Source organism: Agrobacterium sp. 22-214-1 (assembly GCF_053522465.1).
The window spans coordinates 57,524-114,421 of record NZ_JBNWCK010000005.1 but is presented as its reverse complement, the minus strand read 5'-3'; the positions used below and the strand labels follow the sequence as shown (position 1 = coordinate 114,421).

Below are 56,898 nucleotides of genomic sequence, written 5' to 3'. Positions count from 1 at the left end.
CTCGTGATCGTTGACGCCGCCGATATCGATGCCGCGAAGGCTCTCGCCGATGCCGATCCCTACGCCAAGGCCGGCCTGTTCGAAAGCGTTGACGTGAAGCCCTATAATTGGGTCTTCAACAATCCGGGAGCATGACCGGATATGGCGAATTACTGGCTTTACAAGTCCGAGCCGTTCAAATGGTCCTGGGAAATGCAGAAGGCCAAGGGCGAGGCGGGCGAAGAATGGACCGGCGTGCGCAACTATCAGGCGCGCAACAACATGCGGGCCATGAAGATCGGCGACAAGGGTTTCTTTTACCACTCCAATGAGGGGCTGGATGTCGTCGGCATCGTCGAAGTCTGCGCATTGTCGCATCCGGACTCGACCGCCGAAGGCGATCTGAAATGGGATTGCGTGGATATCCGCGCCGTGTGCGACATGCCGCAGCCCGTTTCGCTGAAGGATGTGAAAGCCAATCCGAAGCTGGCGAAGATGTCGCTTGTCACTTCCATGCGGCTTTCCGTGCAGCCGGTGACGGAAGAGGAATATCTCGAGGTCTGCCGCATGGGCGGTCTCGCCAATCCACCGAAGTCACCGGATTGATGCCTCGGTGAGGACCGATCCCGAACGCTTCATTCTCGACAATACCGCCATCATGCATCCGCCGCATGTGCCGGAGTTGCGTCTTCATCTCGCCACCGAAGCCCATGAGCTGTGGTTGAAGACGGAAGAGGAGCTGGAAGCGATCGGCCTGCCGCCGCCCTTCTGGGCCTTCGCCTGGGCCGGTGGGCAGGGGCTTGCCCGCTACGTTCTTGATCATCCCGACAGCGTTTCCGGCATGCGCGTGCTGGATTTCGCCAGCGGCTCCGGTCTGGTCGCCATCGCTGCGGCAAAGGCGGGCGCGGGCGCTGTTCTGGCGGCCGATATCGATCCGTGGACAGAGACGGCCATTCGGCTGAATGCGGCTCTCAATGGCGTGGACATTGCTTTCACCGGGCTTGATCTGGTTGGGAAAGCGGTCGAAGCGGATGTTCTGCTGGCCGGCGACGTGTTTTACGACCGCGCCTTTGCTGAACTTCTCGTACCGTGGTTTCTGGAACTGACGGAAAAAGGCGTGACCATCCTCGTCGGCGATCCCGGACGCGCTTATTTGCCCAAAGAGCGGCTCCGCGCGGAGGCGACCTATCAGGTGCCGGTGACGCGGGCGCTGGAAGACAGCGAAGTGAAGAAAACCACGGTGTGGCGTTTCATCTGATCAGCGCATCACGCATTTGCAGTAAAACGCTTCATGCTTTTACCGGAAATACTCTATGGCCGGATAATGCAGACACCATGCTCGTAGGCGCAGGCGTCGCCAGCGGTTTCAGCACGGACATCGATGATTTTCGCCTTTGGCGCAAGTTGCGCGCCCGTCGCAACCGCTGCGCCTTTCCGTGAAAGCCCGCCGCCAATTGCGAAATAATTGCCGTTGCCGCGATCGCGTAGCGCCGATATCGCACCGACGTAAGTGCCGCCGGAGAGGGTGGATGGCAGCCCGTCCGTGGAGAAGCTTACCTGCGATTGACGATGTTGATAGTTGTGCTGATAATCACGGCGGCCATAAGAATTCTCTGCCGCCGCTGAAGGCACCACAGTGAAAATGACGCCTGCGACCATCATGGTCAAAGCGGCGATTCGGCGCTGTAACATGAGCCTCATTCTCCGGATTTTCTTGGTTAACCAAAGGTAAATTACACGATTCATGAATTACGTAAAGGTAAATATTTTAGGGGCGTAAATCTTGGAAACGCTCGATTTTTTATTTTGACGCAAAAAAATTCCAAAAAAAATTCGTGAACCAATCGATTAAATTGGAATCGGCCATGAAATGTGCTTGTCGTGATGCTCCCATGTGATTAAACGTCGCGGTTGGTGCAATGCACATTCTTTCGTCATGTGCTGTTGCTTGGGGGCGTCCTGTCTGATGGGCGCACGGGAAAACGCCGCGAGGTTCTGATGGCGAATGCGACTAATAACCGGCCTCTGTCGCCGCATCTTCAAGTTTACAAGCTGATTCCGACGATGGTTGCATCCATCGTGCACCGCATCACGGGCGGCGCGCTTTATTTCGGAACGCTTCTGGTTGCCTGGTGGCTGATCGCTATCGCCTCGGGTCCTGCCTATTACGACTGGGTCAACTGGGCGATGGGTACGATCATCGGCAGGCTCATCCTGATCGGATACACCTGGGCTCTGGTTCATCACATGCTTGGCGGCCTTCGCCATTTCATGTGGGATTTGGGCTACGGCTTCGAAAAGCACTTTACCACCAAGCTGGCAAAGGCCTCGTGGGTGGTGTCGATCTGTCTGACCGCGCTGATCTGGGTCATTGCCCTGATCGTGCGCTGAGGAGATTTTTCATGGATATGCGTACACCTCTCGGAAAGGTTCGCGGCCTCGGCTCCGCCAAGGAAGGCACCGACCATTTCTGGCGTCAGCGCGTGACTGCGGTCGCCAACGTTCCGTTGCTCATCTTCTTTGTCGTCTTCCTCATCAGATATGCCGGCGCGCCCTATCCTGAGGTCGTTGCGGCGCTGTCGAACCCGCTCGTTGCGGTCATCATGGCTCTGGTTTTGGTTTCCGGCCTCATCCACATGAAGCTCGGCATGCAGGTCATCATCGAAGACTACATTCACGCCGAGGTTTCGAAGCTCGTTCTTCTGATGCTCAATATGTTTTTCGCGGTTCTCATTGGCGGCCTTTCGATCTTCGCCATTCTGAAAATCGCATTCGCAGGATAATCCCGCCATGGCATCGATCAGTTCACCTTCCCAGAATGGCAAGGCTTACACCTATGTCGATCACTCCTATGATGTGATCGTGGTGGGCGCCGGCGGCGCGGGTCTGCGCGCAACGCTCGGCATGGCGGAACAGGGTTTCCGCACGGCCTGCATCACCAAGGTTTTCCCGACGCGCTCCCACACGGTTGCGGCGCAGGGCGGCATCGCCGCATCGCTCACCAACATGACGCCCGACTGTTGGCAGTGGCATCTTTACGACACCGTAAAGGGCTCCGACTGGTTGGGCGATGTTGACGCCATGCAATATCTCGCCATGGAAGCGCCGAAGGCGGTCTACGAGCTGGAACATTACGGCGTGCCTTTCTCGCGCAACGAAGAAGGCAAGATCTATCAGCGCCCGTTTGGCGGTCACATGCAGAATTACGGCGAAGGCCCGCCTGTGCAGCGTACTTGCGCCGCCGCCGACCGTACCGGCCACGCCATTCTGCACACGCTTTATGGCCAGTCGCTGCGCAACAATGCGGAATTCTTCATCGAATATTTCGCGCTGGATCTCATCATGTCTCCGGACGGCCGCTGCACCGGCGTCGTCGCCTGGAACCTCGATGACGGCACGATCCATCGCTTTGCCGCCAAGATGGTGGTTCTGGCGACCGGCGGTTACGGCCGCGCCTATTTCTCGGCGACCTCGGCCCATACCTGCACCGGCGACGGCGGCGGCATGATTGCCCGCGCCGGCCTGCCGCTCCAGGACATGGAATTCGTGCAGTTCCACCCGACCGGCATTTATGGCGCAGGCTGCCTGATCACCGAAGGCGCGCGCGGCGAAGGCGGTTATCTCGTCAACTCCGAAGGCGAGCGCTTCATGGAGCGTTATGCGCCTTCGGCAAAAGACCTTGCGTCGCGTGACGTTGTCTCGCGCTGCATGACGATGGAAATCCGTGAAGGCCGCGGCGTCGGCAAGAACAAGGACCACATCTTCCTGCATCTCGATCACCTCGATCCGGCAATCCTGCATGAGCGCCTTCCCGGCATTTCCGAAAGCGCGAAGATTTTTGCCGGTGTCGACGTGACTCGCGAGCCGATCCCGGTCCTGCCGACGGTTCACTACAATATGGGCGGCATTCCGACCAATTATTGGGGTGAAGTGCTGAATGCCGATGCCAACAACCCGGAACGTATCGCGCCCGGCCTGATGGCTGTCGGCGAAGCCGGTTGCGCCTCGGTTCACGGTGCGAACCGCCTTGGTTCCAACTCGCTGATCGACCTTGTGGTCTTCGGCCGTGCCGCCGCCATTCGCGCTGCCCAGGTCATCAACCGTGACGAGGCAGTTCCCGCACTCGACATTGCGGCCTGCGACAAGATCATGGAACGCTTCGACAGCCTGCGTTACGCCAATGGCTCGACGCCGACGGCGGTGCTGCGCGACAAGATGCAGCGCGCCATGCAGGACGATGCGGCCGTGTTCCGCACGCAGGAATCGCTGGAGAGCGGTTGCCAGCGTCTTTCCGCCATCTGGAAGGAACTGCCCGACGTCAAGGTGACCGACCGCTCGATGGTCTGGAACTCCGATCTGGTCGAGACGCTCGAGCTGCACAACCTCATGGCCAATGCGATCACCACGGTCTATGGCGCGGAAGCGCGCAAGGAAAGCCGCGGTTCGCACGCCCGCGAGGATTTCGTCGACGGTCCGTTCGCCGGTCGCGACGACGTGAACTGGCGCAAGCACACGCTTGCCTGGGTCAGCCCGGAAGGCGACGTCAAGCTCGACTACCGCCCGGTTCACACCGACCTCATCGCTGACGGGATCGATCCGAAAAAGATCGAACCGAAGGCGCGCGTCTACTGATTTGAGGAACTGGATATGGTTGAACTCGCTCTCCCCAAGAATTCCCAGATCAGCGAAGGCAAGGTCTGGCCGAAGCCGGACGGCGCCAAGAATGTGCGCGAATACCGCATCTATCGCTGGAACCCGGATGACGGTCAGAACCCGCGCATCGACACCTATTATATCGATGTCGACGATTGCGGGCCGATGGTTCTCGATGCGCTTCTCTACATCAAGAACAATATCGACCCGACGCTGACGCTGCGCCGCTCCTGCCGCGAAGGCATCTGCGGCTCCTGCGCCATGAACATCGACGGCACCAATACGCTTGCCTGCACCAAGGGCATGGAAGAGATCAACGGCACGGTGAAGGTTTATCCGCTGCCGCACATGCCTGTCGTGAAGGACCTCGTTCCCGATCTGTCGAACTTCTACGCCCAGCATCGCTCCATCGAGCCCTGGCTGAAGACGGTTTCGCCGACGCCCGCCAAGGAGTGGAAGCAGAGCCATGAGGACCGCCTGAAGCTGGACGGTCTTTATGAGTGCATTCTCTGCGCCTGCTGCTCCACTTCCTGTCCCAGCTACTGGTGGAATGGCGACCGTTATCTCGGTCCGGCCGTTCTGCTGCAGGCCTATCGCTGGCTGATCGACAGCCGCGATGAGGCAACCGGCGAGCGTCTCGACAATCTCGAGGACCCGTTCCGCCTTTACCGCTGCCATACCATCATGAACTGCGCGCAGGCTTGCCCGAAGGGTCTGAACCCGGCCAAGGCGATCGCGGAAATCAAGAAGATGATGGTCGAGCGTCGCGTTTAAAGGCGATTCGCTGACGACAGAAAATCTAGCGGGCCGCGGTCTCGACCGTGGCCCTTTTTACAACCCGGCGTGGGAAAATTCGATAAAAATCGACCGAAATGGTAATTATCCCGGCCATCGCTTGCGCAAGATAAGGCTTTGGTAATAATTCAGCCTTCTTGTTTGATCATGATCTTTCCGGAAGCGAGAGAATCGGGAGCTTGATATGCAATTCAGATATGTGGTGACGGGCCTTGCGGTTGTGATGACTCTCGCCGGTTGCCAACGTACCTCCTACGATTACAACAACAATGCCAGCAACAATCCCGGTTATACGCCGCCTTTGCAGGCGCAGCCGGTGCCCTCCGTCCAGTCCGGCGCCCTGCCGCCGCCCGGTGGCGCCACGGGCGGCCAGTTCCCGTCGGCACCTGCCTCGGCCGCCCCTGGCGGAACCAATGTCGCTTCTGCCGCTCCGCCGGCAGCCGCACTTGACGTCACCAAGGAATCCATGGTCGGCAACTGGCGCGTTTCCAATGGCGGCGCCAATTGCGACATGTTCCTGACGCTCACCAACCTCGGCAGCGGCTCGCGTGGCGGCACGCGCGGTTGCGCGGGCGAGCTGACGGCGATGGGGTCCTGGGAAGTGTCGGGCAAGATGGTTCTCTTCAAGAATCGTTCGGGTGACACGATCGGCCGCGTCTACAAGAGCGCCGATGCGCGCTTTGATGGCACCACCAATAGCGGCCAGCCGCTCAGCCTCAGCCGATGAGTCTTTCCGGTGCAGCCGGAACGCTCTTTTCGCTCTAAGCCTGTTCATTCGTCGCGGGTGCCTTCGTGCGCCCGCGTCCGAGGCGTTTATCCATGAAGCCCTTGCCCGATTACAATCATAGTGTCGTTGAACAGCTCAACGCATTGACGGCAGCTGGCACCTTGCAGGCCGATGCCGCCCAGCTTGGCGTGGCGGCGCATCTGGACCGTATCCTTGCCGATCTGAAGGCGCGCAAGCCCGCCAAGAAGAAGAGCGCGCTCGGCTGGATGTTTGCGCGCAAGTCCGGGCCTGCCGCCTTCGTCAAGGGGCTGTATGTCTATGGCAGCGTCGGCCGCGGCAAGACGATGCTGATGGACATGTTCTATGAGATGGCGCCCGTTTCCTCCAAACGGCGCTGCCATTTTCATGAATTCATGGCGGATGTGCACAATCGCGTGCATGCGCATCGGCAGAAGCTGAAGAATGGCGAAACCAAACAGGCCGATCCCATTCCGCCTGTCGCGGCCCAGCTTCTGGCGGAAGCGGAGCTCCTTTGCTTCGATGAGTTCACCGTCACGGATATTGCCGATGCGATGATCCTTGCGCGGCTGTTCAGCGAGCTGTTCGCCAATGGCTGCACATTGGTGACGACATCCAATGTCGTCCCCGACAATCTCTACAAGGACGGGCTCAATCGCGGCCTGTTCCTGCCTTTCGTCGATCTCTTGAAAAAGCATGTGGAGGTGGTGACGCTGGACAGCCCCACCGATTACCGGATGGAGAAGCTGGAAAGCCTGCCCGTCTATGTCACGCCGCTCGACGGTTCGGCGGATCAGGCGATGGACATGGCCTGGCGGCACATGATTGCCGGTCACCTCGTTGCGCCGACCGAGATACCGATGAAGGGCCGTTCCATTCTGGTGCCCCGCGCCAGCGGCCGGGTCGCCCGTTTTTCCTTTTCCGATCTTTGCGAAAAGCCGCTTGGGGCTTCCGACTTCCTTGCCATCGCCAATCGTTTCGACACGGTCTTCATCGACCATATCCCGTTCTTGAACGCGGACAAGCGCAACGAGACCAAGCGTTTCATCATCCTCATCGATGCGCTTTACGACCACAGCGTCCGGCTTTTTGCCTCCGCTGCCGCCATGCCGGAAGACCTGCTCGGCAAGCGCAAGGGGACCGAAGGTTTCGAGTTCGATCGCACCGCCTCGCGCCTGTTTGAAATGCGCAGCGCGGATTATCTGGCGCTGCACCACGAAAAACGCCAGAAAGTTTGACACTTTCGTGACGTATTTTCTTACGTTTACGTAAGAAAATAATGATCTAAACGATTGAAAATATTCACCAGAAAAGAATCTGTTGCCAATTTTAGCCAATGGGGCTAATCGGAGTGCGACAATTTGGCTGCCGGTTTGGCGCGGTGAAATTGAATTGAAGCTCAAGAGGAAGCATTCGATGGCTCGCAAAAAAATTGCACTTATTGGTTCTGGCATGATCGGCGGCACGCTGGCGCATCTCGCCAGCCTGAAGGAACTGGGCGATATCGTCCTCTTCGATATTGCCGACGGCATCCCGCAGGGCAAGGGTCTGGATATTGCCCAGTCCGGCCCGGTTGAAGGCTTCAATGCAAAGCTCACCGGCGCTTCCGATTACGCCGCCATCGAAGGTGCTGACGTCTGCATCGTCACCGCTGGCGTTGCCCGCAAGCCGGGCATGAGCCGCGACGATCTTCTCGGCATCAACCTCAAGGTCATGGAGCAGGTCGGCGCCGGCATCAAGAAATATGCCCCGAACGCTTTCGTCATCTGCATCACCAACCCGCTCGACGCCATGGTCTGGGCGCTGCAGAAGTTCTCCGGCCTGCCGAAGAACAAGGTCGTCGGCATGGCCGGCGTTCTCGACAGCGCCCGTTTCCGTCTGTTCCTCGCCGAAGAATTCAACGTTTCGGTTGAAGACGTCACCGCCTTCGTTCTCGGCGGCCACGGCGACACCATGGTGCCGCTCGCACGCTACTCCACGGTTGCCGGCGTTCCGCTGACCGATCTCGTCAAGATGGGCTGGCTGACCGCCGAGCGCCTTGAGCAGATCATCCAGCGCACCCGTGACGGCGGCGCGGAAATCGTCGGCCTGCTGAAGACCGGTTCGGCCTATTACGCGCCGGCCGCTTCGGCAATCGAAATGGCTGAATCCTACCTCAAGGACAAGAAGCGCGTTCTGCCCGCCGCTGCCCACCTCTCGGGCCAGTATGGCGTTGACGACATGTATGTCGGCGTGCCGACCATCATCGGTGCCGGCGGTATCGAGCGCATCATTGAGATCGAACTCAACAAGGAAGAAGAAGCCGCCTTCCAGAAATCCGTCGGTGCCGTCGCTGGTCTTTGCGAAGCCTGCGTCAACATCGCTCCGTCGCTGAAGTAATAGCCTAGCGGCTCCAAACAGGGATTATTCCATGAATATTCACGAATATCAGGCCAAGGCTCTTCTGAAGGGCTACGGCGCGCCGGTTGCTGAAGGCGTCGCCATTCTCAAGGTCGAAGAAGCCGAAGCTGCCGCCAAGCAGCTTCCCGGCCCGCTCTACGTCGTCAAGAGCCAGATCCACGCTGGCGGCCGCGGCAAGGGCAAGTTCAAGGAACTCGGCCCGGACGCCAAGGGCGGCGTTCGTCTGGCGAAGTCCATCGACGAAGTCGTTTCCCACGCCAAGGACATGCTCGGCAACACGCTGGTAACGGCGCAGACCGGTGAAGCCGGCAAGCAGGTCAACCGTCTCTACATCGAAGACGGTGCCGACATTGCCCGCGAACTCTACTGCTCGCTGCTGGTTGACCGTTCCGTCGGCCAGGTTGCTTTCGTGGTTTCCACGGAAGGCGGCATGGACATCGAAGCTGTCGCCCACGACACGCCCGAGAAGATCCACACCATCGCCATCAACCCGGAAAAGGGTGTAAGCGACGCCGACGTTGCTGCGATCTCCAAGGCTCTCGCGCTTGACGGCGTTGCAGCCGAAGACGCCAAGGCGCTCTTCCCGATCCTCTACAAGGCCTTCAACGAGAAGGACATGGCTCTCCTCGAGATCAACCCGCTGATCGTCATGGAAAATGGCCATCTGCGCGTTCTCGACGCCAAGATGTCCTTCGACGGCAATGCGCTGTTCCGCCATGACGACGTCAAGGCGCTGCGCGACGAGACCGAAGAAGACGCCAAGGAAATCGAAGCCTCCAAGTGGGACCTCGCTTACGTCGCACTCGACGGCAACATCGGTTGCATGGTCAACGGCGCTGGCCTTGCCATGGCGACCATGGACATCATCAAGCTTTACGGCAAAGAGCCGGCTAACTTCTGCGACGTCGGCGGCGGCGCCGGCAAGGAGAAGGTTGCGGCAGCTTTCAAGATCATCACTGCCGACCCGAAGGTCGAGGGTATCCTCGTCAACATCTTCGGCGGCATCATGAAGTGCGACGTTATCGCCGAGGGCGTCATCGCCGCGGTGAAGGAAGTCGGTTTGCAGGTTCCGCTCGTCGTTCGCCTCGAAGGCACCAACGTCGAACTTGGCAAGAAGCTTCTCAACGAATCTGGCCTTGCGATTACGGCTGCTGACGATCTGGACGACGCAGCCAAGAAGATCGTCGCGGCGATCAACGGCTAATTGAGGGACCGGAAATAATGTCTATTCTTGTTAATAAAGACACGAAGATCCTCGTTCAGGGTCTGACCGGCAAGACCGGCACCTTCCACACCGAACAGGCGCTTGCCTATTACGGCACGCAGATGGTTGGCGGTATTCACCCGAAGAAGGGCGGCGAAACCTGGACCGGTTCCAAGGGTGAAAGCCTGCCGATCTTCGCAACGGTTGCCGAAGCCAAGGAAAAGACCGGTGCAGACGCATCCGTGATCTACGTTCCGCCGGCAGGTGCAGCAGATGCCATCATCGAAGCCATCGATGCGGAAATTCCGTTCATCACCTGCATCACCGAAGGTATCCCGGTCATGGACATGGTTCGCGTCAAGGCTCGCCTCGACCGCTCCAAGTCGCGCCTGCTCGGCCCGAACTGCCCGGGTATCCTCACGCCGGAAGAATGCAAGATCGGCATCATGCCGGGCTCCATCTTCCGCAAGGGTTCCGTCGGTATCGTTTCGCGTTCGGGTACGCTCACCTATGAGGCCGTGTTCCAGACCTCCAATGAAGGCCTCGGCCAGACCACTGCTGTCGGTATCGGCGGCGACCCGGTCAAGGGCACCGAGTTCATCGACGTCCTGGAAATGTTCCTCGCTGACGACGCCACGCAGTCGATCATCATGATCGGCGAAATCGGCGGATCGGCTGAAGAAGATGCGGCACAGTTCCTGATCGACGAAGCCAAGAAGGGCCGCAAGAAGCCGATGGCCGGCTTCATCGCGGGCCGTACGGCTCCGAAGGGCCGCACCATGGGCCACGCCGGCGCTGTCGTTTCCGGCGGCAAGGGTGACGCAGAGTCCAAGATTGCGGCAATGGAAGCAGCCGGTATCAAGGTATCGCCCTCTCCGGCGCGCCTCGGCAAGACGCTGGTTGAAGTCCTCAAGGGCTGAGACCACATGACATCGGTAACGGGCGGCGCGGCTTCAATGCCACGCTGCCCGATGCCGCAAGGAACGACAGACAGAACGGCATACCGCCCCGGCGGCAGACAGCAATAATCAAAGCGGCAGGCCGGCGAACGGCCCTAACGGCATCGAGGAGGCGGACGGATAAGTCCGCAAGAACACAATGGCAAGGCAAGAAGCGAACGAGCAGTTTCAGATCACGTCGTTTCTGGACGGCGCGAATGCAGCCTATATCGAGCAGCTCTATGCCCGGTACGAAGAGGACCCCTCTTCCGTGTCGCCGGAGTGGCAGAGCTTCTTCAAGGCGTTGTCCGATAATCCGGAAGACGTGAAGAAGGCGGCCAAGGGCGCCTCCTGGAAGCGCGCCAACTGGCCGATCCCGGCGAATGGCGAACTGGTATCCGCACTCGACGGCAACTGGGCCACGGTCGAAAAGGCCATCGAGAAGAAGGTTCAGGCGAAAGCTGAGGCTAAGAGCGCCGACACCGGCAAGCCGGTCAGCCAGGCGGAAGTTCTGCAGGCGACCCGTGACAGCGTTCGCGCCATCATGATGATCCGCGCCTACCGCATGCGCGGCCACCTGCATGCCAAGCTCGATCCGCTCGGCATCGCGGTCGCGGTTGAGGATTACAACGAGCTGTCGCCGAAGTCCTACGGCTTCGAGGAAAGCGACTACGACCGCAAGATTTTCATCGATAACGTGCTCGGCCTCGAATATGCGACCGTGCGCGAGATGATCGATATTCTGGAGCGCACCTACTGCTCCACCATCGGCGTCGAATTCATGCACATGTCAAGCCCGGAAGAAAAAGGCTGGATTCAGGAGCGCATCGAAGGTCCGGACAAGGGCGTTGCCTTCACGGCTGAAGGCAAGAAGGCCATTCTGTCCAAGCTGGTCGAGGCCGAAGGCTACGAGCAGTTCCTCGACGTGCGTTTCAAGGGCACCAAGCGTTTCGGCCTCGATGGCGGTGAATCGCTGATCCCGGCGCTGGAGCAGATCATCAAGCGCGGCGGCCAGGAAGGTCTGGAAGAAGTCGTGCTCGGCATGGCTCACCGCGGCCGCCTGAACGTTCTGACGAACGTTATGGGCAAGCCGCATCGCGCCGTGTTCCACGAGTTCAAGGGCGGTTCGTTCAAGCCTGACGATGTCGAGGGTTCGGGCGACGTGAAATACCACCTCGGTGCCTCCTCCGACCGCGAATTCGACGGCAACAAGGTTCACCTGTCGCTGACGGCCAACCCGTCGCACCTGGAAATCGTCAACCCCGTCGTCATGGGCAAGGCCCGCGCCAAGCAGGACCAGCTGGCCAAGCAGTGGGACGGCGACATCATTCCGCTGTCGGAACGCGCCAAGGTGCTGCCGCTGCTTCTGCACGGCGATGCCGCTTTTGCCGGTCAGGGCGTGGTTGCGGAAATTCTCGGCCTTTCCGGTCTGCGCGGTCACCGCGTTGCCGGCACCATGCACTTCATCATCAACAACCAGATCGGCTTTACGACGAACCCGGCCTTCTCGCGTTCGTCGCCCTATCCGTCCGACGTTGCCAAGATGATCGAAGCGCCGATCTTCCACGTCAACGGCGACGATCCGGAAGCGGTTACCTATGCGGCCAAGGTTGCGACCGAATACCGTATGAAGTTCCACAAGCCTGTCGTCATCGACATGTTCTGCTACCGCCGCTTCGGCCATAACGAAGGCGATGAGCCGGCGTTCACGCAGCCGAAGATGTACAAGGTTATCCGTGGCCACAAGACAGTTGCGCGCATCTATGCCGACCGCCTGATCGCGGAAGGCCTGATGAACGAAGGCGAATTCGAGAAGATGAAGGCCGATTGGCGCGCTCATCTCGAGCAGGAATTCGAAGCAGGCCAGTCCTACAAACCAAACAAGGCCGACTGGCTGGACGGTCAGTGGTCGGGTCTGCGCGCTGCCGACAATGCCGATGAGCAGCGTCGCGGCAAGACCGGCGTACCGATGAAGCAGCTGAAGGAAATCGGCAAGAAGCTGTCGACCATTCCGGAAGGCTTCAGCGCCCACCGCACGATCCAGCGCTTCATGGAAAACCGCTCGCAGATGGTCGAGACGGGCGAAGGCATCGACTGGGCAATGGCGGAAGCGCTTGCGTTCGGTTCGCTCGTTGCCGACGGCCACAAGATTCGTCTTTCCGGTCAGGATTGCGAACGCGGCACCTTCTCGCAGCGTCACTCGGTCCTCTACGATCAGGAGACCGAAGAGCGTTATATTCCGCTCGCCAACCTTTCGCCGACGCAGGCCCGCTACGAAGTCATCAACTCGATGCTTTCGGAAGAAGCCGTTCTCGGTTTCGAATACGGTTACTCGCTGGCCCGTCCGAATGCGCTGACCCTTTGGGAAGCCCAGTTCGGCGACTTCGCCAACGGCGCGCAGGTGGTGTTCGACCAGTTCATCTCTTCGGGTGAACGCAAGTGGCTGCGCATGTCCGGTCTCGTCTGCCTTCTGCCGCATGGTTACGAAGGTCAGGGCCCGGAACACTCGTCCGCCCGTCTGGAGCGCTGGCTGCAGATGTGCGCCGAAGACAACATGCAGGTTGCCAACTGCACGACGCCGGCCAACTACTTCCACATCCTGCGCCGCCAGGTGAAGCGCGACTTCCGCAAGCCGCTGATCCTGATGACGCCGAAGTCGCTGCTGCGTCACAAGCGCGCCACCTCTTCGCTGGCCGAGCTTGCAGGCGAGTCCTCCTTCCATCGTCTCCTGTGGGACGATGCGGAGGTCATCAAGGACGGTCCGATCAAGCTGCAGAAGGATTCGAAGATCCGTCGCGTCGTCATGTGCACGGGCAAGGTCTATTACGATCTGCTCGAGGAACGCGAAAAGCGCGGTATCGACGATATCTACCTGCTGCGTATCGAACAGCTTTACCCGTTCCCGGCCAAGGCGCTCATCAACGAGCTGTCGCGCTTCCGCAATGCGGAAATGGTCTGGTGCCAGGAAGAGCCGAAGAACATGGGTGCGTGGTCGTTCATCGATCCTTACCTGGAATGGGTTCTGGCGCATATCGACGCCAAGTACCAGAAGGTCCGTTACACGGGCCGTCCGGCTGCCGCCTCTCCGGCGACCGGCCTGATGTCCAAGCACCTGGCGCAGCTTGCTGCGTTCCTGGAAGACGCGCTGGGAGAGTGAGAACTCTCCCGCATCGCCCCGCAAAAAAGACACCTGAATAACGGAACTAGATCATGGCCACTGAAATCCGCGTACCAACCCTCGGCGAATCCGTCAGCGAAGCGACCGTCGGCACCTGGTTCAAGAAGGTCGGCGACACCGTCAAGGCCGACGAACCGCTCGTTGAACTGGAAACCGACAAGGTTACCGTCGAAGTCCCGGCGCCTGCGTCCGGCGTTCTCACCGAAATCGTTGCGCAGAACGGCGAAACCGTCGGTCTCGACGCGCTTCTCGGCCAGATCGCCGAAGGTGCTGCCGGTGCAGCGACCTCTGCACCGGCTGCCGAACCGGCAAAGCCTGCTGCTGCCGCAGCCGCGGCTCCGGCTCCCGCTGCTTCTGCCGCCAGCGCCATGCCGCCGGCACCTGCTGCTGGCAAGCTGCTTGCTGAAAACAACCTGTCTGCCGATCAGGTCGATGGTTCGGGCAAGCGTGGTCAGGTGCTGAAGGGCGATGTGCTCGCTGCTGTCGCCAAGGGCGTTTCGGCACCCGCCGCTGCTCCGGCTCCGGTTGCTGCTGCTCCCCGTCCTGTTTCCGCCGAGCAGGATCAGGTTCGCGAAGAGCGCGTGAAGATGACCCGCCTGCGCCAGACGATCGCCCGTCGCCTGAAGGACGCGCAGAACACCGCCGCCATGCTGACCACCTATAACGAGGTGGACATGAGCGCCGTCATGGACCTGCGTAACCGCTACAAGGACGTGTTCGAGAAGAAGCATGGCGTCAAGCTCGGCTTCATGGGCTTCTTCACCAAGGCCGTGACTCACGCGCTGAAGGAACTGCCCGCCGTCAACGCTGAAATCGACGGCACGGACATCATCTACAAGAACTATTGTCACGTCGGCATGGCTGTCGGCACCGACAAGGGTCTTGTCGTTCCGGTCATCCGCGATGCCGACCAGCTCTCCATCGCCGGCGTCGAAAAGGAACTCGGTCGCCTCGCCAAGGCGGCGCGTGACGGTTCGCTCGGCATGGCCGACATGCAGGGTGGCACCTTCACCATCACCAATGGCGGTGTCTACGGTTCGCTGATGTCCTCGCCGATCCTCAATGCGCCGCAGTCGGGCATTCTCGGCATGCACAAGATCCAGGAGCGTCCGGTCGCCATCGGCGGTCAGGTCGTCATCCGTCCGATGATGTATCTTGCGCTCTCCTACGATCACCGTATCGTTGACGGCAAGGAAGCCGTGACCTTCCTCGTCCGCGTCAAGGAAAGCCTGGAAGATCCGGAACGTCTGGTTCTCGATCTCTAAGACTGAAACAGGGGAGAAGAGGGATGGAAAACCTGGCCGGCGGGAATGGACCTTTCGTGTTCCTGCTGGCGCTCAGCGTCATTCTTCTTCTCCTGCATATCTGCCTTCAGGCCATGTCCGCGACGCGGGAACTCGGCCTTGCCTGGAATGCGGGCGCACGCGATACGCGGCAGGACCTCAAAGGGGTGTTTGCTGGACGTGCGCAGCGCGCCTCGGATAATTTTCGCGAGACCTATCCGGCTTTCGTCGGTCTCACTCTCGCTCTTGCGATCGCCGGTGACGCTTCCGGCTGGGGGCTGACGGGCGGCTGGATATGGACCATGGCGCGCATCGTCTACATCCCGCTTTATCTGGCAGGCGTCCCCTATGTACGGTCGATCGCCTGGGTCGTGTCCCTTGGCGGTCTGGTCCTCATGCTTGTCGCGCTGATCTGAGGTCGAGCCTATGCATCAATATCTCATCGAACTTGCATCCCTGATGGCGATCTTCTCCTTTGCGATCGTCTCGCCCGGCGCCGATCTCGCGATGGTCATGCGCCAGGCCATGGTGCACGGTCGCAAACAGGCCATCATCACCAGCTTCGGGGTGGGGACGTCTTTGATGTTCCACGTCACCTATACGATCCTCGGACTTGGCCTCATCATCTCCCAGTCGATCTATCTCTTCAACATCGTCAAATGGCTGGGCGTCGCCTATCTGATCTATATCGGCATCAAGGCGCTGCGCGCCGGCAAGACCGAATTGCCCGCCGCTGAAGGTGAAGGCGTTCAGGCGAAAAGCAGCCAGACTGCGCTTAAGGCTTTCACGCTCGGTTTTGCCGCCAATGCACTCAACCCCAAGCCGGTGTTTTTCTTCCTGTCGATCTTTTCGACGGTGGTTCACGCTCACACGCCGGTCGCCATCAAGTTCGGATACGGTCTCGTCATGGCGAGCTGCCTTATCCTGTGGTTCGTCGGTGTCAGCCTGTTCATGACGACGCCGCGCATGCGCGCTGCATTTCAGCGCGCCAGCCAATGGATCGACCGCACCAGCGGTGTGGTCTTCATCGCTCTCGGTATAAAACTCGCAACGGAAAAAGCGGCCTGAGTTTCAGGTCAAACGCAAGCAGGGCAATGATCCGGCATCTTGCCCGACATCAATCAGGAAAACGAACATGGCATATGATGTAGTTGTAATCGGCACGGGCCCCGGCGGTTATGTTTGCGCGGTCAAGGCGGCACAGCTCGGCCTGAAGGTCGCTGTCATCGAAAAGCGCGCGACCTATGGCGGCACCTGCCTCAATGTCGGCTGCATCCCCTCCAAGGCGCTGCTGCACGCGTCCGAAACCTTTGCCCATGTCGCCCATGGCGTCGATACGCTCGGTATCGAAGTTGCCGCTCCGAAGCTGAACCTTGAAAAGATGATGGGCCACAAGGACGGCGTGGTGAAGGCCAATGTCGACGGCGTGTCCTTCCTGTTCAAGAAGAACAAGATCGATGCCTTCCAGGGCACCGGCAAGGTGGTTTCCGCCGGCAAGGTTTCCGTCACCAACGACAAGGGTGAGAGCCAAGAAATCGAGACGAAGAACATCGTCATCGCCACGGGTTCGGATGTTGCCGGCATTCCCGGCGTTCAGGTCGATATCGATGAAAGCGTCATCGTGTCCTCCACGGGCGCGATCGCTCTTTCCAAGGTTCCGGAAAAGCTCATCGTTGTCGGCGGCGGCGTCATCGGTCTCGAGCTCGGTTCGGTCTGGTCGCGTCTCGGCGCGAAGGTTACTGTCGTTGAATATCTCGACAATATTCTCGGCGGCATGGATGGCGAAGTTTCCAAGCAGGCCCAGCGTCTGCTCGCCAAGCAGGGTCTCGATTTCAAGCTCGGCGCCAAGGTGACGGCTGTTGAAAAGACCGCTGCCGGTGCAAAGGTGGTGTTCGAGCCGGTCAAGGGCGGCGCTGCCGAAACGCTGGAAGCGAATGTCGTGCTGATATCCACCGGCCGCAAGCCCTACACCGAAGGTCTCGGCCTTGCGGAAGCCGGCGTTGTGCTGGACAGCCGCGGCCGCGTTGAAATCGACGGTCACTACAAGACCAATGTCGACGGCATCTATGCGATCGGCGACGTGGTGAAGGGCCCGATGCTGGCGCACAAGGCGGAAGACGAGGGCGTTGCTCTCGCGGAAATCCTCGCCGGCCAGCGCGGCCATGTGAATTACGACGTCATTCCGGCCGTGGTCTATACGCAGCCGGAAATCGCGTCCGTCGGCAAGACCGAGGAAGAACTGAAGGCCGCTGGCATCGCCTACAAGGTCGGCAAGTTCCCCTTCACCGCCAATGGCCGTGCCCGCGCCATGCAGGTGACGGATGGTTTCGTGAAGATCCTTGCCGACAAGGAAACCGACCGGGTTCTCGGCGGCCACATCGTCGGCTTCGGCGCTGGCGAAATGATCCACGAAATCACCGTGCTGATGGAATTCGGCGGTTCTTCGGAAGATCTGGGCCGCACCTGCCATGCGCACCCGACCATGTCGGAAGCCGTGAAGGAAGCGGCGCTGGCGACCTTCTTCAAGCCGATCCACATGTGATCGGTGTTGGAGCCCTCTGCTCCAACATTAAATTTCAGTCATCTGCCAAACCCCGGCTTGCCATGTAGGCCGGGGTTTTCCATACTCGCGCCACAGCCTGTCTAACCTTTTGATAAAAGGCAATAAAATGGCGTTTCCAAATCAAGTTTCCTTCACCGTTCCGCAGCGCATCATTCATTGGGCGATGGCGCTTCTGATCTTCTTCAACCTGTTGTTTCCCGATGGGATGGAACATGCCTATCGGCTGATGCGGCGGGGCGAAACGCTGACGCCGGAACAGGTATCTTCGGCCAATATTCACGCCTATGTCGGCTTCACCGTTCTGTTGCTTGCAGTGCTGCGCCTCTGTCTACGCTTCTTCCAGGGCGTGCCGCCGCATCCCGCCGAAGAACCGAGGCTGTTTCAGATCGCGGCGAAGGTGGCGCATTTTACCTTTTATGCCCTGTTCCTCGTCCTGCCCCTGTCCGGTATTGCCGCTTATTACTTCGGCGCTCAGCCGGCCGGGCAGCTGCATTCCGGACCCTTCAAGGCGCTGATGTGGGTGTTGATCGCCGGTCACGTCGTCGCCGTTCTGGTTCACCAGTTCTACTGGCGCACCAATGTCCTGAAGCGCATGACGCACGGCTAAGCGGCGGTTTGTCGCGTTTCCGGCTCCCTGGAAAAAGAGGAATATGACCCTTGCCGCATCGTGCGGCCGGGGTTCGGGAATGCAGGATTTCGAAGACATATTGCCGGGCGCAGACTGGCGGGATCGCTATCAGGGAGAGATGGTGACGCCGGAGCCGTCCTCACTCGATGTGAGCAGGCTCCTTCTCGATCATCCTCCGGCGTGGATCCGCAGCCTTATGGCGCTTCGAAACCGCGTGGTGGCGCTTTTCGGTTTAAGAACGGTCGAAATGGTGGCTGGGACGTCGGCGGGTGGTTTTCCCGTCCTGTCCTCCACGCCACAGCGGACTGTGCTGGGCTTTGACGACCGCCATCTCGATTTCCGGATCGTCGTCGATCTCGAAGAGAAGGAAAACCGCCAGCTGGTGAGTGTCACCACCATCGTCAGGCGCAAGAACCTGTTTGGGCGGCTCTATCTTCTTGTCGTCGGACCGTTTCACCGCCGCATCGTGCCGGCGACGATGCGGCCGTTCTGCGCCAATGTCCGGCCCGTCAGCATCGGGAGTGAGCGGGTCAATCGACCCGCGTGAGGGTGAAGCCTTCCGCGCGCAGCAATTCGACAAGGCCTTCCTCGCCCGGCAAATGCAGTGCGCCCACGGCCATGAAAACATTGCCCCTGGCAAGCTCGGGGGCCGCCCGTTCCGCCATGACATGGTTCCGGTCGGTGATGATGCGCTGTTCGAAGGCGGCGTAGCCCTGTTCGCTTTCTGCCGCTGCCTTCTTGGGGTCCAGGCTTTTCAGCATGGGCATGGTCATGCCGATATCGCCGGCGACGTAAAGATCGGTCATGGTTGTCATGATGTCATCCATGCGGTCTCCCAGTTCGAGCGTTTCGATCAGCGCCTGAAGATGAAATTCCATCGGCAGCTCGGACATGGCCGTCAGCTGCTCCACCATGGTTTCCAGCCCGACAAGGTGTTTTCCGTCCGCGATGGCATCTTCGGCCAACTTCTTGTCGAGAAAGGAGAGGCCGGTGGCCTTGCGGGCGAATTCACAGGCGGGAAGGGCGACGAAGCTCGAAAGCATCCATGGCTTCATGCGCGATACGGCGTTCAGCGGAATGCCGCGCTCCTTGAGGCCCTTTTCCAGACGCGCGACATTTTCCGGCGACAGGATATCGGTGATCGATTTGCCGTCCAGAAACATGGTGAGTTCGGGCTTGCTCAGCAGCGAGGCCGCGACCTTCTTGTCATCGGCGATTTCGTCCGATTCCACGATCACCGTCGCGGCTTTTTCGAAGGCGGGGCTGGCGGCGGCAGGCATTTCCAGAACACGCGGATCGGTGACATGCATGGTGCCGAGAAGATAGGACGTGGGCGTTCCCGCCTTTTCGATGCGCCAGAAATTGCCCTTGCCGTTGGGGATCGCGGCCGCTTCCTGTTCGATCTTTGCGAAAGCTTGCGGATCGGTCTTGCGCATCTCCACGAGAATGTCGCTGCCCGTGCAGGTAATCTTCTGCTCTGCGGCCCCCGCTTCACTGAGTGACAGCAAGGTCATGAGCAGGATGGCAACGGCAGTGACATGCAGGGCCGCCAGCAGCCAGAGCAGGGCGTCGCCGGTCTTGCCCATCAGGGTGGCGGTGAGATTTTGTGGTTTTATCAGGCTGTGCATCGGTCCAATCCGGTTCTGGTTCGCTTATAGAACGGCGATTTGGACGTCTGGTTAATGTTTATGGTTAACCATCTCCTACTTCATGCGCGCGGGTGGGCATTATCGTAGATTTCCAGCAGTCGCGCTGTATCGACGCCGGTATAGACCTGCGTGGTGGAGAGGCTCGCATGGCCGAGCAGTTCCTGAATGGTGCGCAGATCCCCACCGCCGGCCAGAAGATGGGTGGCGAAGGAATGGCGCAACGCATGCGGGGTGGCGTTTTCCGGCAGGCCGAAAGCGCCCCGCAGCTTCTGCATTTCGCGCTGGATGATGGCGGGCTGCAGCTTGCCGCCGCGTGCGCCGAGGAACATGGGCTCATCCGCCGACAGGCTATAGGGGCAGAGCTTCTTGTAGGCGTCGACCGCTTCCGTCACCACCGCCAGCAGGGGCACGATCCGCGTCTTGTTGCCCTTGCCGGTGATGCGCAGGCTCCGGGCACCGGGTGGGAAATTAGCTGGCGTGAGACCCAGCGCCTCGGAAATGCGCAGGCCACAGCCATAAAGCAGTGAGAGGACCGCGGCATTGCGGGCGGCAATCCATGGTTCTTCGTTCAACTGAGCCTCGGCCGTGGTGATCTTTAGCGCCTGACGGTCGGTCAGCGGCTTCGGCAGGGATTTTGGTTGTTTTGGCGCGCGCATGGCAGTCGCGCCTGCGGCGTTGACGAGGCCCTTTTTCTGCAGGTGGTGCAGCAGGGAGCGCAGACCCGCCAGATGCCGCCCAAGCGACCGCGCGCCAGCACCTTCCTTGCGTCGGTTGGCCAGAAAGGCGCGGAGATCGACAGGGCGCAGATCGGCTATATCGCTTATAGCCGCGGGCTTGCCGATGTAACTAGTGAGGAAAATCAGGAACTGGCGGGTGTCGCGCTCATAGGCCTCGACCGTATTGTCGGAAAGACGACGTTCGCCGGCAAGGGCGGCAAGCCAGGACTGGCGCTCGTTCAGGAGTTCGGGTTCGGCAAATGTCAGGATTTCGGTCACGCGGCGCTCCATTCCATGCCTTGAAACTATGCGCTTATGGTCAGCATTTGGTTAAGAGGTGGACTTTGCAAGGCGCGCCCACTACATCCGGGCGGTTTCCTTTTTCCTGTCTCCGGGGCATGGTCGCCACATCATGGCAAAAGATTCGTCCGATCTGTTTGGGGCTCTGTTCGACCCGCCGTCGCCCACGCGCACGGTGCCCGTTCTCGTGCCCATGCCGGCGCCCGGGCCTTATAGTTATGCCGTGCCTGAGGATATGGTGGTCGAAACGGGTTCTGTCGTGCAGGTGCCGCTTGGTCCCCGACAGGTCTTCGGCGTGGTGTGGGACGATGCCGGAGAGAAGGGCGTCGACCCGAAGAAGCTGCGACCCATCACCAAAAGTTTCGAGTGCCCGCCGCTGAAGGCGGAGATGCGCCGCTTCGTGGACTGGGTTGCCGCCTACACGCTTTCTCCGCCCGGCCTCGTCGCACGCATGGCCCTGCGCGCCCCCGCCGCTTTCGATCCCGAACCGATGATCGAGGGGCTGAGGTTGACCGAAGGCAGGCCGGAACGCCTCACCCCCGCCCGCGAGCGGGTGATGGAACTGGCGGCCGAAGGGCATGGCTGGACGAAGAGCGGGCTTGCCCATGCCGCCGGCGTTTCGACCAGCGTTATCGATGGTCTGGTGAAGCAGGGCGTGTTCGAGACGGTTTTCCTGCCGGCGCCGCCTGTCGTCGCCGAGCCCGACCCTGATTATGTCGAGCCGCGGCTGGAAGGTCCCCAGAAACAGGCCGCTTCGGAGATACTTGAAGATGTACGCAAGGGTGGTTTTCACGTCTCGCTGATCGATGGCGTAACCGGCTCCGGCAAGACCGAGGTTTATTTCGAGGCGGTGGCCGAGACGCTGAGGCAAGGCAAGCAGGTCCTCATCCTGCTGCCCGAAATCGCTCTGACGGCGGCGTTTCTTGAGCGCTTTCAGGATCGTTTTGGTGCGAAACCGGCGGAGTGGCATTCGGACCTGTCTCCGCGCATGCGCGAAAAGGTCTGGCGGCAGGCCGTCACTGGTGAAGTTAAGGTGGTCGCCGGCGCGCGCTCGGCGCTTTTCCTGCCGTTCGACAATCTCGGCCTCATCATCGTCGATGAAGAGCACGACCCAGCCTACAAGCAGGAAGACCGCGTCTTTTACAATGCCCGCGACATGGCTGTCGTGAGGGCGCGGATCGCCGAATTCCCGGTCGTGCTGGTCTCGGCCACGCCTTCGGTGGAAAGCCAGGTCAACGGTAGTTCCGGGCGTTACAACACCATTCATCTGCACACGCGCTTTGGCGATGCGGCAATGCCGGACCTGCATCTTGTCGACATGCGCCGCCACCCGCCTGAAAGGGGAGGGTTTCTCTCCCCCGTCCTGCTGCGTGGCATCGGCAAGACGATTGAAAAGGGGGAGCAGGCGCTGCTCTTCCTCAATCGGCGCGGTTATGCGCCGCTGACGCTCTGCCGGGTCTGCGGCCACCGTTTCCAGTGCCCGCAATGTTCCAGCTGGCTGGTGGAGCATCGTTTCCGCAATCAATTGCAATGCCACCAGTGCGGCCACAACGAGCCTACGCCCGACCATTGCCCGGAATGCGGCACCTTCGATCATCTCGTGGCCTGCGGGCCGGGCGTGGAGCGCATTGCCGAGGAGGTGGAAAAACATTTCCCAGAGGCCCGTACTATCGTGCTCTCCTCCGATCTCATGGGCGTCAAGCGGCTGCGGCTGGAGCTGGAGGCGATCGTCAAGGGCGAGGCGGATATCGTCATCGGCACGCAGCTTGTCGCCAAGGGGCATAACTTCCCGCTGATGACGCTCGTCGGCATCGTTGATGCCGATCTCGGCCTTGCCAATGGCGATCCGCGCGCTGCGGAGCGAACCTTCCAGCTTCTCTCACAGGTGACCGGCCGTGCCGGACGTACGGGGTTGAAGAGCCATGGCCTGCTGCAGACCTACCAGCCGCAGCATCCCGTCATGCAGGCGATCGTCTCCGGTGATGCCTCGGCCTTTTATGAAAGGGAGATCGTCGAGCGGGAAAAGGCCGTTCTGCCGCCCTTCGGCCGTCTCGCCTCGATCATCGTCTCCGCAGATACGCGCGGGGAAGCGGAAACTCATGCGCGTGGATTGCGGGCGGCGGCGCCGCAGGTAACGGGCATCATGTTGCTCGGCCCGGCGGAGGCACCGCTGGCACTCATCCGTGGCCGTCACCGTTTCCGGTTGCTGGTGCACGGGCGGCGCAATTCCGACATGCAGTCTTTTCTTCGCACGCTTCTGGCCAATGGCCCGAAGGAGCGCGGCAGCGTGCATGTGCAGCTTGACATCGATCCGCAAAGTTTCCTTTGAACTTTGCCAGAGAGGGCGTTTTCCCGCTGTCGTGACCGTGTCATAACGCGAGCGAACAACACAATGATTTGGGGAACGAGATGGAGTTTTATTTTCCGGCCGAATTCGGCGAACAACTGGCCTTCGGCGCGGCGGTGGTATCGGCCATCATCGGCCTGTTTTTCATGTTTGCCCCAGGTTTGACGCTTCGTGCTTTCGGTCTGCAGCCGGCCGGCGAGCGCAGGGACGGTTATGCGCTGGTGCGCTCGTCGCTTGCGGGGTTCTATCTCGGTCTCGGTGCTGCCGCCCTGCTTCTCGCGCAGCCCATGGTCTATCTCGCCTTTGGTGCGGCATTCGGCCTCAGCGTGTTCGGCGGCATTCTCTCCATACTGTCAGATGGTGGCGCAACCATGCGGAATTTCTTACTTCTGGTTGTGCACTTTCTGCTGTCCGCACTCGCGTTGAGCTACGTCTTCGGACTGGTCTGAAGCGGGGTTTTTGGCTTTTGTGCCGCAGATGCGCCGCATCCTGAGCGAAATCGGAAAATTTAAACGCATTCCCCCTTGCCCAAACGGCGCTTTCCGCTATTACGCGTGTTGCGAGTCCCGGCGTCCTATGCTAGACGGACCGCGAAATTGGGAAAAGGCAGGGGGAATTCCGGTCTTTTTCGGGGAAATTGAAACGATTTCAAGAATTTGATGCGGTGGAGCCCCATCGCTGAGGGTCTTGGACGATTAGCAGGGAAAAAGTGCCCGTGGCAGACACCTCCCAGGGAACATCCGGTGTAGCGGAAAGGTATGCGTCGTCGCTTTTCGAGCTTGCTTTGGAAGCGGGTACGGTCGAAGCGGTTCAGTCCGAACTGGACAAGTTTGGCGCACTTCTCGACGAAAGCGACGATTTGAAGCGTCTGGTTGCGAGCCCGGTGTTTTCCGCCGAGGATCAGTTCAAGGCAATCACCGCGATCTGCGAAAAGGCCGGTATCTCCGGTCTCGCTCTGAATTTCCTCAAGGTTGTTGCGAATAACCGCCGTCTCTTTGCCGTTCCCGGCATGATCCGCGCCTACCGCACCATCGCTGCCGCCCAGCGCGGCGAAATCACCGCCGAGGTTACCTCGGCACATGCGCTCGACGAGGCGCAGGAAACTGAACTGAAAGCGGCGCTGAAGAGCGTTACCGGCAAGGATGTGACGATTTCCGTTACCGTCGACCCGTCGATCCTCGGCGGCCTGATCGTCAAGGTCGGCTCTCGCCAGATCGATACGTCTCTTCGCACCAAACTTTCCACCCTTAAGCTTGCACTGAAAGAGGTTGGCTGATGGATATCCGCGCCGCGGAAATTTCCGCAATTCTGAAAGATCAAATCAAAAATTTCGGCAACGAGGCGGAAGTCTCGGAAGTCGGTCAGGTGCTTTCCGTCGGTGACGGTATCGCCCGCGTTTATGGCCTCGACAATGTTCAGGCCGGCGAAATGGTCGAGTTTCCCGGCGGCATCCGCGGCATGGCGCTCAACCTCGAAGCCGACAACGTCGGTGTGGTTATCTTCGGTTCGGACCGTGACATCAAGGAAGGCGACACCGTAAAGCGGACTGGCGCTATCGTTGACGTTCCCGTTGGTCCGGAACTGCTCGGCCGCGTCGTTGACGCGCTCGGCAACCCGATCGACGGCAAGGGCCCGATCAATGCCGCCAAGCGTTCGCGCGTTGACGTCAAGGCTCCCGGCATCATTCCGCGCAAGTCGGTTCATGAGCCGATGTCGACCGGCCTCAAGGCTATCGATGCTCTCATCCCGGTTGGCCGCGGCCAGCGCGAGCTTGTCATCGGCGACCGCCAGACCGGCAAGACCGCCATCATTCTCGACACGATCCTGAACCAGAAGGCCATTCACGACAATGGCCCTGACGGCGACAAGCTTTATTGCGTCTACGTCGCTATCGGTCAGAAGCGTTCGACCGTTGCCCAGTTCGTCAAGGTTCTGGAAGAGCGTGGCGCGCTGCACTACTCGATCATCGTTGCCGCAACGGCTTCCGATCCGGCTCCGATGCAGTACCTTGCTCCGTTTGCCGGTTGCGCCATGGGCGAATACTTCCGTGATAACGGCAAGCACGCTCTCATCGGTTACGACGACCTTTCCAAGCAGGCCGTTGCCTATCGTCAGATGTCGCTTCTGCTGCGTCGTCCTCCGGGCCGCGAAGCTTATCCGGGCGACGTTTTCTACCTTCACTCCCGTCTTCTCGAGCGCGCTGCAAAGCTCTCCGACGAAATGGGCGCTGGCTCGCTGACGGCTCTGCCGGTCATCGAAACCCAGGGTAACGACGTTTCGGCCTTCATTCCGACCAACGTGATCTCGATCACCGACGGCCAGATCTTCCTTGAAACCGACCTGTTCTATCAGGGCATCCGTCCGGCTGTTAACGTCGGTCTGTCGGTTTCGCGCGTTGGCTCTGCCGCTCAGATCAAGGCGATGAAACAGGTTGCCGGTTCGATCAAGGGTGAACTCGCCCAGTATCGTGAAATGGCCGCCTTCGCCCAGTTCGGTTCGGACCTTGACGCCTCCACGCAGCGCCTGCTTAACCGCGGTGCCCGCCTGACCGAGCTTCTGAAGCAGCCGCAGTTCTCTCCGCTCAAGACGGAAGAGCAGGTTGCGGTGATCTTCGCTGGTGTCAACGGCTACCTCGACAAGATCCCGGTCGCGCAGGTCGGCAAGTTCGAGCAGGGTTTCCTCTCCTACCTCCGCTCGGAAGGTAAGGCGATCCTCGACACCATCCGCACGGAAAAGGCTATCAGCGACGACACCAAGGGCAAGCTCAAGGGCGCTCTTGATACCTTCGCCAAGTCTTTCTCTTAAATCAGGGCTCTTTTACTCGGACGGATAACGGATGCCTTCACTAAAGGATCTGAAAAACCGCATTGCCTCCGTGAAGGCGACGCAGAAGATTACCAAGGCGATGAAAATGGTCGCCGCGGCGAAGCTTCGGCGCGCCCAGGAAGCTGCGGAGGCCGCCCGGCCTTATTCTCAGCGCATGAGCGCCGTTCTTGCCAACATCGCCACGGCGGTCGAGGCGGACGTTGCTCCGGCGCTGATGACCGGCACCGGCAAGGACGACGTGCATCTGCTCGTCGTCTGCACGGCTGAACGTGGTCTTTGCGGTGGTTTCAACTCGCAAATCGCCCGCTTTGCCCGCGATCACGCTCGCAAGCTGATTTCGGAAGGCAAGACGGTCAAGATCATCACGGTCGGCAAGAAGGGTTACGACAGCCTTCGCCGCGAATTTGCAGCCAACATCATCGAGCGCGTCGAACTGCGCGAAGTGAAGAAGGTCGGTTTTGAAAATGCCGACCAGATCGCCAAGAAGGTGATCTCGCTCTTCAACGCGGGTGAGTTCGATGTCTGCACGCTGATCTATTCGGAATTCAAGTCCGTCATCAGCCAGATCCCGACCGGCCTGCAGCTTATTCCCGCCGCAACGCCTGTTGTGGAAGAGGATGCCGCGACGCAGAGCGCCGTCTACGAATATGAGCCGGATGCGGCTTCTATTCTGGAAGACCTTATTCCGCGCAACATTTCGGTTCAGGTTTTCCGGGCTCTGCTCGAAAACGTTGCCGGTGAAATGGGCGCCAAGATGAGCGCGATGGACAATGCAACGCGCAATGCCGGTGAGATGATCAACAAGCTGACGCTTTCCTACAACCGTCAGCGTCAGGCTCAGATCACCAAGGAACTCATTGAAATCATTTCGGGCGCGGAAGCGCTCTGAGGTAAGGAAAGAGGGTAAGGATAATGGCTAAGGCAGCTACCCCCAAGAAAACCGCAGCGGTGAACGGCGCGGGCAAGGTTACCCAGGTTATCGGCGCTGTTGTCGACGTGGCGTTCGAAGGCGAACTGCCTCCGATCCTGAACGCGCTCGAAACCGAGAACAATGGCAACCGCCTCGTTCTGGAAGTCGCGCAGCATCTCGGCGAAAACGTCGTTCGCACGATCGCCATGGACTCGACCGAAGGTCTGGTTCGCGGTCAGGGCGTCGTCAACACGGGTGCGCCGATCGAAGTTCCGGTCGGTCCCGAAACGCTCGGCCGCATCATGAACGTTATCGGCGAGCCGGTTGACGAAGCCGGTCCGATCACCACGGCCAAGAAGCGCGCCATCCACCAGGACGCGCCGTCTTACGTCGAGCAGTCGACGGAAGCACAGATTCTCGTCACCGGCATCAAGGTCGTCGACCTTCTGGCTCCTTACGCCAAGGGCGGCAAGATCGGCCTGTTCGGCGGCGCCGGCGTTGGCAAGACCGTTCTTATCATGGAACTCATCAACAACGTCGCCAAGGCGCACGGCGGTTACTCGGTATTCGCCGGTGTTGGTGAGCGTACCCGTGAAGGTAACGACCTCTATCACGAAATGATCGAGTCGAACGTCAACAAGCTCGGCGGTGGCGAAGGCTCCAAGGCAGCACTCGTTTACGGCCAGATGAACGAACCGCCGGGCGCCCGCGCCCGCGTCGCCCTGACCGGTCTGACGATCGCTGAAAACTTCCGTGACGAAGGCCAGGACGTTCTGTTCTTCGTGGACAACATCTTCCGCTTCACGCAGGCTGGTTCGGAAGTGTCGGCTCTGCTCGGCCGTATTCCTTCGGCCGTGGGCTACCAGCCGACGCTCGCAACCGACATGGGCCAGATGCAGGAACGCATCACCACCACGACGAAGGGTTCGATCACCTCGGTTCAGGCCATTTACGTTCCCGCCGACGACTTGACCGACCCGGCACCTGCCACCTCGTTCGCCCACCTTGACGCAACGACGGTTCTGTCGCGTTCGATCGCTGAAAAGGGTATCTACCCGGCTGTTGACCCGCTCGACTCCACCTCGCGTATGCTTGACCCGATGATCGTCGGCGAAGAGCACTATGAAGTGGCTCGTAAGGTTCAGTCGACCCTGCAGCGCTACAAGGCTCTCCAGGACATCATCGCCATCCTCGGCATGGACGAACTGTCGGAAGAAGACAAGCTGACGGTTGCCCGCGCCCGCAAGATCGAGCGTTTCCTGTCGCAGCCGTTCTTCGTTGCTGAAGTCTTCACCGGTTCGCCGGGCAAGCTCGTCGCTCTCGAAGACACGATCAAGGGCTTCAAGGGCCTGGTCAACGGCGAGTATGACAACCTGCCGGAAGCTGCTTTCTACATGGTCGGTTCGATGGAAGAAGCCATCGAAAAGGCAAAGAAGCTGGCTGCCGAGGCTGCCTGATCATGAATTGGCGGGCGCGTGGCTCTAGCCGCGCGCCCTGCCGACAATGGTGGCGAACTGGAACGGGTTTCGCCTGCGTTGTAAAAGACAAGTCCGTGACGCCCGCGTAATTGAAAAGAAGTGAATAGCCATGGCTGACAGTTTCAAATTCGATCTCGTTTCCCCGGAGCGTCTGCTCGTTTCCGAGACGGTTACGGAAGTCGTCATCCCGGCTACGCTGGGTGAGATGACCGTTCTGGCCAATCATGCGCCGACGATGACCACGATCAAGCCGGGTCTGGTAACGGTGAAGTTCGCTTCCGGCGAGACGCATAAATATGTCGTCTTCGGTGGTTTTGCCGATATTCTGCCGACCGGCTGCACGCTTCTGGCCGAATCCGCTGTTTCGGCCGATGACATGTCTCCCGACACGCTGCAGAAGCGTATCGATGCGGCCAAGGCCGAAATCGAAGAGGGCAATCATCATCACGAACATCTGACCAAGCTTGAAAAGCACCTTTACGAACTGACGAACCTGCATGAGGTTCTCGTCGCTGCTTGAAAGCACCGGGCGGGTTCGAAAGAATGACTGCCCACAAAAAACCTAAAGCAGAAAGCGGCCGTTTCGGTCGCTTTTTTGTTTTGGGCTGTTGCCTCCCCATATCAGGCGAAGCATGGCTGCTTTCGCACAGAAGCCCGTCACTTGGCCCGGTCTGAGCTTCCGAACGGCGTTGGCGGGATGGCATCAGTGATGCACGTGCGGAAAATGGGTAAGGCAGGGAGCGCCTTCAACGGGTACACCGGGAAACCAATTACGATTTTCAGGGCTTTCGGTTAGATGTGATAACCGGGAAGAAATGCTGCTTTGAGATCGTGAGACGAAGCAGATTTTCGTCATGGAGGAGTGATCGGGTGTCGGCAAAGGCAAGTTACAGAAGGGTCGCAAGAACCGCTTTGCGCGAAGGGGTCATAGTGGAGGGCGAGAGGGCGGTGCCGGAGGAGGTGCCGGTTGCCTTTTCCTATGGCGGCAGCACCCATGCCGTGATGATGGCCAGCCCCGCCGACCTTGTCGATTTCGCGGTCGGTTTCAGTCTTACGGAAGGCATCATATCCACAAGGGCGGAAATCCGTTCCATCGAGGTGATCGAGGCCGGGCAGGGCTTCGATGTTCAGGTGGATTTGCAGGATGCCAATGCGGATGCGCTGAGGGCAAGACGGCGGCATATGGCAGGCCCCGTCGGCTGCGGTCTTTGTGGCATTGAATCCATAGAACAGGCGGTCCGCGTGGTACCGGAGTTGAGCGGCGTGGACGTCTCCGTTGATGGTGATGACATCGTTGCTGCGGTGAAAGCGCTGAACGGGGCGCAAAGCCTCAACCGCGAAACGAGGGCAGTGCACGGCGCGGGTTTTTACAATCCTCAAGGAGGGCTGCTTGCCGCCCGAGAAGACGTCGGCCGCCATAATGCGCTCGACAAGCTTGCAGGTGCGGTTATCAACGCGAACCTGTCTCCCGATGCGGGCATTGTGGTGGTCACGAGCCGCCTGTCGGTGGAAATGGTCCAGAAGACGGCCATCCTCGGCAGCCCCATTCTGGCAGCGATCTCCGCGCCCACCGCGCTTGCCATTGAAACGGCTGAGAGCTCGGGTATCACGCTTGTGGCGCTGGTGCGGGGTGAGGATTTTGAAATCTTCACCCGGGCGGATCGTATCATCCTATAACGCTGAGGCCGCCGTTTCCCGGCGGCCTTCCGGCTTCTGAACGGGCCTAGAATTCCGCCCATTCCGCCGCTGCGTTTCCGTGAGGCCTTGGCGCGGCGGCATATCGAGGCTGCGGCGCGGGAAGTCTGGTGACGACGGCAGGCTTTTTGTCCGCCGGGCGGGTGGGTGATGCTGATGCTTCGTGTGATATTCTGAACTGCCGCAGCAACTCGTGCAGATTTTCCGCCTCGGTGGCGAGGCCGTGGCTGGCGGCAGTGGTTTCCTCCACCATGGCGGCGTTTTTCTGGGTGGCCTGATCCATGACGTTGACGGCCTGATTGATTTCGCTGAGACCATTCGCCTGTTCGCGCGAGGCTTCGACGATCGCCGAGACATTGGTGTCGATCTCGCTCATCTGCGACTGGATATCGCGGAGCGCGCCGCCGGTTCTGCCCACCAGATCCACACCGTTGGCGACCTGCTCGCGGGAGGTGTTGATGAGGGATTTGATTTCCTTGGCCGCAACGGCGGACCGTTGTGCGAGTTCGCGGACCTCCTGCGCCACGACGGCGAAACCCTTGCCCGCTTCACCGGCTCGGGCGGCTTCGACACCCGCATTCAGGGCCAGAAGATTGGTCTGGAAGGCGATGTCGTCAATGACGCCGATGATATTGGTGATTTCACCCGAGGAACGCGAAATCGCATCCATGGCGGAAATTGCCTGCTGGACGATATCGCCGGAATGTTCGGCATGTTCTCTCGTCCGCAACACCAGCTTTCCGGCCTCGCCGGCGCGCTGGCTGGCATCGGTAACGGTGGTGGTGATTTCCTCCAGCGCGGCTGCGGTCTCTTCCAGCGAGGCGGCCTGCTGCTCGGTGCGCTGCGAAAGCTGATCGGCGGCGATGCGGATTTCACCGGAGCCTGAGGCGATTGTCGAGGCATTGTGGGCGATGGTCTGCATGGTGGCCTGCAGCTTGGCGACGACTTCGTTGAAGTCCGCGCGCAGCTTTTCCATGCTGGGCACGAAGCTGTTGTCGAGGCGCTGCACAAGATCACCTTCGGCCAGCGCCCGCAGGGCATCGGCAAGCACACTGATGGCGCTCATGCGCGGCGTGACATCCGTGGCGAATTTCACCACTTTGACCACCTTGCCCGCCTCGTCCAGCACCGGATTATAGGCGGCCTGGATCCATATTTCCTTGCCGTTCTTTCCGTATCGGACAAATTCATCCGAGATGAATTCCCCTGCCGCCAGTCGCGGCCAGAAATTGCCATAGGCGGGCGAGGCGGCATAGGCCGGGTCGCAGAACATGCGGTGATGCCTGCCCTCGATTTCCTTGAGGTCGTAATTCACCGTGGCGCAGAAATTCGGGTTGGCGGTAATGATGGTGCCGTCCGGGAAAAATTCGATTGTGGCCTGCGAACGGGAGAGCGCCTCCAGCTTGCCCGCATCGTCCACGGCCCTGATTTTCTTGGCAGTGATGTCGGTGGCGATCTTCACGACCTTATAGGGTTTGCCGGAACGGAAGACCGGGTTGTAAGAGGCCTCGATCCAGATAACCGAGCCATCCTTGCGGATACGGCGATATTCCCTGGCCTGGAACTCGCCACGGGCGAGAGACTCCCAGAATTCCTGATAGGCCCGCGACCCGGCAAGCTCGCTGCCGCAGAAGATGCGATGGTGCTTGCCGACGATCTCGGTGAGATCATAACCCAGCGTCGTGCAGAAATTTTTATTCGCGGTGAGGATATTACCCTTGAGATCGAATTCTATGATCGCCTGCGATCTCGATATCGCATCGAGCATATTTCTGTTATCTGCGCTTTTCCCTAACCCCAGCATTATACGTCCCCCAAAAACGGCCCACGGCGCGGCGAGCCGCACAGGATATGCGGTCCACGTCGTATCATGTTGAACAACGAACAGGTTTGCCGCCGAAGGCAGCAATGCAGGCACTTCCGTCTCTCCGCCTCGGTCAGGTATCGGGCCAGCGTGATATTCGTGCCGGCGCGATACTGTTCCGCGGCTTTTAATATTAGATATCCATAATATTAAAATGTTCTTATTTAATAAGACGAGGTAAAGAGGAAAAACAAAACCGCCGGGCGAGTGCTCCGGCGGTCTGGATCGATCGATAGTCTTCGTGTGGCGTGGCCTGACAAAAAGGCCCGATTAGGCCGCGAGATCTTCCGCTTCTGTTCCCTTGAACATTTTCGCAAGGTTCAGGAAGCAGATCATTCCGTGTTCGTTAGCGATAATGCCTTCCGAATAGGACTTGTCGAAGGAGGCCGAGATTTCCGGAACAGGCTGAACCTGGTTTGCCGGGATCGTCAGAATGTCGGAAACGCGGTCGACGAGCATGCCGATGACCATGTTGTGCACTTCCGCAACCACGATGGCGCTTCTCTCATTGGCGACGGTGCTCTTCATGCCGAGCTTGTGAGCCAGATCGATGATCGGAATGACGGAGCCGCGCAGGTTCATGACGCCGATGACGTCTTTCGGCGCGTGGGGAATGGGCGTCGAAGGCGCCCAGCCGCGAATTTCGCGGATGGTCGTCGTCTTCACGCAGAACTCCTGATCATGCAGGCGGAACGCGATGATTTCGAGCGTCTCACCGCCAAAATTGGTAGAGTTAATCATTGCCATCAGAATTCTTCCCAATGCTCGCTGTGGAGGCCGGCGCAAGTGCACCGACACTTGCATATGCGGATTTGGCGTTCTGCCTGGTGCCTGAACAGCCGGAAACAATATTTCCGTCTTCAATGGATGATTTGTATCATCAGATGGTTTCGCAAACCTAAATGCGAAGCGGCGCTTGAGTGTTTTCGCTTTCCTTCGAAACGCGAAAATACTCTTTTTGATTTTACGCATTGTCCGGACGTAAAAACCGCCACGCACTTTTACTGGAAATGCTAATATTCCTTCTCGTAAAATATGCCGGCTGCGCCTTCACCATCGCCACCCGCTTCCCCGCGTAGCTTCACACCCCGTCCGACGTCGAGGTTGATGATGGCTTTTGCGCCGGATTCGCCGCTTTGCTGCAGCTCGAGATAGGTTCTTTCGTTCAGATATTTACCGGCGGAAACGCGGGCCTGCCCTTCGGAATCGGTCGAAATATCGAGATCGTCGACGCCGAGATTGCTTCTGAGCTTGTCGAACAGCGAGGTGGAACGCCCACCGGCCAACTGGGCGGCGGCATCGGCCAGCCTTGCGATTTGCAGAGCCGAGAGTTTCGACATGGACTGGCCGAAGATCAGCTGCGCCATAACTTCATCCTGCGGCAGGGCGGGCGCCGAGGAGAAAGCAAAGGTCGGATCGTTGGCGTTGCCGGAAACGGCCACGGTGATGGTCGTCGAACCGACCGTCGAGTCGGCCTTCATATCGAGGACCGGAACGAGGCCGCCGCCGAAACTGATATTGCCGGTGGTGAAATCGAGGCGGCGAGTGAGGATTTCGAGCCGGCCACGGCGCATTTCGAAGCCGCCGGAAATGACGGGAACGGCTGCCGTGCCACGGATCGTCAGACTGCCCGTGAGTTCCGCATCGATGCCGCGCCCGCGCACGAAGATGCCGCTCGGTGCGTTCACCTGCAGATCGAGATTGATGGTGGACGAACTGCCGCTTCCGCCCTGATCAGCCCCGAGCGCCTTGGCCTGCGCGCGCACCTTCGGCGGGGCGTTCTTGTGCTTGACATCGATCTCCGTCAGCGAGGCCGGAAGCTTTTCAGGAATGGTGATGGCGCTTCTGTCCAGCATCAGGTTGCCGCCCAGCACGGGGGAATTCAGTAGCGGGCCTTTCAGCGTCAGCGTGCCGCTTACCACCGTCGTCACCAGCGTGCCGTCATTATAACCGGCGCGATTGAGCGTGATCGATATATCGGCGGGAAAACCCGAACCACCGGATATTCCGACGCTGCCGGTTCCCGAGATCGTTCCGCCGCCCGCCAGCTTGCCCGTCAGTCGCGAAATGACGGCACGGTCGCGGTCGAAGGTGATGGTGGCGCCCAGATCGTTGATGGTCAGGTTCCGGCGCACATCGGTCAGGCGCGTACCATCGGTGGTGATGCTGCCGGTCACGACAGGCGCGGAAGCGCTGCCGGAAATCTTCACATCGATGGCGGCGGTGCCGTCCACATCGAGGCCCTGCGCCGCGGTTTGCGCCGCGATGGCGGAGAAGGGCAGCCTGCCGGAAAACGCCATGGAAAGCGGACGATTGCCGGCGATGCCGAGCGAGCCGCCGCCGGAAAGCGACATGCCGCCCTGTCCGGATACATTGGTGTCGATCTGCAAGGTGCCGCCGGCAAAGCGGCCGTTCGCCTTGATGCCGAGCGCGGCGAGGCCTGCTGCACGTGTCTGCGCGACCTCGGCATTGGTCCAGTTCAGATTGTAGTCGACCGCGGGGTTCGATGCCGCACCCTTGGCGCTCACCGTGCCGGAGATGCTGCCTGCCGCATCCAGTCCGGCGGCGAAGGCATTTGCGAGACTGGCGGGCAGCGAACGGATATCGGCATTGATGTCGAGCGTCGACCCGGCGCTGCCGTTGACCTCAACGCGTCCTTCACCCGTGATGATGGTCAGATCGGAGATGCGGGCCGTGCCGTTCTGGATGGCGATGGTGCTCGGTTTTTCAAGCCGTACTGCAATGCCCTTGGGCGCGGCGGAAAAGGCGTCAATCCGCACCGCCATCGGCGATCCGCCGGTCTCAGCGCTACCCTTTACCACCAGCGGCGCGTTGTCGTAACGGCCGTTGACGTCGAACTGTGTCGTCGTGCCGGAATGGCCGATGGTGGCATTCAGGCCCGATATCGCGGCGGCGCCGGCATTGACGCTATCGGCGCTGACCTTGCCATTGATGGCGAGAGCCTGAAGATCATCGATGGAAATATCGGCGGCGAGTTTGGAGATCGTTGTCGTGCCCTGGCGGATGCTGCCGCCATTGGCCTTGATCGTCGCGGCAATCCGGCCATTGGCGTTGCTCAGGGCGATATCGCCGGCAATATCGCCATCCGCCTGCTGCGCGGCGAGGGCCGCGAGCAGGGCAAGGTCGGGGAAATTGAAGGAGAGATTGCCCGATGGCAGGAATTGCTGCGAGAATTGCAGCTGCCCGTTCAGGATATTCCGGCCTACGGCCACATGCAGCTCGGGGATGGCCGTGCCGTTTTCGGTCTGCACCACATCGGCATTGGCGTCGATCTTCTGTCGGTCGATACTGCCGCTGGCGGTGAGCTTTGCCTGAGGCGCGGCGGGATCGGCCTTGCCCGTTGCATTGACCTTCAGCGATTCGAGTGTTCGCCCGGCAAGGATTGCGCTTTCGGAACTCAGAGTGACGTTGAAATCCGGTGCTGCTAGCGCGCCGCTGGCCTCGATTGCAAAATCGGCGACGCCCTTCGCCTGTGGCGTCAGTTTTTCAAGAGCGGGAAATTTACCCGTCAGGCTGGCGCTCAATGCATCGTTTTCGAGGCCGACATTGCCGGTTGCTTCGATGGTTCCCGACTTGACGACGAGGTTTTCAAGGCTGGTGCGTCCGCCAATGGTCACGTCGATATCGCCCTGGAGGGCGATGGTGGTGTCGAATTTTTCCGCAAGGGCGGGTGGAAGGGTGGCAGGCAGCGCGAAGAGCTGCACGCTGGAGGTCAGGCGATTGCCGGCAAGATCGAAACTGCCGTTCAACGTCCCACCGACACTGGCGCTTTCCAGCGTCGCGCCGTCGAAACCGATGGCGGAAGAGGTGAGGCTGAGCGGCGTCTTAATGGTGAGAGGCGCCCGCACCAGCCGGTCGATATCGGGACTGACGAAGGAGGATTGCGACACGGACAGCACTGTCGCGATCGTGCCGCTGCGATTGGCGATGTTGAGATCGGCGCTCTCGGCCGTTAGCTTGACGTCATCGAGCCTGCCTTGCGGCAGGGAAAGGCTGCGCAACGATACCGTCGTGTTGAGATGCGCGGCGTCTGCACCGCCCTTGAGGGAAAGATCGAGGCCATTGAGGAGGGCCTGAACCTCGCCATTCTCCAGCGGCCAGCGAAAATCCACGGGGCCGGCGGTGCCAATGAGATTGGCTGCGAGATCGTTCTGACCGTTCGGATCGACCGTGCCTGACGCCGTCAACAGCAGGGTGCCGGTCTCCAGCGTGCTGCTGCCGATTTCGATGCGGCCCTGCGGCGAAAGGGTTGCATTTGCGTCAAGCTTTGTCTCGCCAGCAAAAAGCTGGCGGAAAGCGGGGGGCAAAAGCAGGTCCGGCTGGCCGCCGCCTGCAATTTCGATACGGCGGGTGCCATCATCTGCAAGAAGGTGGCGGCCGGTGACGTTGACGACAGGGTTGCCGGCGACATTGCCGCGCAGGGTGCCCGTCCAGTTGGAAAGCGGGCCTTCGCCGTTGAGGTCTATCGCCACCGCAGGTGTTCCCGGAAGCGAAAGCAGCGTGGCAAGAAGACCGCCCTCAGGCTCCTTCATCTCCGCTTTCAGCTTCAGGACATTCTCATTCGGAAGGAAGGCGATGTCGGCATTAACCTCCGCATCCGGCGCATTGAGCCGATGGGCGGTGAGCGATAGCCGCATATCGTCCTGGGCAGCCGTCAGGTTGCCTTCCGCGTTCAGATCGAAGGGACGGCCGAGAAGCGATTGGCCAAGGCTGATATCGGGAAAGCTGAACTTGTCGACGGCGATTTCGATCGGCAGCGAGGAATTGCCGGAGCTCTTGGTCGATGTCTGCTCCGGGGCAAGCGGTTTGCGCTCGACATCGATCGATCCGGCCGAGACCCGGTCGGCATGGAAGGAGCCGGTAAGCAGCGAGAGCGGCGACCAGTCGACGGCGATCTGGTTCACGCGGGCATAGGGTCCCTGCCGGTCTGAAAGCGTGACATTGTCGAGCCGCAGGCGGCCGGTCAAAAGGCCGCTTGGGGGAGAAATCTCGATTACCTGATCGGGCGTGGAAACGAGCGATGAAATCTGCTTTGCGGCAATTCTTGCGCCCATCGGGGTAAAACCGACGAACAGAACCGCAAGCAACACCAGCACCACGCCGCACAAAGCAGCGTAGCCCAGCCATTTCAGCAATCGAATCAACGTTTTCATAAAGGGTAATCTACACTCTGTTGCAAGGGTGTTCGACTGCGGCGTTTAAAAAGACTGACCGATGCCAGCATAAATGCCGAAACTGTTGCCGCCATCGTATTTGTCGAGCGGCATGGCGACATCGAGACGCAGAGGCCCGAAGGGCGTCGCGTAACGCAGGCCGATACCGGCGCCAGCCCGGATATCGGAAAAATCGGGTGTCACGTCATCCGAAACCACACCCGCATCGATGAAGGGGACGATGCCGATCGTATCGGTGACCTTGATGCGGGCCTCAACGGAGCCGACGACATAGGAGCGGCCGCCCGTCGCGTCGCCGGCGGCATTATAGGGCGATATTTCCTGGTAGCTGTAGCCGCGTACCGATCCGCCGCCGCCGGCATAAAAGCGTCTGGTGGTTGGTATGTCCTGCAGATCGCTGCCGCCGACCAGCACGCCGCCGGAAAGCTTTCCGGCCATGATCAGCCGGTCCTCGGCGCCAAGTCCCTTGTAGCCCGAAATGGAGCCTTCGAAAGACGAAAAGAAGGTGCCGTTCAGTGCTTCATAGCTTGGTTTTGCGGCCACAGAGGCGCGAAAGCCTTCGGTCGGGTTCAGCTTGTCGTCGCGTGTATCACGAACGAATTCCAGCGGAATGGAGGTGGTAAGATATTCGTTCTTGCCGAATGCGTCTTCCGTATCGGCCCATTGCACCTCGAGGCCGGCTGCGGCTGTATCGGTATCGTTCAGCTCGTAGGCGAAACCGGCCGTGCCAGTCACGGTCTTGGCGTCGTATGTATCGGGGTGTTCGGTCTTGGCAATCAGGCTGGTCTTGAAGGTGGTGCGCGGATTGAACATGCCGGGCTTGGTGAAAGTGATGCCCGCCGAATAATCCATGCCTTCGACGCTCGATGCTTCGGCGATGCGCGAAACCGAACCTTCGATACGCAGCGATTCGGCCTGTCCGAACAGGTTCCGGTGGCCCCAATAACCCTGGAGGCCGATACCTTCGGTGGTGGAATATTGCGCACCGACGCCGAAATAGCGGTGCTTGCCTTCCGAAACCTCGATGGTAAGCGGAATGGTGCCGTCGCGCGCCAGCGTTCCCGCTTCCTTGATGGTCAGGCTGGAAAAGACGCCGAGCTGTCGCAGCCGGTCGGCGGCCTTGCGCAGTTTTTCCGGCGAATAGGGCTCGCCGCCATTGAGGCGCGAATAACGGCGGATAAAATCGCCATCGACGGTTTTTTCACCCGTAACGGTCACCGTGCCGAGGGGCGCCACGGGACCACCTTCGGCCGCCATGGTAATGTCCACCGTGTTTGTCGCGTGGTTGGCGACGGCCTCGCGTTTTGTCAGCTTCGCAAGCGGACGGCCTTCGGCCTTCAGATCATCGATCAGCTTGTTGCCGGCGCGGATGATGGCGAGAGAACCCGCGTCGCCGCCGGTCGTCAGGCCATATTCCTCAAGGTTGCGGCCGGTGACATCGCCTTCAAGCCTGACATTGCCGAGTTTGAAGACCGGGCCGGGTGTAACCGTGATGACCACGGGTACCGGAGCGGAATGATCGAACACCGGATTGGGCGGGAGGCTATCCACATCCTTGCCGGCGACGGTGACCTTGACGATGCCGCCATAACGGGCGTTTTCATAAAGCGCCGCGATCAGCCTGTCCCGGTCGTCTCTCGCCTTTATCAGAAGGCCAAGATCGCCGGAGGCCGGCTTGTCCTTGTCGGCAAGAAGAAGCGAGCTGTTTTCCAGGCTGTCTTTCAGGGATTTATCGGCGTCCGCGGCATCGAGCGTGACGGCGTATTTAACGGGGTTGATAACCTCGACCTCCGGTTCTTCCGAACCCCAGAGGCGCATGCCGAACAGTTTGAAGGCAAAGGCATCACGGGTAAACGCCGGATACAGGGCGAACGTCACAGCAACCGCAAGTGCGGTGCCAGCTTTCCGATACGCAATACCTGTCTTCGGGTTAGTTCGTGTTCTTCGCATAAGCTGCTTTATGGTTGAGCCTTTATTGTCGCCCTAACCCGTTTCCTGTCCGTTAACATTGCAATTTAATCATAAATAAACGGCTTTGAGGACCCTTGCGCTTGTGTTTTGCCGCCCAAAACGCAAAAAGCCCCGGGTGACCGGGGCTTCTGTGCAACGGTATTTCGCGAAGCGATTAGCGGCAACGCGCCGTGTAACGCTGACCGTACTGGTCGCGATAATAGCAATAGCCCGGTTCGGAAGCATTGCCGATAAGGGCACCGCCCACACCGCCGATTGCCGCACCCACTGCCGCGCCACGAACGTTGCCCGTGATAGCGCCGCCGAGGACAGCACCGGAAACGGCGCCGATCGAAGCTCCCTTTTCGGTCTGCGTGCAGCTTGCGAGCGACAGGCCGACCAGCGCAAATATGATTGCCTTTTTCATGAAACTCTCTCCAACGTTACAATGAGCTCTTGTGGCTCGGTAGGCGTCCCATATTTATCTGCGGCGACTGCTACCTCCGACCGCCACAGATAACTAACAATTCGATGTCGTTTAGGGAAGCCTCCTGTTTCGGGGATTCCGCCGAGCGTAAATCGATTGTGTGCCAGACAACGGCGCGGCGCAAAAAAGGTTCCAAAAATCCGGGTTTTTTGATGTGAATCAATTTTGTACTTTTCATCAGCTTCTATAAACGGTTTATTGGAATGGTTCAAAACAACGGCGAATTGACGCAGACTCGGTTAATGTGGCCCGCAAGGGTTGACGGTCCCGGTGTCGAGGCAGAAAACGATCTGGTCAATTCTGGAGCATGGCATGGACTTCGAGGCATTTTTCACGACGGAACTGCAAAGCCTGCATTCTGAGGGACGCTATCGCGTTTTTGCGGATATCGAGCGCCAGCAGGGCAATTTCCCCCGTGCGACACGGTATAACGCCAATGGCGAGCGCAAGGATGTGACCGTCTGGTGCTCCAACGACTATCTCGGCATGGGCCAGAACCCGAAAGTCATCGAAGCCATGAAAGCCGCCATCGATCACTGTGGCGCGGGTGCGGGAGGCACCCGGAATATTTCTGGCACCAACCACTATCACGTCCTGCTCGAGCGCGAACTTGCTGACCTCCACGGTAAGGAATCGGCGCTGATTTTCACCTCGGGTTATGTCTCCAACTGGGCCACCCTCGGCACGCTCGGTCAGAAGATTCCGGGCCTGATCATTTTCTCGGATGCGCTCAACCATGCATCGATGATCGAAGGCATCCGTTACGGCCGCTGCGAGCGGGTGATCTGGAAACACAACGATCTCGAAGATCTCGAAGCCAAGCTCAAGGCGGCGGATCCGAATGCGCCGAAGCTGATCGCCTTCGAATCCGTCTATTCGATGGATGGCGATATCGCGCCGATCAAGGAAATCTGCGATCTGGCCGACCGTTATGGCGCCATGACCTATCTCGATGAAGTTCATGCCGTTGGCATGTACGGACCGCGCGGCGGCGGCATTGCCGAGCGCGAAGGCCTGATGGATCGCCTGACGATCATCGAGGGAACGCTCGGCAAGGCCTTCGGCGTCATGGGCGGCTATATTACCGGTTCCACGGCGGTCTGCGACTTCATCCGTTCTTTCGCTTCCGGCTTTATCTTCACGACGGCCCTGCCGCCTTCGCTTGCCGCCGGCGCGATTGCGTCGATCCAGCATCTGAAGGCAAGCCCCTTCGAGCGCGCCCGTCATCAGGACCGGGTGCGCAAGCTGCGCGGCCTTCTGGATGCGCGCGGTATTCCGCACATGGACAACCCAAGCCACATCGTGCCTGTCATGGTGGGCGATGCCGCCAAGTGCAAATGGATTTCGGATATCCTGCTCGACAATCACGGTGTCTATGTGCAGCCGATCAACTATCCGACCGTGCCGCGCAAGACCGAGCGCCTGCGCATTACGCCGACACCGCTGCACAGCGATGCCGATATCGAGCATCTGGTCGGCGCGCTGCACCAGCTCTGGTCGCATTGTGCGCTGGCGCGCGCTGTGGCGTGAGGCCGCAATTTAGATAAGAGAAGACCGGGCCGCGTTTACGCGGCCTTTTCTTTGGTGGCGATCAATTCGCGGGCGTGACGACGGGCCTCCTCATCCGCTGCGAACACATCTTCAATCGTGGCGGCGGAGCGGCCGTCATGCATGCGGTCCATGACCGTTTCGACGATCTCGGCCATATCGAGAAAACCGATATTGCCCGCAACGAAAGCGTGGAAGGCGGTCTCTTCGGCGGCATTCAGGGCGGCGCCCTGCAAACCGCCGCGCTCCAGCGCGGTACGGGCCAGACGGATCGCCGGGAAACGGGCTTCATCCGGGGCTTCGAAATCGAGCCGCGCCAGTTTTGCGAAATCCAGCCGCTCGACACTCAGATTGCCGCGTTGCGGATAGGTGAGGGCATAAGAAATAGCGGTGCGCATGTCGGGAGAGCCGAGCTGGGCGATATAGGAGCCGTCGGTGTAACCCACCATCGAATGGATGATCGACTGCGGGTGGACGATCACCTCCACCTGATCGGGCCTCAGATCGAAGAGATATTTCGCCTCGATCATTTCCAGCCCCTTGTTGAACATGGAGGCGCTGCCGATGGAGACCTTCAGTCCCATCGACCAGTTGGGATGGGCGCGGGCGATATCCGCCGTGACATTGGCCATCTCCTCGCGCGACCAGGTGCGGAATGGGCCGCCGGATGCGGTCAGCACGATGCGTTCCACGGCCTGCTTATGTTCGCCCGTCAGGCATTGGAAGATTGCGCTGTGTTCGCTGTCGACCGGGATCAGCCTGCCGCCGCCCTGCTTGACCGTGCGCAGAAAAACATCGCCAGCCGAAACCAGGCATTCCTTGTTGGCGAGCGCTATGTCTGCGCCACGCCGTGCGGCTGTAAGAGTAGGTGCAAGGCCGGGGGTTCCGGCAATCGCCGCCATCACCCAGCCGGCATCCGTCGACGCGGCCTCTTCGAGGCCGGATTTGCCTGCCGCAACCTCGATGCCGGTGCCGGCAAGGGCCGATTTCAGCGCTTCGTACTTGTCGTCCTCGGCGGTAACTGCCAGCCGCGCGCCGAATTCCCGCGCCTGCTCCGCCAGAAGCGCGATGTTGCCCGCGCCGGTCAAAGCCGTGATCTCGAACGCGTCGCGGCCACCCAGCTGGCGGACGACATCCAGCGTATTGGTGCCGATCGAACCGGTCGAACCCAATATTGTCAGCTTGCGTGGCATTTCACTGGCATTCGTCATTTTCAGTCCGTCGGTCGTTTCCGGTTCGCACCTCTCGGTGAACGTCGTTTTCCCGAAAACGCCATGCACTTTCGGGCAACATTCCTTAGCCTCTACCCGCGAAAACCAGCCATAACAAGGACAAAGCCGGGGCTATTGTTTTTGCGGAAGGCAAAGCCATATGCAAGAAAAACAATGAGAGGATATCGATGCGACGTTTTCTGGTTTCCAGCGGGTGGATTTTTGCGGCAAGCCTTGTGCTGGTCCTTGTCTTCATTCCTTTTGATCCGCGTCTTTCCGAAAGCGCGCAGGCGCTGCCAGGGGGCGTGGTCTCCTTCAATCGCGCCATTACCGATTTCGGAACCTTCCGCTGGATGCTCTATTCTACCGGCCTTCTGGCGATATTGGCCTATGTCGCCGCACGGGTTTTAAAGGCGCAGACCTATAATGGACGGCTGAGGACGGCATGGCGGCTTCTTACCTATTTCTTCCTGACGATCGGAACGGCGAGCATTCTCGTCCATACGCTGAAATTCCTGATAGGACGGGCACGGCCGGAGCTTCTGCTGGAAATGGGCGCCTATAGTCTCACCCCATTTACCGGCGACAATCTCTATGAAAGTTTCCCCTCGGGCCATTCGACCGCCGCCGGGGCGTTTTTCGGCGCTTTCGCCATGTTGATGCCGCGCTTCCGCTGGGCGTTTCTCCTGCTTGCCCTTGTCATCGGTGTTTCGCGTGTCATCGTCGGCGCACATTATCCAAGCGATGTCGCCGCCGGGCTGTTGCTCGGCATGTGGACGGCCATGGCCTTCGCCTTTATCTTTGCCCGGTCCGAAATGCTGTTCCGGTTCGATGCGCAGGGCTGGCCGCAGCCGAAGAATGTAAACCTCCCGGCGGCGGATACACGATAAGGACCTCAAGCGGGATGTAGGGGGAAGGTGATGGAAGAAGCGACAATCGCTCCGGGAAATGACGGCGGGGCCGTTCAGCACATCCGCACGTCCGTCGTCGTGGCCGGCGGCGGGCCGGCGGGCATGATGCTTGGCCTGCTGCTTGCGCGCAGCGGGATCGATGTCGTGGTCATCGAGAAACACGGGGATTTTCTCCGCGATTTTCGCGGCGACACCATCCACCCTTCAACGCTTGAATTGATGGAGCAACTCGGTTTCATCGATGAGTTCCTGAGCCTGCCGCATACACGTGCGCCAAGGCTGAATGCGGTTATCGGCGGCGAGCGTATCACGATAGCGGATTTTTCCCGCCTGCCGGTCCGCCACCGCTTCATCGCCTTTATGCCGCAATGGGATTTTCTCAATTTCATTGTCGGCAAGGCGGGACAATACGAAAATTTCCGATTGCTGATGAATGCGCCGGTGACCGGACTGATCGAGCGCGGCGGCCATGTCGGCGGTCTCACGGTCAGCACGCCGGAAGGCATCATCGAGATCGAAGCCGATCTGGTGGTGGGGGCGGATGGGCGCAACTCCACCGTCCGCGAGGCGGCGGGGCTGGAAGTGCAGCGTTTCGGCATCCCGACGGAGGTGCTGTGGATGCGCCTTTCGAAACAGCCCGACGATCCGACGGAAACCATGGGGCATGCCGGCTCGCGGCAGGGTTTCGTCATGATCAACCGGGGCGATTACTGGCAATGCGGTTATGTGGTGCGAAAGGGATTTTTCGCCGACATAAAGCTGCAGGGAATTGAAGCCTTCAGGGACAGGGTTGCGGAAATCTGCCCTTTCCCACGCGAAAGGCTCGATGAGCTCAAGAGTTGGGACGATGTGCATCTCCTCACCGTCCGTATCGACCGGCTGAAGCGCTGGTGGAAACCCGGCCTGATCTGCATCGGTGATGCGGCCCACGCCATGTCCCCCGTTGGCGGTGTCGGCATTAATCTGGCCATTCAGGATGCGGTTGCGGCGGCCAATATATTGGTGCCGGTGCTCGTGTCCGGCCGGGCCATTGCCGATGATGATCTCGCCGCGATTGAAAAGCGGCGATCCTTTCCGACCAAGGCCACGCAATTTCTGCAGCGGATGATGCGTATCGGCGGCAAGAAGGGCCGGGCCGATGCGGAAAAACCGAAAGGACCGCCAGCCTTTGTGCTGGCCATCATGCGGTTTCCGCTTCTTTCCCATTTGACCGGCCGGCTGGTGGGGCTGGGTTTCCGCCGGGAAAAGATCGAGACGATGTGATGCCGCTCAAGCAGTGCCGGCGGCCTCTTTCTCATATTTGAGCCCGATAACGGCGGATCCGATCAGCCCCGGCTCGATGCGGCAGATGGCGGGTACGACCAAGGGGCGATCGAAGCGCCTCAGAATGCGGCTCCTTACCACCTCGTCCAAAGCGGCGAGAAGCGCCTTCGAATTCGAAAGTCCGCCGCCGACCGGCACGATGGTTGCGCCGGTCACGTTGATTACCATTGCCAGAGGTGAGGCGAGAATATCGATAAGGACATCGATGGTTCTTGCGGCCTTCGGATCGCCCGCCTGCCAGGCCGAAATAATATCTTCGCTGGTCATCGCCTGCTGGTGAAGATGCGAATGCAGTTTTTCCATGCCACGGGCGCTGCCGATTGCGTCGACGCAGCCGGTAAGCCCGCAACCGCATTCGAAACGCGGCAGCGAAACCGGCGGATTTCCGGCCAATGTCGCGGCCACCGGCCCATGTCCCCATTCGCCGGCGAAACCGCCGTCGCTGTTGATGAGCTTGCCGTCGATCACCAGCCCGCCGCCGACACCCGTTCCGAGGATGACGCCGAAGACCACGCGATGACCCCGTCCGGAACCGATTTCCGATTCGGCGATCACGAAGCAATCCGCATCGTTCGATACGATGACGGGAAGGTTCAGCGCCTTTTCCAGCTCGTCTTTCAAGACCCTGCCATGGATGCTCTGAATATTGGCGACAGTGGCCTTGCCGGTGTCGGGATCGATGACGCCTGCAATCGACAGCGACACGCAGGCGGGTGTGCCGCCGCTATTGTCGATGACGGATTTCAGGCCGGCGGCGAAGTCTTCGAAACTGGTCTTGGGCGTCGGGATACGCGGCACGGGCCGAATATCGTCGGGAGCGTAGGCAATCGCGCCCTTGATGGTCGTTCCGCCTATATCGAAACAAACGATCATGATTCAGGCTCCGGTACGGGTGGCATCGTGGATTTTTTCTGCGCCGATCCATGTCGAATGCATCTGAAGGTCGGGTGTCAGCATGACGAAATCCGCATCGAAGCCGGGCAGGAGCTTACCCTTGCCAGAAGCGCCGACCGCCTCGGCGGGATAAGCGGACGCCATTCTCAAGGTCTCGTCCAGCGGTGTGTCCAGCTTTTCATGCATGAAGCGGACGCAGGAGAGCATATCGATATCCGCCCCCGCCAGCGTGCCGTCGGCCAGCGTCAGTCTGCCGCCGTTGCGATAGACGCGCCTGCCGTTCAGTTCGAAACCGTCATCATCCGTGCCGATGGTGGACATGGCGTCGGTGACGAGGAAAATGCGGCCGGGATTATTCTTGGCGCGAAGCGCAATGCCGATTGCTGCAGGATCGACATGGAAACCGTCGGCGATCAGCCCGCAATCCAGCTTGCCGCTCGAAAGTGCCGCGCCCACCAGTCCCGGTTCGCGATGGCCGAGCGGGCTCATGGCGTTGAAGAGATGTGTCACCATGGATGCGCCGGCCTCGGCATAGGCCGCCGCGACGCCAAGGCCCACATCGGTATGGCCGAGGCTGACGACGACGCCGGCTTTGTGCAGCGCTGTGACCTGCGCCTCGGTTACGTTTTCCGGGGCGATGGTTGTCAGCACGAAGGGAAGCTTCGCCTTGCAGTCCGTCAGAACCGCAAGATCGGCCGTTTCCATCTTTCGGATCAGCGCCGGATCATGGGTGCCCTTGCGTGCGACGGAAAGATGCGGGCCTTCGAAATGCAGGCCGAGAAAGCCGGGCACCCCTGCCTTGTGGGCGGCGATGCCGGCTTCGGCGGCTTTGGCCGTGATATCCGGCCGGTCGGTGATGAGTGTGACCATCAGCGCCGTGGTGCCGAATTGCGCATGGGCCGAGCAGATGCGGGCAATGCCTTCCACATCCGGCTCGTTATTGAACATCACGCCGCCGCCGCCATTGACCTGAAGGTCGATGAAGCCCGGCGTAATGAACAGTCCTTCCGCATCGATGATTTCGGCGTCTGCGGGTACGGACATGCGGTCGACGATGTTGGCAACCTGGCCGTCACCGGTCACGAGCGCTTTGCCATCGTGCCACGCGACGCCATCGAAAATGCGGGCGCCGACAAATGCCTTGCTGCTGCTCATTGGGTTTCCGTCACCTTCTTCAATGCCACGGGCGCATCCGGGTTGAAGCCGCGGGCGCGCGACAATTGCTCGATGAAGCCGTAAAACGGCGCGATCAGCAACAGGGCGTCGGTCAGCGGGTGATTGGTTTCCACAAACGGCAGGGGCTTGGCCGGGCTGCCTTTTGCGGAGGTGACGAAAACACTTGCGCCCTTGCCGGCGAGACCGGCCGCGATATCCGTCACGGAGGTTTCGGCACGGTCACGCGCGGCAAAAGCGATGACGGGAAATTTCGGTGCGATCAGCGAAACGGGGCCGTGCATGACTTCCGCCGATGAATAGGCCTCTGCGTGGAGTTCGCAGGTTTCCTTGCATTTCAGCGCGGCTTCCGCGGCAATGGCAAGCGCCGGACCGCGGCCCAGCATATAGAGCGATTCCTCACCCTTGACCGCTTCGCCGATCTGGCTCCAGTCGAGTGCGATGGCCTTGGCGAAATTCTGCGGCAAGGCGCTGACGGCTTTGGCGAGCAGGCTGTCTTCCGTCCATTCGGCAAGGATTGCGAGGCCAGCGACGATGGAGTTGACGAAAGATTTGGTTGCGGCCACCGCCTTTTCAGGGCCTGCCTGGATATTGATGGCGTGATTGGCCGCATCGCCGAGCGGGGAGGGCAGGGTGTTGACAAGCGAGAAGGTGAGCGCGCCGCCCTTGCGGGCGCTTTCCGCCAGAGCGACGATGTCAGGGCTTTTGCCGGATTGCGAGACGGCGAAGGCCGCCGCCCGGTCCAGCCGCAGTTTCGTCTGGTAGATGGAGGCGAGCGAGGGGCCGAGCGAAGCGACCGGAAGCCCGGTCTGCAATTCGATCGCATATTTCAGGAAATGCGCGGCGTGGTCGGAGGAGCCGCGTGCAACGGTGACGATAACGGCCGGGTCACGGGCCTTCAGCCTGCCTCCGGCTTCGTGGAAGTCGGCATTGGCATTGTCCAGCAGGCGGGCGACTGCATCGGGAATCTCATCGATTTCCTGGCGCATCAGGGTTGTCATCGTTTCGTGTCCTTGATCAAGAGATTGTCACTCAGGCCCCATCGTCAGTTCGGCGACGAGGTCATAGGCGTCGCTGCGGTACAGCGCGCGGGATATTTCCATGAGGCGCCCGCTTTCCAGATAGGCCATTCGCTGAACGGAAAGCGCTGCCGAGCCCGGCGGAACCCCAAGCAGCAATGTTTCCTCATCGGTGAGGTTACGGGCGGAGATGCGCTGAATGGCGCGCACCGGGCGAATGCCGTTTTTCTCGAGCTCCAGATAAAGCGAGTTTTCCACCAGTTGCGGGTCAGGCAGGATATCGCCCGGCAGGCTGGTGACTTCGAGTGCGATTGGCTGGTCATTGGCAAGGCGCAGACGCGTGAGCCGCGCCACCATGGCGGATTGGGAAAGGCCGAGCGCCATCATCTCGTCGCCGGTCGGGTGGAACAGGCCTCTGTCCAGCCAGCGGGTGCTCGCCGTCATTCCACGCCGGCGCATGTCCTCGGTAAACGAGGTGAGTTTGGTCAGGGGCTGCTGCATGCGGGTGATGGGCTTGACGACGAAAGTACCCGAACCGTGCCGGCGAACGAGAAGGCCGTCGCGGACGAGATCGTCCACCGCCTTGCGCACCGTGACGCGGCTGACGCAGGCGCTTTCGGCGATATCCCGCTCCGGCGGCAAGGCGTCGCCGTGCTTCAGGCGGCCGCCATTGATGGCGTCTTCAATCGTCTGGCGCAGTTTCAGGTAAAGCGGGCCGCCGCCTGATTGCAGGTCGTCCAGATTAAGCGCTGCCCCGTTCATCCATAACCTCTGTCACGATCCATGTGGTCGGCGATATGGCCGGCTCTGGCTATATCATATGCCACGCAATCGGCAATACCAAAATAGAACCATTGCTAGATTTGTACGATTAATCGGTGGTTTTTTCGATATTTTGCCGAATAATAAGGCTACATGCTTGATATTTTCGCATTAACCAAAAAAATTTTCTCGATAACGGAATTGCTCTGGACGATTGGCATTTTTTTGGTATTGTTTTTTGCATCGGTGGTCGGCGGCGATCCGTTTCGCATCCGTCACGCCGGGAAAATCGGTTTCCGACTCGCGGCAACGTTTGCGAAATCGAATTTAGCTTGACCGTTGTGAAAATTAATTTCATCGTGGCAGGAAATTATCGCAGATAACTGGATGACCAGCACAGAAATGGTCGCTTCTGCGAAAATGAATTACGAATGAACAGGGAACAAAGTTCATGAAGGTGGGAATTATCGGACTCGGATTCCGTCTGGGTTATCTGGGCTACGTTTTTCATGAGATCGACAAGGATTTCGAGATCGTCGGTTACGTCGATCCCGCGCCGGCGGGCCTGCCGGGCCTGCAGGAAAAGGGCATTTCGGCCGGCAAGGCTTACGATAGTCCCGAGGCGCTGATCGCAAACGAAAAATTCGATCTCTTGATGATCGGCTCACCGAACCACATGCATCTGGAACATATCCGTATCGGGCTTGAGGCCGGCTGCACCATCTTCTCGGAAAAACCCATCGTCGTCAGCATCGAGGAAAGTCTTGAGCTCGCCCGGCTGCTCAACAAGCACGGGCATGAGCGGCTCCTCGTGGGCCTGGTTTTGCGTTATTCCCCGCTCTACCGCGATCTGCGCGCCGCGCAGGCGGAAGGCAAGCTGGGCGATGTCGTTTCCATCGAGGCCTCGGAGCATATCCCGCCCTATCACGGCGCATTCTTCATGCGCGACTGGCGGCGTTACGAGAATTATTCCGGCTCCTTCATGCTGGAAAAATGCTGCCATGACCTCGATCTCTATAATGGCGTGGTCGGTGCACGGCCGCGTTTCGTCTCGAGCTTCGGCGGGCGCAAGAGCTTCACGCCGGCAAACGCGCCGCAGCATGACGGCATCAACGACATGGAGGTTTACCATCGCAAGCCGAGCGGCTGGATGGGCTCCGACAAGGTCTTCGACAGCGACGGCGACATCATCGATTACCAGACGGCGATCGTCGAATATGAGAACGGCGCATCGCTCGCCTTCCATACCAATCTCAACGTTCCCGACGATTTCCGCCGTTTCTGCGTCATCGGCGCCAAGGGCATGGCCGAGGGCGATTTCGTGCGCGGCTTCCTGAACGTGCACAATGCCCGGACCAATGAAAAGACCGTGGCCAAGACCTATTCGGCGGCGACCGCGCTCTCGCAGCATTACGGGGCGGACGAGCAGATGGCCGAGGACGTCATCGCCCATATCGTCAAGGGTACGCCGCTGCCTGTTTCCGCGCTCGATGCGATCGAAGCCGGTATTCTGGCGCTTGCCATGGATGAAGCGCGCCATGGCCGTAAAGTGATCGATCTCAAGCCGGTGTGGGAGGAATACGATCTGGCGCTGCACGGGCAGCCGAAATCCCCCGCTGTGAAATCGGCTTGAGGGGGCGGCGCGATGGATGCGAAACGCAGCGCGGTCGTCTTTGCCTGGCTTCTTCTTCTGCCGGCGCTTTTATACATCACGGTTATCGTTGCTTATCCGCTCGTCGATACCTTCATCCTGTCCTTTACCGATGCGTCGCTTAGAAAAACGACGAATTGGGTCGGCTTCATCAATTACGAGAAGATTTTCAACGCGACTTTTGCCGAGGTTATCACGCGGACCTTTATCTGGACGTTCTTTTCCGTCTCGATAAAGATGATCATCGGCACATTCGGTGCGGTCTTGCTGAATTCGGCCGTGCCCGGCCGGGCGCTGTTCCGTATCCTGACCATGCCGCCATGGATCGTGCCGATGGCTATCGGCATCTTCATGTGGGGCTGGATGTATAACGGCCAGTTCGGCATGATTTCCGGGGTGCTCCAGAACCTCGGCCTGGTGGATGGTCCGGTCGCGTTCCTCGCCTATGGCAGAACGGCCTTCTGGGCAACGATCGTCACCGACGTCTGGATCGGCGTGCCGATGGTGACGCTTTATCTGCTGGCGGCCATCCAGGCCATTCCGCAGGATCTCTACGAGGCCGCGTGGACAGACGGGGCAAGCCGCTTCTACCGCTTCCGTCGTATCACGCTGCCGCTGATGCTGCCGGCCATGATTACAATGTCGATGATCTCGCTGATTTCGACCTTCAATTCCTTCGATATCATCTGGATCCTGACGCAGGGCGGTCCGACCGGCCAGACGACGACCATGATCATCGACACGTACAAGACGGCGATCGGCTCCTACAAATACGGTGAAGGTGCGGCCCGCGCCGTGCTGATCTGCATCTTCCTGTCGATCTTCACCTATTTCTACTTCCGCATCACCAGCCGCATCTCGCAGGAGGCCAGCCGATGAGCGACAAGAATGCGATGATCAACCGCTACAGGTGGTATGAAATCGTCGGGATTTATTGCGGCATCGCCGTGTTCCTGACCTTCGTGCTGGCGCCCTTCGTGGAAGGTTTTCTGGTTTCGCTGAAGCCGCTCAGCCTGCTTTTCTCCTCGCCCTACAAGTTCTGGCCGGAAAACGGTTCCTTCGAGGCCTACCGGACCATGTGGGTCAGCGTTCCGGGCTTTGCCCGCTACGTTTTCAACTCCTTCTTCATCTCCACCATTTCGACCATCATCGTCCTCATCCTGGTGGTGCCGGCCTCCTATGCTTTCGCCCGTTTCGAGTTTCGCGGACGTGGGCAGTTGCTTGGCGCATTTCTGGCGATCAACATGTTTTCGGGCGCGGTGCTTCTGATCCCGCTTTACCGGCTGATGCGCAACATGGGTGTGCTGAACACCTATCTGGCGATGATCATTCCCGGCGCGGCCTTTTTGATCCCCACCGCCATCTGGCTGCTGCGCACCTATATGCTGCGTATCCCGCGGGAACTGGAAGAGGCGGCCTATGTGGACGGTGCGAGCTATTTCTACACCTTCCGCCGGGTGATCCTGCCGCTGGCGATGCCCGGCATCGCCGTCGTCTCCATCACCACCTTCATCGGCGCCTATGCCCAGCAGTTCATCTTCGCGCTCACCTTCAATTCCAAGACCGAATATATGCCGCTGCCCATCGGCCTTTTCGCCTATTTCGGTCGCCAGGAAGTCATCTGGAATGAGTTGATGGCGGCCAGCTTCGTCGGCATTGCGCCGGCCATGGTCGTGATCTTCTTCATGCAACGATATCTCGTCAGCGGTCTTACCGCCGGCGCGGTGAAATAATCAACAACCGGAACGACCACCAAACGGGAGACTACCTATGGCACTGAAACATTACGGATTGGCGCTCTGCGCTTTCGCATTTGCCGGTTCCACTGCCCTTACGACGGTGACGGCGCACGCTGCCGACAAGGAGATCAGCTGGATCTATTGCGGCGACAAGATGGACCCCATCCATGAGAAATACATCAAGGAATGGGAAGGCAAGAACGAGGGCTGGAAGGTCGTGCCCGAGGTCGTCGGCTGGGCCCAGTGCCAGGACAAGGCGACCACGCTCGCCGCTGCCGGCACCCCGGTCGCCATGGCCTATGTCGGTTCGCGCACGCTGAAGCAGTTCGCGCAGAACGATCTCATCGTTCCGGTGCCTATGACCGAAGACGAAAAGAAGAGCTATTACCCCAACATCGTCGACACCGTGACCTTCGAGGACACGCAGTGGGGTGTGCCGGTCGCCTTCTCGACCAAGGCGCTTTACTGGAACAAGGACCTGTTCAAGCAGGCGGGTCTCGATCCGGAAACGCCGCCGAAGACCTGGGCCGAAGAGATCGCGTTTGCCAAGCAGATCAAGGAAAAGACGGGCATTGCCGGCTACGGCCTGCCCGCCAAGACCTTCGACAACACCATGCACCAGTTCATGCACTGGGTTTACACCAACAACGGCAAGGTGATCGACGGCGACAAGATCACGGTCGACAGCCCGCAGGTTGTTGCAGCGCTGAAGGCCTATAAGGACATCACGCCCTATTCCGTCGAAGGCCCGACGGCCTATGAGCAGAACGAAATCCGCGCCATCTTCCTCGATGGCAAGGTCGGCATGATCCAGGCCGGTTCGGGCGCCGCCACGCGCCTGCAGGAAACCAAAATCAACTGGGGCATCGCCACGCTGCCGCTCGGTCCGGAAGCAAAGGGTCCCGGCACGCTGCTCATCACCGACAGCCTTGCGATCTTCAAGGGAACCGGCGTGGAAGAAAAGGCGACCGAATTCGCCAAATTCATCACCTCTCCCGGTCCGCAGGGCGAATACGAACTGCAGGGCGGCGCGGGCCTCACCCCGCTGCGTCCGTCGCCGAAGGTCGATGAATTCATCGCCAAGGATCCCTTCTGGAAGCCGCTGATCGACGGTATCGCCTATGGCGGTCCCGAGCCGCTCTTCACGGACTACAAGGGTTTCCAGGACACGATGATCGAGATGGTGCAGTCTGTCGTCACTGGCAAGGCAACCCCGGAAGATGCCGCGAAGAAAGCGGCTTCGGCTCTCGAGCAGTATAAATAATCTTTCATGAGCACGGATGCGGGCGCTGGCCGTCCGCATCCGGCAAGTTTCGCCGTGGGAATGCCCTGCGTCTTCCGGGATGCTCTTTCCCCTGTTTTCAACGGTTCCGATCCGGTGTGGCTTTGCCCCTGTTTCGGAACATCTCTGAACGTGGCCAGATGTCGGCCGCTGACGGGAGAGGCAAGTCTTGGGTCAGCTTTATCTCAACAACGTCCGCAAGAACTATGGACATTTCGAAGTCATCAAGGGCGTTCAGCTCGACATCAGGGATGGCGAGTTCGTCGTTTTTGTCGGCCCCTCGGGATGCGGCAAATCCACATTGCTGCGCATGATCGCCGGCCTTGAGGATATTTCCGCTGGCGACGTCGTCATCAATGGCGTGAAGGTCAATGACTTGCCGCCGGTCAAACGCGGCATCGCCATGGTGTTCCAGTCCTATGCGCTCTATCCGCATATGACGGTTTTTGAAAACATCGCTTTTCCGCTGCGCGTCGAGAAGATGGAGGAGGACAAGATCAAGCAGAAGGTGGAGGGCGTCGCCAAGATTCTCCAGCTCGATCAGCGTCTGCAGCAGCGCCCCGGCATGTTGTCCGGCGGTCAGCGCCAGCGCGTGGCGATCGGCCGCGCCATCGTTCGCGAACCGAAGATATTCCTGTTCGACGAGCCGCTTTCCAACCTCGATGCAGCACTTCGCGCCGATATGCGCATCGAACTCACCAATCTTCACCGGACGCTGAAGGCGACGATGATCTATGTCACCCACGATCAGGTGGAAGCCATGACCATGGCCGACCGTATCGTGGTGCTGAATGCCGGCGAAATCGCCCAGGTCGGTGCGCCGCTCGAGCTTTATCACAAGCCGGCTAACCTCTTCGTGGCAGGTTTCATCGGCAACCCGAAAATGAATTTCCTGAAGGTCACGTGCAAATCCGTCAGCGCCGAGGGTGTGACGGTGGAATATGAGGGCCAGACGATCACCGTGCCGGTGGAGCCCCGCGCCGGTCTTGAAGGCACGCAGCTGACGCTCGGCATCCGCCCGGAACATACCGGCCTCGAAACGGCCGACCTCAATGTCACGGTCGCGCCCAGCGTGATCGAGCGGCTCGGGGTCAATACCATCGCCTATGGCGTCGCGCCGACGGGTGAGAATTATTGCGCGCTGCTTTCCGGCTCCGCACCTGTGGTCGTGGACGAGCCCATCGTCACCGGCATCAAGGCATCGGATTGCCATCTGTTTGACGAAAGCGGCATTGCGCTGGAGCGGCGCGTCGATCTTTCAGTCCTCAAGTTGATCCAGTAAGGCGCAGGAGCCGGGCCATGTTATCTGTTTTTCCATGCCCGGCTGTTCCTGACGCGATCCGTCCCCGGCAGCATTTTTCCGCCCCTTCCAGACGAAAAAACAACGCCGGGCTTTCGGCCCGGCGTGCAAAGCTTTTCCAGATGTCTTCTGGATCACGGCATGGGGTTGGGCATGTAGCCGGTGAAACCGCTGATCTTCCAGCGTCCCTGATGCAGCCGGCAATAATAGAGTGTCTGCCATTTCATGACGTCGAAGCTGCCATCGGCCTTGCGAAGCCCACCGTCGAACTTCTTGCGCACCAGCGCGGTCTCACCTTCCACTTCGATTTTTTCCAGCGTGGTGGTCGCAAAGATCGCATCGCGCGGGTCCTCTGCGAATTGCTGGGTTTGAAAATCCTGCGCTTGCCGCAGCCACTCGTCGCGATAGGCGCTGAGAGAAGGGAAGGACATGCGCCAATTGTCCGGGTTCGTATCCCGGTTGGCGTTGATGCCGAGAAAGCCGTCCTCGACGAAATCATCCGCGACCTTCGACCAGTCGGCGGCCAGAAAAGCGTCGATGTCCCGCGTTACCAGCATCTCCCAGATGGAATGGCGGGCGATGTCTGTTTCGGGAAAGGGGTTTTTGAAGGGATCACGCATGGTTTGGGTCCATTATTGAAATTATTTTCAAGATTTGGAGATTTCTCTGGTGTTGATTGTTGGCATATGCTCATCTCTCGATCAACAGAGAAAATAATTTTCAAATCAAAGGTGTGCGTGGTGTCGTCAGCAAGACGAAACATCCTCGATTCATGGATCTATGCGGTTGACGGGCGCGCTTTCTTAGGGTGCATCGGAAACGGGGCCAAGCCTTAAGTTTTGGCGGAACGGAGACCGGTGAACATGGATATTTTCGCAAGAATACAGGAAGACAGGGGACAATTCTCGCAGTCGGAGCGGCGGATTGCCGATATTCTGGTTTCGGACTTCGAATTCGCCGTCAATGCCTCGATCATCGAGCTGGCGGCCCGCGCCGAAGTGTCTCCACCGACCGTGACGCGGTTTTGCCGTCGGCTGGGGTGCCAGAGCTTTTCGGATTTCAAGGTCAGCCTCGCCAAGACGGCCTATGTGGGTATCCGATACCTCACCTCCGAACCCTCCAGCACGGGTCCTTCGGATGTTGCGGAAGAGGTGCTCGCCAAGGCGCAGGAAGCGCTTTTCCTGTTGCATAGGACGCTCGATCCCGCCCTTGCCGATGAAGCGGCGAGCAGGATCGCCAATAGCGGCATGATCTATGCCTTCGGCGCAGGCGGCAATTCCTCGATGATCGCTTCGGAAATCCAGAACCGGCTGTTCCGCCTGGGCCTGCGTGTTTCGACCAGTGCCGATCACAGCATGCAGCTGATGATGACGGCTGCGGCGCGCAAGGAAGATGTCATCATCGGTTCGTCCTTTTCCGGCCGCAACATGGAACTGGTGAAATGTTTCAGGCTGGCGCGGGAAATGGGGGTCACCACCATTGCGCTTACCCAGAGCGACACGCCTGTTGCCGCGGCTGCCGACATGGTGGTGGCCGTCAATGTGCCCGAGGGAAACAATATCTTCCGCCCCACCTCATCGCGCTACCCCTATCTGGCCGCCGTCGATGTTCTGGCGACGCTTGCTGCCTATCATCAACGGCAACGATCGATGGTGACGTTACGTCATATCAAGCAGCAGCTCGTGGAACATCGTGACCCGGATGACAAGCAATTGCTCGGTGACTGAGGCGGGCTGACGAAAAACACAGGCTGCTTTGCCTGAGACCCGCTTTGTGGCGGGTCGGAAAGCTTCAAGGGAGTTGTAGGAGATGAAGGACAGGAAAGACCAGCTCGCCGTCGTTACCGGCGCGGCAGGTGATATTGGCCGGGCAATTGCCACGGCGCTCGCTGAAAGCCATGCAAAGGTCGTGTTGGTCGATATCGACCCCGGCGCCCTTTCGAGCGCGCTATCCCTGCTTTCCAGTCCCCGCTTCGTTGCGAAAACCTGCGATGTTACAGATCCGCAGGACCTTGAAAGGCTTGCTGCCGAGGTTGCGGAGCTGGGCGATGTTGTAACCCTCGTCAACAATGCGGGCGCGGCAAGAGCGGTCAGCCTGCACGACACGACTGCCGATATATGGCGCAGGGACAATGCCCTCAATCTGGAAGCGCCGTTTCTCTGCTTCAGGGCTTTCGAAGAGGCGCTGAAGCGAACCCAGGGGTCGGTGGTCAATATCACGTCCGTGAACGGCATGGCGGTGTTCGGCCATCCGGCCTATAGCGCGGCGAAGGCCGGGCTGATCCATCTGACCAAGCTGATCG

52 protein-coding genes (2 of these 52 only partly in view) are annotated in these 56,898 nt (G+C 59.7%); 38 read left to right on the top strand and 14 right to left on the bottom strand.

Annotated features, from left to right (window positions below; translation table 11 throughout):
- The 3 genes in view from ACQZ5G_RS18320 to ACQZ5G_RS18310 are tightly spaced (at most 7 nt apart) and all read left to right on the top strand, a layout consistent with a single transcriptional unit that may run on beyond the window.
- Window positions 1–135, top strand: the final stretch of a protein-coding gene (locus tag ACQZ5G_RS18320; RefSeq protein ID WP_003523501.1) for a YciI-like protein. The gene continues 159 nt to the left of window position 1, outside the view; 135 of the gene's 294 nt are visible here — the last part of the coding sequence; the start codon falls outside the window, past its left edge; the stop codon is at window positions 133–135.
- 6 nt (window positions 136–141) lie between these two features.
- Window positions 142–585: an EVE domain-containing protein gene (locus ACQZ5G_RS18315; RefSeq protein WP_003523502.1), complete on the top strand. Its 444-nt coding sequence runs from the start codon at window positions 142–144 to the stop codon at window positions 583–585.
- 7 nt (window positions 586–592) lie between these two features.
- Window positions 593–1,237 (top strand): class I SAM-dependent methyltransferase, encoded by a 645-nt coding sequence (locus ACQZ5G_RS18310; RefSeq protein ID WP_448737954.1) that lies wholly within the window; start codon window positions 593–595, stop codon window positions 1,235–1,237.
- Window positions 1,238–1,290: 53 nt separating this feature from the next.
- Here ACQZ5G_RS18310 and ACQZ5G_RS18305 read toward each other — a convergent pair whose 3' ends face one another.
- Window positions 1,291–1,671, bottom strand: coding sequence for a hypothetical protein (locus ACQZ5G_RS18305; RefSeq protein ID WP_448738075.1), 381 nt, complete (start codon window positions 1,669–1,671; stop codon window positions 1,291–1,293).
- 306 nt (window positions 1,672–1,977) lie between these two features.
- On the opposite strand from ACQZ5G_RS18305, the gene sdhC reads away from it, so the two are divergent.
- From sdhC to ACQZ5G_RS18225, 16 genes are all read left to right on the top strand, one after another.
- Window positions 1,978–2,370, top strand: a complete 393-nt coding sequence (sdhC, locus tag ACQZ5G_RS18300; RefSeq protein ID WP_003523506.1) for a succinate dehydrogenase, cytochrome b556 subunit — start codon at window positions 1,978–1,980, stop codon at window positions 2,368–2,370.
- 11 nt (window positions 2,371–2,381) lie between these two features.
- A complete protein-coding gene (sdhD, locus tag ACQZ5G_RS18295) occupies window positions 2,382–2,762 on the top strand; it encodes a succinate dehydrogenase, hydrophobic membrane anchor protein (RefSeq protein WP_448737953.1) in 381 nt (126 codons plus the stop codon).
- Window positions 2,763–2,769: 7 nt separating this feature from the next.
- On the top strand, window positions 2,770–4,611 hold the full coding sequence (gene sdhA, locus ACQZ5G_RS18290) for a succinate dehydrogenase flavoprotein subunit (protein ID WP_448737952.1): 1,842 nt from the start codon (window positions 2,770–2,772) through the stop codon (window positions 4,609–4,611).
- 15 nt (window positions 4,612–4,626) lie between these two features.
- On the top strand, window positions 4,627–5,406 hold the full coding sequence (locus tag ACQZ5G_RS18285; RefSeq protein ID WP_003523509.1) for a succinate dehydrogenase iron-sulfur subunit: 780 nt from the start codon (window positions 4,627–4,629) through the stop codon (window positions 5,404–5,406).
- 205 nt (window positions 5,407–5,611) lie between these two features.
- Entirely contained in the window at window positions 5,612–6,154 is a 543-nt protein-coding gene (locus ACQZ5G_RS18280; protein ID WP_196378293.1) for a protease inhibitor Inh/omp19 family protein, read from the top strand.
- 92 nt (window positions 6,155–6,246) lie between these two features.
- On the top strand, window positions 6,247–7,410 hold the full coding sequence (gene zapE, locus ACQZ5G_RS18275; RefSeq protein ID WP_127756555.1) for a cell division protein ZapE: 1,164 nt from the start codon (window positions 6,247–6,249) through the stop codon (window positions 7,408–7,410).
- A 178-nt stretch (window positions 7,411–7,588) separates the two neighbouring features.
- Window positions 7,589–8,551, top strand: a complete 963-nt coding sequence (gene mdh / locus ACQZ5G_RS18270; protein ID WP_003523512.1) for a malate dehydrogenase — start codon at window positions 7,589–7,591, stop codon at window positions 8,549–8,551.
- 31 nt (window positions 8,552–8,582) lie between these two features.
- Window positions 8,583–9,776, top strand: a complete 1,194-nt coding sequence (gene sucC, locus ACQZ5G_RS18265) for an ADP-forming succinate--CoA ligase subunit beta (protein ID WP_448737951.1) — start codon at window positions 8,583–8,585, stop codon at window positions 9,774–9,776.
- Window positions 9,777–9,793: 17 nt separating this feature from the next.
- Entirely contained in the window at window positions 9,794–10,696 is a 903-nt protein-coding gene (sucD, locus tag ACQZ5G_RS18260) for a succinate--CoA ligase subunit alpha (protein ID WP_003492390.1), read from the top strand.
- Window positions 10,697–10,874: 178 nt separating this feature from the next.
- Entirely contained in the window at window positions 10,875–13,871 is a 2,997-nt protein-coding gene (locus tag ACQZ5G_RS18255; RefSeq protein WP_003523515.1) for a 2-oxoglutarate dehydrogenase E1 component, read from the top strand.
- A 53-nt stretch (window positions 13,872–13,924) separates the two neighbouring features.
- Window positions 13,925–15,157 carry a 2-oxoglutarate dehydrogenase complex dihydrolipoyllysine-residue succinyltransferase gene (gene odhB, locus ACQZ5G_RS18250; RefSeq protein ID WP_386910442.1) on the top strand — a complete coding sequence of 411 codons (1,233 nt, stop codon included), beginning with the start codon at window positions 13,925–13,927 and terminating at the stop codon, window positions 15,155–15,157.
- 23 nt (window positions 15,158–15,180) lie between these two features.
- Window positions 15,181–15,591, top strand: coding sequence for an MAPEG family protein (locus ACQZ5G_RS18245; protein WP_003523517.1), 411 nt, complete (start codon window positions 15,181–15,183; stop codon window positions 15,589–15,591).
- A 10-nt stretch (window positions 15,592–15,601) separates the two neighbouring features.
- Entirely contained in the window at window positions 15,602–16,243 is a 642-nt protein-coding gene (locus tag ACQZ5G_RS18240; protein WP_003523518.1) for a LysE family translocator, read from the top strand.
- 67 nt (window positions 16,244–16,310) lie between these two features.
- A complete protein-coding gene (gene lpdA, locus ACQZ5G_RS18235; RefSeq protein WP_448737950.1) occupies window positions 16,311–17,717 on the top strand; it encodes a dihydrolipoyl dehydrogenase in 1,407 nt (468 codons plus the stop codon).
- Window positions 17,718–17,844: 127 nt separating this feature from the next.
- Window positions 17,845–18,345: a cytochrome b gene (locus tag ACQZ5G_RS18230; RefSeq protein ID WP_448737949.1), complete on the top strand. Its 501-nt coding sequence runs from the start codon at window positions 17,845–17,847 to the stop codon at window positions 18,343–18,345.
- A gap of 79 nt (window positions 18,346–18,424) precedes the next feature.
- Window positions 18,425–18,913, top strand: a complete 489-nt coding sequence (locus ACQZ5G_RS18225; RefSeq protein WP_448737948.1) for a DUF2867 domain-containing protein — start codon at window positions 18,425–18,427, stop codon at window positions 18,911–18,913.
- On the opposite strand, the gene ACQZ5G_RS18220 is transcribed toward ACQZ5G_RS18225, so the two are convergent.
- Both ACQZ5G_RS18220 and ACQZ5G_RS18215 read right to left on the bottom strand, forming a co-directional pair.
- Complete coding sequence (locus tag ACQZ5G_RS18220; RefSeq protein WP_448737947.1) at window positions 18,897–19,994, bottom strand: TraB/GumN family protein; 1,098 nt, start codon at window positions 19,992–19,994, stop codon at window positions 18,897–18,899. The genes ACQZ5G_RS18225 and ACQZ5G_RS18220 overlap by 17 nt on opposite strands.
- Window positions 19,995–20,074: 80 nt before the next feature.
- Window positions 20,075–21,022 carry a tyrosine recombinase XerC gene (locus tag ACQZ5G_RS18215; RefSeq protein WP_448737946.1) on the bottom strand — a complete coding sequence of 316 codons (948 nt, stop codon included), beginning with the start codon at window positions 21,020–21,022 and terminating at the stop codon, window positions 20,075–20,077.
- 121 nt (window positions 21,023–21,143) lie between these two features.
- Here ACQZ5G_RS18215 and ACQZ5G_RS18210 point away from each other — a divergent pair, with 121 nt between their 5' ends.
- The 8 genes from ACQZ5G_RS18210 to fdhD all read left to right on the top strand — a co-directional run bounded on the left by ACQZ5G_RS18210 (window position 21,144) and on the right by fdhD (window position 30,269).
- Window positions 21,144–23,360 (top strand): primosomal protein N', encoded by a 2,217-nt coding sequence (locus ACQZ5G_RS18210; protein WP_269708598.1) that lies wholly within the window; start codon window positions 21,144–21,146, stop codon window positions 23,358–23,360.
- Between the two features lie 80 nt (window positions 23,361–23,440).
- Entirely contained in the window at window positions 23,441–23,827 is a 387-nt protein-coding gene (locus ACQZ5G_RS18205) for an AGROH133_08824 family phage infection protein (protein ID WP_080827147.1), read from the top strand.
- Window positions 23,828–24,087: 260 nt separating this feature from the next.
- Window positions 24,088–24,654 (top strand): F0F1 ATP synthase subunit delta, encoded by a 567-nt coding sequence (locus tag ACQZ5G_RS18200; protein WP_448737945.1) that lies wholly within the window; start codon window positions 24,088–24,090, stop codon window positions 24,652–24,654.
- Entirely contained in the window at window positions 24,654–26,183 is a 1,530-nt protein-coding gene (gene atpA / locus ACQZ5G_RS18195) for a F0F1 ATP synthase subunit alpha (RefSeq protein ID WP_448737944.1), read from the top strand. Before ACQZ5G_RS18200 ends, atpA begins: the two co-directional genes overlap by 1 nt.
- A 31-nt stretch (window positions 26,184–26,214) precedes the next feature.
- Window positions 26,215–27,093 carry a F0F1 ATP synthase subunit gamma gene (locus tag ACQZ5G_RS18190; RefSeq protein WP_448737943.1) on the top strand — a complete coding sequence of 293 codons (879 nt, stop codon included), beginning with the start codon at window positions 26,215–26,217 and terminating at the stop codon, window positions 27,091–27,093.
- A 23-nt stretch (window positions 27,094–27,116) separates the two neighbouring features.
- Window positions 27,117–28,571 (top strand): F0F1 ATP synthase subunit beta, encoded by a 1,455-nt coding sequence (gene atpD / locus ACQZ5G_RS18185; RefSeq protein WP_003523533.1) that lies wholly within the window; start codon window positions 27,117–27,119, stop codon window positions 28,569–28,571.
- 130 nt (window positions 28,572–28,701) lie between these two features.
- Window positions 28,702–29,112, top strand: a complete 411-nt coding sequence (locus ACQZ5G_RS18180; protein WP_003492358.1) for a F0F1 ATP synthase subunit epsilon — start codon at window positions 28,702–28,704, stop codon at window positions 29,110–29,112.
- Between the two features lie 350 nt (window positions 29,113–29,462).
- A complete protein-coding gene (fdhD, locus tag ACQZ5G_RS18175; protein WP_448737942.1) occupies window positions 29,463–30,269 on the top strand; it encodes a formate dehydrogenase accessory sulfurtransferase FdhD in 807 nt (268 codons plus the stop codon).
- A 46-nt stretch (window positions 30,270–30,315) separates the two neighbouring features.
- Here the strand turns inward: fdhD and ACQZ5G_RS18170 are convergent, their stop codons facing one another.
- The 5 genes from ACQZ5G_RS18170 to ACQZ5G_RS18150 form a co-directional block, all read right to left on the bottom strand.
- Window positions 30,316–32,091: a methyl-accepting chemotaxis protein gene (locus ACQZ5G_RS18170; RefSeq protein WP_448737941.1), complete on the bottom strand. Its 1,776-nt coding sequence runs from the start codon at window positions 32,089–32,091 to the stop codon at window positions 30,316–30,318.
- 330 nt (window positions 32,092–32,421) lie between these two features.
- On the bottom strand, window positions 32,422–32,898 hold the full coding sequence (locus ACQZ5G_RS18165) for a chemotaxis protein CheW (RefSeq protein ID WP_003504949.1): 477 nt from the start codon (window positions 32,896–32,898) through the stop codon (window positions 32,422–32,424).
- Between the two features lie 266 nt (window positions 32,899–33,164).
- Window positions 33,165–37,325, bottom strand: a complete 4,161-nt coding sequence (locus tag ACQZ5G_RS18160; protein WP_448737940.1) for a translocation/assembly module TamB domain-containing protein — start codon at window positions 37,323–37,325, stop codon at window positions 33,165–33,167.
- Window positions 37,326–37,370: 45 nt separating this feature from the next.
- Entirely contained in the window at window positions 37,371–39,296 is a 1,926-nt protein-coding gene (locus ACQZ5G_RS18155) for an autotransporter assembly complex protein TamA (RefSeq protein WP_448737939.1), read from the bottom strand.
- 175 nt (window positions 39,297–39,471) lie between these two features.
- Window positions 39,472–39,723 carry a YMGG-like glycine zipper-containing protein gene (locus tag ACQZ5G_RS18150; RefSeq protein ID WP_003492347.1) on the bottom strand — a complete coding sequence of 84 codons (252 nt, stop codon included), beginning with the start codon at window positions 39,721–39,723 and terminating at the stop codon, window positions 39,472–39,474.
- Between the two features lie 372 nt (window positions 39,724–40,095).
- Between ACQZ5G_RS18150 and hemA the strand changes: the two genes are divergently transcribed.
- Entirely contained in the window at window positions 40,096–41,313 is a 1,218-nt protein-coding gene (hemA, locus tag ACQZ5G_RS18145; RefSeq protein WP_003521261.1) for a 5-aminolevulinate synthase, read from the top strand.
- A gap of 35 nt (window positions 41,314–41,348) precedes the next feature.
- On the opposite strand, the gene dxr is transcribed toward hemA, so the two are convergent.
- Entirely contained in the window at window positions 41,349–42,542 is a 1,194-nt protein-coding gene (gene dxr, locus ACQZ5G_RS18140) for a 1-deoxy-D-xylulose-5-phosphate reductoisomerase (protein WP_196378278.1), read from the bottom strand.
- A 188-nt stretch (window positions 42,543–42,730) separates the two neighbouring features.
- On the opposite strand from dxr, the gene ACQZ5G_RS18135 reads away from it, so the two are divergent.
- Both ACQZ5G_RS18135 and ACQZ5G_RS18130 read left to right on the top strand, forming a co-directional pair.
- A complete protein-coding gene (locus ACQZ5G_RS18135; protein WP_003521263.1) occupies window positions 42,731–43,432 on the top strand; it encodes a phosphatase PAP2 family protein in 702 nt (233 codons plus the stop codon).
- A gap of 30 nt (window positions 43,433–43,462) precedes the next feature.
- Window positions 43,463–44,716: an FAD-dependent oxidoreductase gene (locus ACQZ5G_RS18130; protein ID WP_448737938.1), complete on the top strand. Its 1,254-nt coding sequence runs from the start codon at window positions 43,463–43,465 to the stop codon at window positions 44,714–44,716.
- 6 nt (window positions 44,717–44,722) lie between these two features.
- Here the strand turns inward: ACQZ5G_RS18130 and ACQZ5G_RS18125 are convergent, their stop codons facing one another.
- From ACQZ5G_RS18125 to ACQZ5G_RS18110, 4 genes are read right to left on the bottom strand one after another with little or no spacing between them, the layout of a single operon-like run.
- Entirely contained in the window at window positions 44,723–45,649 is a 927-nt protein-coding gene (locus tag ACQZ5G_RS18125) for an ROK family protein (protein WP_269831316.1), read from the bottom strand.
- Window positions 45,650–45,652: 3 nt separating this feature from the next.
- Entirely contained in the window at window positions 45,653–46,825 is a 1,173-nt protein-coding gene (gene nagA / locus ACQZ5G_RS18120; RefSeq protein ID WP_448737937.1) for an N-acetylglucosamine-6-phosphate deacetylase, read from the bottom strand.
- Entirely contained in the window at window positions 46,822–47,844 is a 1,023-nt protein-coding gene (locus tag ACQZ5G_RS18115) for an SIS domain-containing protein (RefSeq protein ID WP_448737936.1), read from the bottom strand. Before ACQZ5G_RS18115 ends, nagA begins: the two co-directional genes overlap by 4 nt.
- A 27-nt stretch (window positions 47,845–47,871) precedes the next feature.
- The gene (locus ACQZ5G_RS18110; protein WP_003521268.1) at window positions 47,872–48,624 is read right to left on the bottom strand and encodes a GntR family transcriptional regulator; all 753 of its coding nucleotides are present in this window, start codon (window positions 48,622–48,624) and stop codon (window positions 47,872–47,874) included.
- A 153-nt stretch (window positions 48,625–48,777) separates the two neighbouring features.
- Here ACQZ5G_RS18110 and ACQZ5G_RS18105 point away from each other — a divergent pair, with 153 nt between their 5' ends.
- The 6 genes from ACQZ5G_RS18105 to ACQZ5G_RS18080 all read left to right on the top strand — a co-directional run bounded on the left by ACQZ5G_RS18105 (window position 48,778) and on the right by ACQZ5G_RS18080 (window position 54,578).
- Entirely contained in the window at window positions 48,778–48,960 is a 183-nt protein-coding gene (locus ACQZ5G_RS18105) for a hypothetical protein (protein WP_448737935.1), read from the top strand.
- A gap of 115 nt (window positions 48,961–49,075) precedes the next feature.
- Complete coding sequence (locus ACQZ5G_RS18100) at window positions 49,076–50,257, top strand: Gfo/Idh/MocA family protein (protein WP_448737934.1); 1,182 nt, start codon at window positions 49,076–49,078, stop codon at window positions 50,255–50,257.
- A 12-nt stretch (window positions 50,258–50,269) separates the two neighbouring features.
- Complete coding sequence (locus ACQZ5G_RS18095) at window positions 50,270–51,154, top strand: carbohydrate ABC transporter permease (RefSeq protein WP_448737933.1); 885 nt, start codon at window positions 50,270–50,272, stop codon at window positions 51,152–51,154.
- Complete coding sequence (locus ACQZ5G_RS18090) at window positions 51,151–52,008, top strand: carbohydrate ABC transporter permease (protein WP_020809501.1); 858 nt, start codon at window positions 51,151–51,153, stop codon at window positions 52,006–52,008. The genes ACQZ5G_RS18095 and ACQZ5G_RS18090 overlap by 4 nt, the downstream gene beginning before the upstream one ends.
- A 37-nt stretch (window positions 52,009–52,045) precedes the next feature.
- Window positions 52,046–53,278, top strand: coding sequence for an ABC transporter substrate-binding protein (locus tag ACQZ5G_RS18085; protein WP_003521275.1), 1,233 nt, complete (start codon window positions 52,046–52,048; stop codon window positions 53,276–53,278).
- A gap of 187 nt (window positions 53,279–53,465) precedes the next feature.
- Entirely contained in the window at window positions 53,466–54,578 is a 1,113-nt protein-coding gene (locus ACQZ5G_RS18080; RefSeq protein ID WP_003521276.1) for an ABC transporter ATP-binding protein, read from the top strand.
- A gap of 152 nt (window positions 54,579–54,730) precedes the next feature.
- On the opposite strand, the gene ACQZ5G_RS18075 is transcribed toward ACQZ5G_RS18080, so the two are convergent.
- The gene (locus ACQZ5G_RS18075; RefSeq protein WP_448737932.1) at window positions 54,731–55,216 is read right to left on the bottom strand and encodes a hypothetical protein; all 486 of its coding nucleotides are present in this window, start codon (window positions 55,214–55,216) and stop codon (window positions 54,731–54,733) included.
- 243 nt (window positions 55,217–55,459) lie between these two features.
- Here ACQZ5G_RS18075 and ACQZ5G_RS18070 point away from each other — a divergent pair, with 243 nt between their 5' ends.
- On the top strand, window positions 55,460–56,323 hold the full coding sequence (locus ACQZ5G_RS18070) for a MurR/RpiR family transcriptional regulator (RefSeq protein WP_448737931.1): 864 nt from the start codon (window positions 55,460–55,462) through the stop codon (window positions 56,321–56,323).
- 82 nt (window positions 56,324–56,405) lie between these two features.
- Window positions 56,406–56,898, top strand: the 5' portion of a protein-coding gene (locus ACQZ5G_RS18065) for an SDR family oxidoreductase (protein WP_448737930.1). It continues 290 nt past the right edge of the window; only the first 493 of its 783 coding nucleotides appear in the window; its start codon is at window positions 56,406–56,408; its stop codon lies off the right edge, out of view.

What these genes read in the sequence shown, in the direction of transcription:
- ACQZ5G_RS18215 (WP_448737946.1), bottom strand. Translation starts at nt 21,022, where the DNA reads ATGGAGCGCCGCGTGACCGAAATCCTGACATTTGCCGAACCCGAACTC.
- lpdA (WP_448737950.1), top strand. Translation starts at nt 16,311, where the DNA reads ATGGCATATGATGTAGTTGTAATCGGCACGGGCCCCGGCGGTTATGTT.
- ACQZ5G_RS18225 (WP_448737948.1), top strand. Translation starts at nt 18,425, where the DNA reads ATGCAGGATTTCGAAGACATATTGCCGGGCGCAGACTGGCGGGATCGC.
- ACQZ5G_RS18085 (WP_003521275.1), top strand. Translation starts at nt 52,046, where the DNA reads ATGGCACTGAAACATTACGGATTGGCGCTCTGCGCTTTCGCATTTGCC.
- ACQZ5G_RS18230 (WP_448737949.1), top strand. Translation starts at nt 17,845, where the DNA reads ATGGCGTTTCCAAATCAAGTTTCCTTCACCGTTCCGCAGCGCATCATT.
- ACQZ5G_RS18180 (WP_003492358.1), top strand. Translation starts at nt 28,702, where the DNA reads ATGGCTGACAGTTTCAAATTCGATCTCGTTTCCCCGGAGCGTCTGCTC.
- ACQZ5G_RS18170 (WP_448737941.1), bottom strand. Translation starts at nt 32,091, where the DNA reads ATGCTGGGGTTAGGGAAAAGCGCAGATAACAGAAATATGCTCGATGCG.
- ACQZ5G_RS18095 (WP_448737933.1), top strand. Translation starts at nt 50,270, where the DNA reads ATGGATGCGAAACGCAGCGCGGTCGTCTTTGCCTGGCTTCTTCTTCTG.
- ACQZ5G_RS18130 (WP_448737938.1), top strand. Translation starts at nt 43,463, where the DNA reads ATGGAAGAAGCGACAATCGCTCCGGGAAATGACGGCGGGGCCGTTCAG.
- odhB (WP_386910442.1), top strand. Translation starts at nt 13,925, where the DNA reads ATGGCCACTGAAATCCGCGTACCAACCCTCGGCGAATCCGTCAGCGAA.
- ACQZ5G_RS18190 (WP_448737943.1), top strand. Translation starts at nt 26,215, where the DNA reads ATGCCTTCACTAAAGGATCTGAAAAACCGCATTGCCTCCGTGAAGGCG.
- sdhA (WP_448737952.1), top strand. Translation starts at nt 2,770, where the DNA reads ATGGCATCGATCAGTTCACCTTCCCAGAATGGCAAGGCTTACACCTAT.
- ACQZ5G_RS18105 (WP_448737935.1), top strand. Translation starts at nt 48,778, where the DNA reads ATGCTTGATATTTTCGCATTAACCAAAAAAATTTTCTCGATAACGGAA.
- mdh (WP_003523512.1), top strand. Translation starts at nt 7,589, where the DNA reads ATGGCTCGCAAAAAAATTGCACTTATTGGTTCTGGCATGATCGGCGGC.
- ACQZ5G_RS18210 (WP_269708598.1), top strand. Translation starts at nt 21,144, where the DNA reads ATGGCAAAAGATTCGTCCGATCTGTTTGGGGCTCTGTTCGACCCGCCG.
- ACQZ5G_RS18075 (WP_448737932.1), bottom strand. Translation starts at nt 55,216, where the DNA reads ATGCGTGATCCCTTCAAAAACCCCTTTCCCGAAACAGACATCGCCCGC.
- sucD (WP_003492390.1), top strand. Translation starts at nt 9,794, where the DNA reads ATGTCTATTCTTGTTAATAAAGACACGAAGATCCTCGTTCAGGGTCTG.
- ACQZ5G_RS18090 (WP_020809501.1), top strand. Translation starts at nt 51,151, where the DNA reads ATGAGCGACAAGAATGCGATGATCAACCGCTACAGGTGGTATGAAATC.
- ACQZ5G_RS18125 (WP_269831316.1), bottom strand. Translation starts at nt 45,649, where the DNA reads ATGATCGTTTGTTTCGATATAGGCGGAACGACCATCAAGGGCGCGATT.
- ACQZ5G_RS18220 (WP_448737947.1), bottom strand. Translation starts at nt 19,994, where the DNA reads ATGCACAGCCTGATAAAACCACAAAATCTCACCGCCACCCTGATGGGC.
- sdhD (WP_448737953.1), top strand. Translation starts at nt 2,382, where the DNA reads ATGGATATGCGTACACCTCTCGGAAAGGTTCGCGGCCTCGGCTCCGCC.
- sdhC (WP_003523506.1), top strand. Translation starts at nt 1,978, where the DNA reads ATGGCGAATGCGACTAATAACCGGCCTCTGTCGCCGCATCTTCAAGTT.
- ACQZ5G_RS18110 (WP_003521268.1), bottom strand. Translation starts at nt 48,624, where the DNA reads ATGAACGGGGCAGCGCTTAATCTGGACGACCTGCAATCAGGCGGCGGC.
- ACQZ5G_RS18115 (WP_448737936.1), bottom strand. Translation starts at nt 47,844, where the DNA reads ATGACAACCCTGATGCGCCAGGAAATCGATGAGATTCCCGATGCAGTC.
- ACQZ5G_RS18160 (WP_448737940.1), bottom strand. Translation starts at nt 37,325, where the DNA reads ATGAAAACGTTGATTCGATTGCTGAAATGGCTGGGCTACGCTGCTTTG.
- hemA (WP_003521261.1), top strand. Translation starts at nt 40,096, where the DNA reads ATGGACTTCGAGGCATTTTTCACGACGGAACTGCAAAGCCTGCATTCT.
- atpD (WP_003523533.1), top strand. Translation starts at nt 27,117, where the DNA reads ATGGCTAAGGCAGCTACCCCCAAGAAAACCGCAGCGGTGAACGGCGCG.
- ACQZ5G_RS18305 (WP_448738075.1), bottom strand. Translation starts at nt 1,671, where the DNA reads ATGTTACAGCGCCGAATCGCCGCTTTGACCATGATGGTCGCAGGCGTC.
- ACQZ5G_RS18205 (WP_080827147.1), top strand. Translation starts at nt 23,441, where the DNA reads ATGGAGTTTTATTTTCCGGCCGAATTCGGCGAACAACTGGCCTTCGGC.
- ACQZ5G_RS18155 (WP_448737939.1), bottom strand. Translation starts at nt 39,296, where the DNA reads ATGCGAAGAACACGAACTAACCCGAAGACAGGTATTGCGTATCGGAAA.
- ACQZ5G_RS18165 (WP_003504949.1), bottom strand. Translation starts at nt 32,898, where the DNA reads ATGGCAATGATTAACTCTACCAATTTTGGCGGTGAGACGCTCGAAATC.
- ACQZ5G_RS18245 (WP_003523517.1), top strand. Translation starts at nt 15,181, where the DNA reads ATGGAAAACCTGGCCGGCGGGAATGGACCTTTCGTGTTCCTGCTGGCG.
- ACQZ5G_RS18240 (WP_003523518.1), top strand. Translation starts at nt 15,602, where the DNA reads ATGCATCAATATCTCATCGAACTTGCATCCCTGATGGCGATCTTCTCC.
- ACQZ5G_RS18285 (WP_003523509.1), top strand. Translation starts at nt 4,627, where the DNA reads ATGGTTGAACTCGCTCTCCCCAAGAATTCCCAGATCAGCGAAGGCAAG.
- dxr (WP_196378278.1), bottom strand. Translation starts at nt 42,542, where the DNA reads ATGACGAATGCCAGTGAAATGCCACGCAAGCTGACAATATTGGGTTCG.
- nagA (WP_448737937.1), bottom strand. Translation starts at nt 46,825, where the DNA reads ATGAGCAGCAGCAAGGCATTTGTCGGCGCCCGCATTTTCGATGGCGTC.
- atpA (WP_448737944.1), top strand. Translation starts at nt 24,654, where the DNA reads ATGGATATCCGCGCCGCGGAAATTTCCGCAATTCTGAAAGATCAAATC.
- sucC (WP_448737951.1), top strand. Translation starts at nt 8,583, where the DNA reads ATGAATATTCACGAATATCAGGCCAAGGCTCTTCTGAAGGGCTACGGC.
- ACQZ5G_RS18070 (WP_448737931.1), top strand. Translation starts at nt 55,460, where the DNA reads ATGGATATTTTCGCAAGAATACAGGAAGACAGGGGACAATTCTCGCAG.
- ACQZ5G_RS18100 (WP_448737934.1), top strand. Translation starts at nt 49,076, where the DNA reads ATGAAGGTGGGAATTATCGGACTCGGATTCCGTCTGGGTTATCTGGGC.
- ACQZ5G_RS18255 (WP_003523515.1), top strand. Translation starts at nt 10,875, where the DNA reads ATGGCAAGGCAAGAAGCGAACGAGCAGTTTCAGATCACGTCGTTTCTG.
- zapE (WP_127756555.1), top strand. Translation starts at nt 6,247, where the DNA reads ATGAAGCCCTTGCCCGATTACAATCATAGTGTCGTTGAACAGCTCAAC.
- ACQZ5G_RS18315 (WP_003523502.1), top strand. Translation starts at nt 142, where the DNA reads ATGGCGAATTACTGGCTTTACAAGTCCGAGCCGTTCAAATGGTCCTGG.
- ACQZ5G_RS18150 (WP_003492347.1), bottom strand. Translation starts at nt 39,723, where the DNA reads ATGAAAAAGGCAATCATATTTGCGCTGGTCGGCCTGTCGCTCGCAAGC.
- ACQZ5G_RS18280 (WP_196378293.1), top strand. Translation starts at nt 5,612, where the DNA reads ATGCAATTCAGATATGTGGTGACGGGCCTTGCGGTTGTGATGACTCTC.
- ACQZ5G_RS18135 (WP_003521263.1), top strand. Translation starts at nt 42,731, where the DNA reads ATGCGACGTTTTCTGGTTTCCAGCGGGTGGATTTTTGCGGCAAGCCTT.